The organism is Bradyrhizobium sp. U531, assembly GCF_051710265.1.
Classification (GTDB): domain Bacteria; phylum Pseudomonadota; class Alphaproteobacteria; order Rhizobiales; family Xanthobacteraceae; genus Bradyrhizobium.
This window is the reverse complement of sequence record NZ_JASVEN010000014.1, coordinates 1-57671: the sequence shown is the minus strand read 5'-3', so window position 1 is coordinate 57671 and position 57671 is coordinate 1. Positions and strand designations below refer to the sequence as shown.

The 57671-nt window shown below is 64.9% G+C and carries 47 protein-coding genes (1 of these 47 running past the window's edge); 25 read left to right on the top strand and 22 right to left on the bottom strand.

What is annotated here, in order from left to right; translation table 11 throughout:
- Nucleotides 1-1978, top strand: the 3' portion of a protein-coding gene (locus tag QRQ56_RS36770) for a methyl-accepting chemotaxis protein (RefSeq protein WP_438746570.1). 170 nt of this gene lie to the left of the window's left edge; 1978 of the gene's 2148 nt are visible here — the last part of the coding sequence; its start codon lies beyond the left edge, outside the window; the stop codon is at nt 1976-1978.
- 80 nt (nt 1979-2058) lie between these two features.
- Here QRQ56_RS36770 and QRQ56_RS36765 read toward each other — a convergent pair whose 3' ends face one another.
- Nucleotides 2059-2466, bottom strand: coding sequence for a DUF3606 domain-containing protein (locus tag QRQ56_RS36765; RefSeq protein WP_438746568.1), 408 nt, complete (start codon nt 2464-2466; stop codon nt 2059-2061).
- Nucleotides 2467-2666: 200 nt separating this feature from the next.
- Nucleotides 2667-3236: an alpha-ketoglutarate-dependent dioxygenase AlkB gene (locus QRQ56_RS36760; RefSeq protein ID WP_438746566.1), complete on the bottom strand. Its 570-nt coding sequence runs from the start codon at nt 3234-3236 to the stop codon at nt 2667-2669.
- Between the two features lie 79 nt (nt 3237-3315).
- Here QRQ56_RS36760 and QRQ56_RS36755 point away from each other — a divergent pair, with 79 nt between their 5' ends.
- The gene (locus QRQ56_RS36755; RefSeq protein ID WP_008133926.1) at nt 3316-3456 is read left to right on the top strand and encodes a hypothetical protein; all 141 of its coding nucleotides are present in this window, start codon (nt 3316-3318) and stop codon (nt 3454-3456) included.
- On the opposite strand, the gene QRQ56_RS36750 is transcribed toward QRQ56_RS36755, so the two are convergent.
- From QRQ56_RS36750 to QRQ56_RS36740, 3 genes are read right to left on the bottom strand one after another with little or no spacing between them, the layout of a single operon-like run.
- Entirely contained in the window at nt 3453-5039 is a 1587-nt protein-coding gene (locus QRQ56_RS36750; protein WP_438746564.1) for an ATP-binding protein, read from the bottom strand. The two genes, QRQ56_RS36755 and QRQ56_RS36750, sit on opposite strands and share 4 nt — an antisense overlap.
- The gene (locus QRQ56_RS36745; protein ID WP_438746563.1) at nt 5036-5740 is read right to left on the bottom strand and encodes a response regulator; all 705 of its coding nucleotides are present in this window, start codon (nt 5738-5740) and stop codon (nt 5036-5038) included. Before QRQ56_RS36745 ends, QRQ56_RS36750 begins: the two co-directional genes overlap by 4 nt.
- Before the next feature lie 12 nt (nt 5741-5752).
- A complete protein-coding gene (locus tag QRQ56_RS36740) occupies nt 5753-7282 on the bottom strand; it encodes a DUF4153 domain-containing protein (RefSeq protein ID WP_438746562.1) in 1530 nt (509 codons plus the stop codon).
- Nucleotides 7283-7471: 189 nt separating this feature from the next.
- On the opposite strand from QRQ56_RS36740, the gene QRQ56_RS36735 reads away from it, so the two are divergent.
- The gene (locus QRQ56_RS36735; protein WP_438746560.1) at nt 7472-8869 is read left to right on the top strand and encodes a glycoside hydrolase family 3 N-terminal domain-containing protein; all 1398 of its coding nucleotides are present in this window, start codon (nt 7472-7474) and stop codon (nt 8867-8869) included.
- Here QRQ56_RS36735 and QRQ56_RS36730 read toward each other — a convergent pair.
- A complete protein-coding gene (locus QRQ56_RS36730) occupies nt 8808-10430 on the bottom strand; it encodes an ABC transporter substrate-binding protein (protein WP_438746558.1) in 1623 nt (540 codons plus the stop codon). The genes QRQ56_RS36735 and QRQ56_RS36730 overlap by 62 nt on opposite strands.
- A gap of 88 nt (nt 10431-10518) precedes the next feature.
- Complete coding sequence (locus QRQ56_RS36725; RefSeq protein ID WP_438746556.1) at nt 10519-11400, bottom strand: LysR family transcriptional regulator; 882 nt, start codon at nt 11398-11400, stop codon at nt 10519-10521.
- A gap of 99 nt (nt 11401-11499) precedes the next feature.
- Between QRQ56_RS36725 and QRQ56_RS36720 the strand changes: the two genes are divergently transcribed.
- Nucleotides 11500-12177 carry a peroxiredoxin-like family protein gene (locus QRQ56_RS36720; protein WP_438746555.1) on the top strand — a complete coding sequence of 226 codons (678 nt, stop codon included), beginning with the start codon at nt 11500-11502 and terminating at the stop codon, nt 12175-12177.
- A gap of 60 nt (nt 12178-12237) precedes the next feature.
- Here QRQ56_RS36720 and QRQ56_RS36715 read toward each other — a convergent pair whose 3' ends face one another.
- Nucleotides 12238-12846, bottom strand: coding sequence for a TetR/AcrR family transcriptional regulator (locus tag QRQ56_RS36715; protein WP_438746553.1), 609 nt, complete (start codon nt 12844-12846; stop codon nt 12238-12240).
- Nucleotides 12847-12949: 103 nt separating this feature from the next.
- Between QRQ56_RS36715 and QRQ56_RS36710 the strand changes: the two genes are divergently transcribed.
- The 3 genes from QRQ56_RS36710 to QRQ56_RS36700 all read left to right on the top strand — a co-directional run bounded on the left by QRQ56_RS36710 (nt 12950) and on the right by QRQ56_RS36700 (nt 14368).
- The gene (locus tag QRQ56_RS36710) at nt 12950-13645 is read left to right on the top strand and encodes a PspA/IM30 family protein (RefSeq protein ID WP_438746552.1); all 696 of its coding nucleotides are present in this window, start codon (nt 12950-12952) and stop codon (nt 13643-13645) included.
- Between the two features lie 39 nt (nt 13646-13684).
- Nucleotides 13685-13960 carry a YiaA/YiaB family inner membrane protein gene (locus tag QRQ56_RS36705; protein WP_438746550.1) on the top strand — a complete coding sequence of 92 codons (276 nt, stop codon included), beginning with the start codon at nt 13685-13687 and terminating at the stop codon, nt 13958-13960.
- A gap of 201 nt (nt 13961-14161) precedes the next feature.
- Nucleotides 14162-14368, top strand: coding sequence for a hypothetical protein (locus tag QRQ56_RS36700; RefSeq protein WP_092029370.1), 207 nt, complete (start codon nt 14162-14164; stop codon nt 14366-14368).
- Between the two features lie 154 nt (nt 14369-14522).
- On the opposite strand, the gene QRQ56_RS36695 is transcribed toward QRQ56_RS36700, so the two are convergent.
- Nucleotides 14523-15368 carry an SDR family NAD(P)-dependent oxidoreductase gene (locus tag QRQ56_RS36695; protein ID WP_438746548.1) on the bottom strand — a complete coding sequence of 282 codons (846 nt, stop codon included), beginning with the start codon at nt 15366-15368 and terminating at the stop codon, nt 14523-14525.
- A gap of 181 nt (nt 15369-15549) precedes the next feature.
- On the opposite strand from QRQ56_RS36695, the gene QRQ56_RS36690 reads away from it, so the two are divergent.
- From QRQ56_RS36690 to QRQ56_RS36670, 5 genes are all read left to right on the top strand, one after another.
- Nucleotides 15550-17046: an aldehyde dehydrogenase family protein gene (locus tag QRQ56_RS36690; protein ID WP_438746546.1), complete on the top strand. Its 1497-nt coding sequence runs from the start codon at nt 15550-15552 to the stop codon at nt 17044-17046.
- 201 nt (nt 17047-17247) lie between these two features.
- Entirely contained in the window at nt 17248-18111 is an 864-nt protein-coding gene (locus tag QRQ56_RS36685; RefSeq protein ID WP_438746545.1) for an outer membrane protein, read from the top strand.
- 157 nt (nt 18112-18268) lie between these two features.
- Complete coding sequence (locus QRQ56_RS36680; protein WP_438746543.1) at nt 18269-19396, top strand: alkene reductase; 1128 nt, start codon at nt 18269-18271, stop codon at nt 19394-19396.
- A 157-nt stretch (nt 19397-19553) separates the two neighbouring features.
- On the top strand, nt 19554-20057 hold the full coding sequence (locus tag QRQ56_RS36675; RefSeq protein ID WP_438746541.1) for a GFA family protein: 504 nt from the start codon (nt 19554-19556) through the stop codon (nt 20055-20057).
- A 258-nt stretch (nt 20058-20315) separates the two neighbouring features.
- The gene (locus QRQ56_RS36670; protein ID WP_438746539.1) at nt 20316-21977 is read left to right on the top strand and encodes a thiamine pyrophosphate-binding protein; all 1662 of its coding nucleotides are present in this window, start codon (nt 20316-20318) and stop codon (nt 21975-21977) included.
- A gap of 161 nt (nt 21978-22138) precedes the next feature.
- Here QRQ56_RS36670 and QRQ56_RS36665 read toward each other — a convergent pair whose 3' ends face one another.
- On the bottom strand, nt 22139-23518 hold the full coding sequence (locus tag QRQ56_RS36665; protein WP_438746538.1) for an LLM class flavin-dependent oxidoreductase: 1380 nt from the start codon (nt 23516-23518) through the stop codon (nt 22139-22141).
- Nucleotides 23519-23771: 253 nt separating this feature from the next.
- Between QRQ56_RS36665 and QRQ56_RS36660 the strand changes: the two genes are divergently transcribed.
- The 6 genes from QRQ56_RS36660 to QRQ56_RS36635 all read left to right on the top strand — a co-directional run bounded on the left by QRQ56_RS36660 (nt 23772) and on the right by QRQ56_RS36635 (nt 29542).
- Nucleotides 23772-25157 (top strand): M20 family metallopeptidase, encoded by a 1386-nt coding sequence (locus QRQ56_RS36660; RefSeq protein WP_438746537.1) that lies wholly within the window; start codon nt 23772-23774, stop codon nt 25155-25157.
- A gap of 99 nt (nt 25158-25256) precedes the next feature.
- Nucleotides 25257-26168 carry an amino acid ABC transporter substrate-binding protein gene (locus QRQ56_RS36655; protein ID WP_438746536.1) on the top strand — a complete coding sequence of 304 codons (912 nt, stop codon included), beginning with the start codon at nt 25257-25259 and terminating at the stop codon, nt 26166-26168.
- A gap of 152 nt (nt 26169-26320) precedes the next feature.
- Nucleotides 26321-27052 (top strand): amino acid ABC transporter permease, encoded by a 732-nt coding sequence (locus tag QRQ56_RS36650; RefSeq protein ID WP_438746533.1) that lies wholly within the window; start codon nt 26321-26323, stop codon nt 27050-27052.
- Between the two features lie 3 nt (nt 27053-27055).
- Nucleotides 27056-27748 (top strand): amino acid ABC transporter permease, encoded by a 693-nt coding sequence (locus QRQ56_RS36645; RefSeq protein WP_438746532.1) that lies wholly within the window; start codon nt 27056-27058, stop codon nt 27746-27748.
- 12 nt (nt 27749-27760) lie between these two features.
- Complete coding sequence (locus QRQ56_RS36640) at nt 27761-28492, top strand: amino acid ABC transporter ATP-binding protein (protein ID WP_438746530.1); 732 nt, start codon at nt 27761-27763, stop codon at nt 28490-28492.
- 189 nt (nt 28493-28681) lie between these two features.
- On the top strand, nt 28682-29542 hold the full coding sequence (locus QRQ56_RS36635; RefSeq protein ID WP_438746528.1) for a D-amino-acid transaminase: 861 nt from the start codon (nt 28682-28684) through the stop codon (nt 29540-29542).
- 191 nt (nt 29543-29733) lie between these two features.
- Here the strand turns inward: QRQ56_RS36635 and QRQ56_RS36630 are convergent, their stop codons facing one another.
- From QRQ56_RS36630 to QRQ56_RS36620, 3 genes are all read right to left on the bottom strand, one after another.
- On the bottom strand, nt 29734-30195 hold the full coding sequence (locus QRQ56_RS36630; protein ID WP_438746526.1) for a carboxymuconolactone decarboxylase family protein: 462 nt from the start codon (nt 30193-30195) through the stop codon (nt 29734-29736).
- 30 nt (nt 30196-30225) lie between these two features.
- On the bottom strand, nt 30226-31833 hold the full coding sequence (locus QRQ56_RS36625; RefSeq protein ID WP_438746524.1) for an MDR family MFS transporter: 1608 nt from the start codon (nt 31831-31833) through the stop codon (nt 30226-30228).
- 81 nt (nt 31834-31914) lie between these two features.
- A complete protein-coding gene (locus QRQ56_RS36620) occupies nt 31915-33066 on the bottom strand; it encodes an HlyD family secretion protein (RefSeq protein WP_438746523.1) in 1152 nt (383 codons plus the stop codon).
- A gap of 136 nt (nt 33067-33202) precedes the next feature.
- Between QRQ56_RS36620 and QRQ56_RS36615 the strand changes: the two genes are divergently transcribed.
- Entirely contained in the window at nt 33203-34114 is a 912-nt protein-coding gene (locus QRQ56_RS36615; protein WP_438746522.1) for a LysR family transcriptional regulator, read from the top strand.
- Between the two features lie 10 nt (nt 34115-34124).
- On the opposite strand, the gene QRQ56_RS36610 is transcribed toward QRQ56_RS36615, so the two are convergent.
- Nucleotides 34125-37556, bottom strand: a complete 3432-nt coding sequence (locus QRQ56_RS36610; protein ID WP_438746521.1) for an indolepyruvate ferredoxin oxidoreductase family protein — start codon at nt 37554-37556, stop codon at nt 34125-34127.
- A gap of 153 nt (nt 37557-37709) precedes the next feature.
- Between QRQ56_RS36610 and QRQ56_RS36605 the strand changes: the two genes are divergently transcribed.
- Nucleotides 37710-38165 carry an Lrp/AsnC family transcriptional regulator gene (locus QRQ56_RS36605; RefSeq protein ID WP_438746520.1) on the top strand — a complete coding sequence of 152 codons (456 nt, stop codon included), beginning with the start codon at nt 37710-37712 and terminating at the stop codon, nt 38163-38165.
- A gap of 109 nt (nt 38166-38274) precedes the next feature.
- Here the strand turns inward: QRQ56_RS36605 and QRQ56_RS36600 are convergent, their stop codons facing one another.
- Genes QRQ56_RS36600 through QRQ56_RS36590 form a run of 3 tightly spaced genes read right to left on the bottom strand, consistent with a single transcriptional unit; the run spans nt 38275 to nt 41511 of the window.
- The gene (locus QRQ56_RS36600) at nt 38275-39054 is read right to left on the bottom strand and encodes a fumarylacetoacetate hydrolase family protein (protein WP_438746518.1); all 780 of its coding nucleotides are present in this window, start codon (nt 39052-39054) and stop codon (nt 38275-38277) included.
- Between the two features lie 15 nt (nt 39055-39069).
- Nucleotides 39070-40437, bottom strand: a complete 1368-nt coding sequence (locus QRQ56_RS36595) for an LLM class flavin-dependent oxidoreductase (RefSeq protein ID WP_438746517.1) — start codon at nt 40435-40437, stop codon at nt 39070-39072.
- A gap of 21 nt (nt 40438-40458) precedes the next feature.
- The gene (locus QRQ56_RS36590) at nt 40459-41511 is read right to left on the bottom strand and encodes an Ldh family oxidoreductase (RefSeq protein WP_438746516.1); all 1053 of its coding nucleotides are present in this window, start codon (nt 41509-41511) and stop codon (nt 40459-40461) included.
- 295 nt (nt 41512-41806) lie between these two features.
- Here QRQ56_RS36590 and QRQ56_RS36585 point away from each other — a divergent pair, with 295 nt between their 5' ends.
- Nucleotides 41807-45922 carry a bifunctional diguanylate cyclase/phosphodiesterase gene (locus tag QRQ56_RS36585; RefSeq protein ID WP_438746514.1) on the top strand — a complete coding sequence of 1372 codons (4116 nt, stop codon included), beginning with the start codon at nt 41807-41809 and terminating at the stop codon, nt 45920-45922.
- 41 nt (nt 45923-45963) lie between these two features.
- Here the strand turns inward: QRQ56_RS36585 and galE are convergent, their stop codons facing one another.
- The 4 genes from galE to QRQ56_RS36565 form a co-directional block, all read right to left on the bottom strand.
- Nucleotides 45964-46956 (bottom strand): UDP-glucose 4-epimerase GalE, encoded by a 993-nt coding sequence (gene galE / locus QRQ56_RS36580; RefSeq protein WP_438746512.1) that lies wholly within the window; start codon nt 46954-46956, stop codon nt 45964-45966.
- A 19-nt stretch (nt 46957-46975) separates the two neighbouring features.
- On the bottom strand, nt 46976-47779 hold the full coding sequence (locus QRQ56_RS36575) for a WecB/TagA/CpsF family glycosyltransferase (RefSeq protein ID WP_438746509.1): 804 nt from the start codon (nt 47777-47779) through the stop codon (nt 46976-46978).
- On the bottom strand, nt 47772-50141 hold the full coding sequence (locus tag QRQ56_RS36570) for an exopolysaccharide transport family protein (RefSeq protein WP_438746507.1): 2370 nt from the start codon (nt 50139-50141) through the stop codon (nt 47772-47774). The genes QRQ56_RS36575 and QRQ56_RS36570 overlap by 8 nt, the downstream gene beginning before the upstream one ends.
- Nucleotides 50142-50429: 288 nt before the next feature.
- Nucleotides 50430-51224 (bottom strand): class I SAM-dependent methyltransferase, encoded by a 795-nt coding sequence (locus QRQ56_RS36565; RefSeq protein WP_438746505.1) that lies wholly within the window; start codon nt 51222-51224, stop codon nt 50430-50432.
- A gap of 397 nt (nt 51225-51621) precedes the next feature.
- Here QRQ56_RS36565 and QRQ56_RS36560 point away from each other — a divergent pair, with 397 nt between their 5' ends.
- On the top strand, nt 51622-52650 hold the full coding sequence (locus tag QRQ56_RS36560) for a glycosyltransferase family 2 protein (protein WP_438746504.1): 1029 nt from the start codon (nt 51622-51624) through the stop codon (nt 52648-52650).
- Between the two features lie 3 nt (nt 52651-52653).
- Here QRQ56_RS36560 and QRQ56_RS36555 read toward each other — a convergent pair whose 3' ends face one another.
- The gene (locus QRQ56_RS36555) at nt 52654-53640 is read right to left on the bottom strand and encodes a glycosyltransferase (RefSeq protein ID WP_438746503.1); all 987 of its coding nucleotides are present in this window, start codon (nt 53638-53640) and stop codon (nt 52654-52656) included.
- A gap of 248 nt (nt 53641-53888) precedes the next feature.
- On the opposite strand from QRQ56_RS36555, the gene QRQ56_RS36550 reads away from it, so the two are divergent.
- From QRQ56_RS36550 to QRQ56_RS36540, 3 genes are all read left to right on the top strand, one after another.
- On the top strand, nt 53889-54986 hold the full coding sequence (locus QRQ56_RS36550; protein WP_438746501.1) for a glycosyltransferase: 1098 nt from the start codon (nt 53889-53891) through the stop codon (nt 54984-54986).
- A 15-nt stretch (nt 54987-55001) separates the two neighbouring features.
- Nucleotides 55002-56354 carry an O-antigen ligase family protein gene (locus tag QRQ56_RS36545; protein ID WP_438746498.1) on the top strand — a complete coding sequence of 451 codons (1353 nt, stop codon included), beginning with the start codon at nt 55002-55004 and terminating at the stop codon, nt 56352-56354.
- 101 nt (nt 56355-56455) lie between these two features.
- Entirely contained in the window at nt 56456-57601 is a 1146-nt protein-coding gene (locus QRQ56_RS36540; protein ID WP_438746496.1) for a GNAT family N-acetyltransferase, read from the top strand.
- Nucleotides 57602-57671: the final 70 nt, after the last annotated feature.

Genomic DNA, 57671 nt, shown 5'->3' with positions numbered 1-57671 from the left:
GCATCCGGACATGCCCCCCGAGGCCTTCGCCAATCTCTGGGAGACGCTGAAGAGCGGCCAGCCCTGGGCCGGTGCCGTCAAGAACCGGCGCAAGAACGGCGATTACTATTGGGTGCTCGCCAGCGCGACGCCGATCTGGGAAGGCGAGCGTGTCGTCGGCTACATGTCGATCCGCACCAAGCTGCCCCGGGACCAGCGCGAGCAAGCCGAACAGGTCTACGCGGCGATCCGCGACAAGAAGGCCGCAGCCTTCAAGATCGAAGCGGGCATGATCCGCAAGCGATCGATGTTCGACGTCCTCGCTCCTTTCACGCGGTCGTTCAGGGCGCGCCTGACCACGATGGTCGGCGTGCTGTCTGTCGCGATGCTGATCATCGGTGTCGTCGGATTGGCGGGGATGAGTGAGGTCGATCAGCGTGCCAAGTCGATCTACGAGGATCGGACGGTCCCCTTGGTCCAGCTCTTCGAGATCAACGACCGCATGAAGGACAATTCCCACATGCTGTTGCGCTCCGCCGTCGAACGCAACGGTCAGGATATCTCGAAAGTTCAGAGTTCCGTCACGGCCAACATCGAGCGGATCAACAAGCTCTGGTCGGACTACATGTCCACCTACCTGACTCCGGAGGAGAAGTCGGTCGCGGAGTCGTTCACCCCGAAGCGCGTTGCCTATGTCAACCATGGCCTCAAGCCGGCGCTGGCAATGCTGGCCAACGGAAAATACGACGAGTTGAACGTTCACATGACCGGCGGGGCAGCGGACCTGTTCCAGGCCGCGAAGGTCGACATGGATCGGCTGGTGTCAATTCAGGTCAAGGAAGCAAAGTTCGAGTACGACGCAGCCGCGGGCACGTTCTTCGTTGCGAAGGTCGCCGCGATTGCCGCGCTGTGCCTTGGCCTGCTCTTGGCAGCCGGGTTCTCCGTGGCGACTATCCGGGCCATTGTGAGACCGCTCGCTCATCTGAACGAAATCATGTCGAAGATCGCGCAAGGCGTCTTCAACAGTCGCCTCAACGTCGAACGGGACGACGAAGTCGGCGTGGCGCTGCGCAACCTTCAGGCGCTCCAGGCCAAGCTAGGCTTCGATCGGGAAGCGCAGCGGGACATGGAGACCCGGGCTGCCGCCCAGCGTCAAGCCGACATGCACCGGCTGGCGGGCGAATTCGAGGCCGCCGTAGGCAGCATCATCGATACCGTCGCCTACGCCGCGACCGAGCTCGAAGTCTCCGCGGGAACATTGACGAACAACGCTGAATCGACCCAACAGCTTTCGATTGCCGTCGCGGCGGCTTCGGAAGAGGCGTCCACCAACGTGCAATCTGTCGCATCGGCGACCGAACAGATGTCTTCTTCGGTCACCGAGATCAGCCATCGGGTGCAGGACTCCGCCAAAATGGCGGCGGAGGCGGTCCATCAGACCCAACAGACCAACGACCGTGTCAGTGAATTGTCGCGAGCCGCGGCCCGGATCGGCGACGTCGTCGAGCTGATCAACACCATCGCAGGCCAGACCAACCTGCTGGCATTGAACGCGACGATCGAGGCTGCGCGCGCCGGCGAAGCCGGCCGGGGTTTTGCCGTCGTGGCCTCCGAGGTGAAGGCCCTGGCCCAGCAGACCGCCAAGGCGACGGAAGAGATCAGCCAGCAGATCAACGGCATCCAGATGGCGACACGGGAATCCGTGACCGCGATCGGGACGATCGGGGAAACGATCGGGCGCCTGTCCGAGATATCGGCGGCGGTTGCCGCAGCCGTGGAGGAGCAGGGCGCGGCGACCCAGGAGATCTCCCGCAACGTGCAGCAGGCCGCGCACGGCACGCAGGACGTTTCGTCGAACATCATCAACGTGCAGCGCGGCGCATCGGACACGGGATCGGCCTCGTCCCAGGTGCTGTCCTCGGCGCAGTCGCTGTCGACCGAGAGCAACCGGCTCAAGACGGAAGTCGACAAGTTCCTGGCCGGCGTCCGCGCGGCCTAATTAAGAGTGGCCGCGGCGAAGATGTCGCCGCGGCTGCCGCCATCGCGGGAGTGCGGCCGAAAGCGCGAACCTCAGGCCGCCTACTTGCGTTTGGCGGCCTTCTTCGTGGTCTTCTTCACCGTCTTCTTTGCAGCCTTCTTCTTGGTGGCCTTCTGGGCGGCGAGATAGGCTTCGACCTTCTTGGAGGAATGGCCGGCCACCCCGACCACCAGCTTCAACCTTGCCGGGGTGATCTTGAACTTCTTCGACCAGTAGCGGACCTCGTAGGGCTCGCTCAGCGCGATCCGGCTCTTGTCGGCGGCGCGGTGCTTCTGGAGCTGGATATATTCCCCGACCTTCTTGGCGGAATGGCCGACCTTCTTGACGGCATATTTCAGCTTGGCCGGCGTCACCTTGAACTTCTTCGACCAGTAGGCGACTTCATATTTTTCGGTGAGCGCAATCAGCGCCCGGTCGGCTCCGCCCCGCTTTGCCTTGTTGTCGGCCATGCTTCCCTCCTGCCGTGGACGGGGGCAAGTCTAGCATGCAAGGGGATTCGGAAGGCAAGACGCGCACTACGCGCCGGTTGCGCAAAGCGGCCGTTTTGCACCGGTGAGTCAAGCCGTTGCGCCGCGCGGCCGCGCCTCGTCCGGCAAAGCGGCGTCTACTGTGCATGGGGTTGTTTTCGCACTTTTGTCCTGGGGGACCGTCACACCCGCTTCATCGTCCGGAACGTGATGGAGGAACGGCGCGCCTCGACCGGCGGGATGCTGTGCTCCCATTGCGAGCGCGCTTCGCCCTCCATCATGTAGAGTGAGCGAGGCTGTGCCTCGAGCGTGTGGCGCTGCCATGTGTCGCCGCTCCGGCGGCGGAAGCGGAATTTGCAAGCCGAGCCGAGCGACAGGCCGAGGATCTCCTGGAAGTGTGGCTTGTCGCGGTGCCAGCCGATGCCGACGCCGACGTCATATTCGGTGCAAAGCACCTGCCGGACGCTTCCCTCCCGAAGCCCCGCCCAAGCCTCGACCCGGCGTGCGATCGGCAGGAGCCAGTCCGGGATCGGGTCGGCTTCGGTCAGCCGTTGCAGCGTGTAGTCATAGCGGTAGCCGAAGGAGGCCACCCGGCGGTTGCCCTCGAACGCCCCGAACTGAAAGCGCTGCAGCGGCAATGCTGCGACGCGGCCGATCAAGGCCTTCTCGACGGCGGGATTGATAAAATTGTCCGTGTGGCGAAGGCCGGCCGGGCCTGCATCCGGCTCGGCAAACAAGCCAAGCTGCATCATTCCTCGCATTTCCGTGACGGAACCTTTTGTGGCCCCAAGCGACTTACATATGACGCGGGGAGTAACGTGCGAGGCTGTCATGGCACATAAGCATACCGCCGATCCCACGGAGATCATGCGGGCGACCGGTCACCCTGAGCTGGAATACGCCGCCGGCTGGACCATCGCAGGTCTGGTCACTATCGGCACCATCGTCGCCGCCTGGGTGTTCGCGATCTAGGCAATCGGAAACTGAAGCTCGAAGGCGGCGCCCTCGTCGGTGGGCTTCAGCCTGATCGAGCCGCCATGGCTCGCCATCACCGCGCGCGCGATCGCCAGCCCCATCCCGGTGCCGCCCTGGTCGCGGCGGGTGGTGAAGAACGCATCGAAAATCCTGTCGCGGTTAGGCGCCGAGATCGGCTCGCCGTCATTGCTCACCGTCAGACGCAGCGTCGTGCGTTCGAAGGCCGCCTCCAGCCTGATTGACCTCGCCTTGTGCCGTACCGCGTTGTCGGCGAGATGCGACAGCACGATCAGGGCCTTTTCGCCGGACATGCCGATGGGGCGGTCGAGGCTGCCGCTGGCGGAGATGTCGCTTGCCGGAAACCTGCTCCTGAGGTCGGCGATCACGGGCGCGAGTTCCGTGCGCTCGTTCTGCGGCAGGCTTTCGGCGCGAGCCAGCTCGCGCAGCCGCTGCGCCATCGCCTCCAGCCGCTTTGTGTCGGAGAGGATGTTTGCAATGAATGTCTTCTGCTCGGCCGGCGTCAGGCCCTCGGCCTTGCCCTGATAGGAATCCTGCAGCAGCTCGGCAGCGCCCTTGATCGACGTCAGCGGCGATTTCAGTTCGTGGGTCAGGTGGGCCGAGAACGTCGCGATGTAGTCCGAGCGCCGCGCCAACTGCTCGGCCATGCCGAGGAAGCTGTGCGAGAGCTGGGCAAACTCGCGCGTGCCGTAGTGCCGGAGCGGCTGGAACGCCTCGCGGTCGCCGCGGCCGATCCTGGCGGCACGGTCGATCAGCTCGCGCATCGGCAGGGTGATGGTGCGCGAGAACACGAGGCCGATGGCGACGGTGCCGAGGATCACGGCGAGCCCGGCCAGCACGAACTTGGCCCGCTCCTGGTAGAGGTGGTCGAAGATGTTGCTCGGCGTCCGCGTCGTGTAGATCACCCCCGCGACGCGGTTGTTGACGATGACGGGCATGGCCGAGAACACGTGCACGCCGAGGCCGCGGCTGAAGGAATAGATCGGCGGCGGCGGCTTGTCCGGCACGCGGTTGCGCAAGGTCGCGCGGTATTGCCCGTGCAGCGCGTCCGCGACCTCCTCGATATGGGCGAGCGATTGCCCGACCTCCTGCCGACCGGCGATGACGACGCCCTGCGGGTCGAGGATGCGAAAGCCCGCCAGCGTCACCTTCTGGGTCTCGCGGATGATCGGCGTCAGCCTTGCGCCGATCTCGACATAGGCTGCCTGCGGCGGCTGGGGCGCGGCTTGCGCATCGGGCCGCCGCCGCAACAGATCGTTGGCGGTGAGATCGAGGGCGGGGCGGATCGGCGTGACCTGGTCGCCGGGATCGGGCAGCACGTTCGGCGGCACCTCGGCCCCGAGCGTCAGCCCGCTGTCGAGCCGCGCCGAGACCTCCTGTGCATAGATCGTTGCCAGCACGCGGCTCTGCGCGATCAACTCGGCCTGGGTCTGGCGGATCAGCTGGTTGTCGTAGAGACGGAAGAAGAACAGGCCGACCAGTGGCAGCACGGCGACGGTCGCCAGCACCGTGAAGATCACCAGCCCTAGCGACGGCCGCCATTTGTCGGGTGCGGCGCTCATGCCTCTTTCTCGCAGCGGCCGAGCTTGAAGCCGACGCCGTGGATGGTCTCGATGACGTTCTCGCAATTCTGTGCCGCGAGCTTGGCGCGGATGTTGCGGATGTGGCTGTCGATGGTGCGGTCGGAGACCTGGATGTTGAGCTGATAGGCGGCCCGCATCAGCTGCTCGCGGTTGAACACCGAGGTCGGCCGGGTCAGGAACGCGCGCAGGATGCCGAACTCGATCGCGGTGAGCTTCAGCGGCGTGCCGGCGAAAGTCGCGACATGCTGCTCGGGGTCGATCAGCAGGCCGCCCTGGGCAAGCGCGGCGGGACCGGCCTTGATCTCGCCATTGCGCGGGCTGAGCCGGCGCAGGATGACGTTGACCCGCGCCACCAGCTCGCGCGGGCTGAACGGCTTGGTCACATAGTCGTCGCCGCCGATTTCGAGGCCGAGGATGCGGTCGATCTCCTCGTCGCGCGCCGACAGGAACAGGATTGGCACGTCGGAGACCTTGCGGACCTCGCGACAGACGTCGAGGCCGTCGAACTCGGGCATGCCGATGTCGAGCACGATCAGGTCGGGCTTGTCGGCGGCAATGCGGAGAAGCGCCTCCTTGCCGTCGCGCGCCTCGATCACGTCCATGCCGGCCTTCTTCAAGGCGACGCGGATGACCTCGCGGATGTGGCCCTCGTCGTCGACGATGAGAATGCGATGCGCCAAGCTTGTCTCCGCTTACCCTGCCGGCTGGCTGACTGACTGATTCCTTGCCTGCGCGTCCAGCCGGCGCTGCAGCCGCCAGCTCCGGAAGCCCCAGCTCCGCCAGGCCAGGTCCTGGCGCTGCTGTTCTACAAGGCGGTCGCGGCGCGACACAAGGCAGTAGCTGCGCGCCGAAAGATCGCTCTCCCTGGACTTGGCCAGGAGTTCGATGGCCTTGTCGATCGCGGGCAGAGCCTGCGGCCCGAGCGAGACGAGATAATTGGTGTCGAGCTGCACGCCTTGGCCCGAAGCTTCCTTGCTGTGAGCCACGTTGTAGTCGGCAATGAAGGCGTCGAAGTTCACCAGCGAGCAGGCGTAGAGTACGATCGCAAGCGCGATCAGATTGGCGCCCACGAGCCATTGGTTGGACCGGCTGAGAGCGATACGGGTGACGATCAGGATCAATCCGAGCGCCACCAGGCCCATCCAGATGAAGGCGGCGATCCGCCAGTACGTCAGCATGTAGATATCGACATAGAGATCGAGGCGCAGGATGGAGGAGGCGACGAGCAGCACGTTCTGCCCGACCCAGAGATAGACCAGCGGCCTTATCACCTTCGACTTCTCGGCCGGCCCGCCCGGTCGCATCGCAACGAGCACGAACGCCGCGGCGAGCAGGGCTGTCACGATCAGCGGATAGGCCCCGCGATGCGCGTAGCCCGCATAGGTCAGATTATCCGGCAGCGCCACGTGGCCCCAGAGATAGATGCCGTCGAGAACGGACTGCGCCGCGAACAGCAGGTTGAACAGGATCAGCGAGCGCAGGATGGTGGAGGGTCCAAGAAACTCCACCGAGACCAGCGGTGGCAGCGGCGGCGGGAGGGGGCCGTCCGCGACGGCGGTGGTGACGATCGTCTTGCGCCGCCAGCGCACATGGATGAACGGCCAGACCAGCGCCAGCATGAAGGCCCAGAACAGCACGCGCGGGACGCTGACATATTGCAGGATGAGCTTCGGATTGAGCAGCGAGATCCACTGCTCGATCACCGGATTGGCCGCGGCGAAGAGCGCGACGAAGACGGTGCTGAGCGCCGCTGGCAGCAGCCAGCGCGCGATGCCGCGGGTCAGCGCCGAGGCGTTAAAGGCCTGGGGCGCGTCGAGGAAGAACCTGAAGGGCCCGAGCAGGACGAAGTTGCGCAGCGCCCGCCCGCGGTCGGCAAGCCCGGTCGCTTCTGCATTGGTCACGAGCAGTAGCGCAATCGCCAGCGACGCAACGAGGATCAGGAGCGACAGCGTGTTGAGCTCCTCGGTGGCCGGCACCAGGCCTGCAGCGAGAACGGCAGGTCCAATCATGGCGCGGCGCAAGTCGATGGCCGCGCGATTGAAGAGCGCCGACACGGCGGCAAGCGCGATCGCAAAGAGCGTCAGCGACAGCCCGATCCGCTGCCCGTAGAACAGCCAGTCGGCGAGTGCGGCCAGCACCAGCGCGAGGCCGACCTTGGCCGGGATCGAGGAATGACCGATCGGCTTGATCTCCTCTGCGATCGTCGAAGCCAGGCTTGTCATGTCGGTAAGACCTTTCGTGATGGTTGGCATCACGAAGTCTGAACGCCGCTTGTGCAGAAGGCGGGACCATCGTCTGCACGGTTTCAGGAGTCTTTTGCAGATTTCGTGCAGGTGCGCATTTGCCTCTCGCGGAGCGCAAATCGCTTTGATAGGTGCGAAGCATTCGTCCCTCATCGCATGTGGCACATCGTGCAATTCCTCCGTCGCACCGGTCTCATCCTGCTCTGGCTTGCCGCGCCGTTTGCCGCGTTCGCGGCCGCAAACAAGAACGATCCCTATCTGCTCGTGCTGCGCGGCGCCGGAAACATCGCGCTTGTCGTCGCAAGCCTTCTGATCGTCGCCGCGCTGTTGCGCAAAGGGCGTTGGCCCACCATCGCCGGCAAGATGCTCGTCGTGCTCTGGTGCCTGCCGCCGCTCCTGATGTCGGCCGCGCATCTCAAGTTCGAGCTCCGCAAGCACGAGGTTCTGGCCTCCGGTGCCGCCGAGGCGCGCCAGCTCGGGCCTCACTTCATGGTCGGTTATTCCTCCTTTCCCGAGGTGGCGCGCCTTGCCGGGCAGGGCTTGATCGGCGGCGTCTACATCACCCGGCACAACATCCGCGGTCGGAGCGTCGAGGCGCTGCGGACCGAGATCGCTGCGCTCCAGGATGTCAGGCGCGCCGCCGCCCTGCCGCCGCTGGTCGTCGCGGCCGATCAGGAGGGCGGCATCGTTGGGCATCTCGCGCCGCCGCTGACGAAAGTGCCCGCGCTGGCGACGCTGGCGGGGCTCGCTCCCGACGATCAGCAGGCCAGGGCGGAAGAATTCGGCCGCATCCACGGCCGCGAGCTTGCCGGGCTCGGCGTCAATCTCAATCTCGCCCCGGTGCTCGACCTCAAGCCACCACAGCGGCGCAACCGGCTCGACTTCCACACGTTGATCGGCCGGCGCGCGATCGCGACCGATCCTGTCGTCGTCTCGACGATCGCGAGCGCCTATGTCCGGGGGCTGGAAGAGTCCGGCGTCGGCGCCACGCTCAAGCATTTTCCTGGCATCGGCCGCGTGCGCACCGACACGCATCATTTCAGCGCCAATCTCGACACGCCGGTTGGGGAGCTGGAAGCGACCGATTGGCTCCCGTTCCGCGAGGTGCTGTCGCATTCGCGCAGCGCGCTGATGGTGGGCCATGTCACCCTCACCGCCGTTGACCCCGATCGCGCCGCCTCCCATTCGAAGCGCGTCGTCGACGGCATCATCCGCGATAAATGGGGTTACCAGGGTACGGTGATGACCGACGACCTCGTGATGGGCGCGATCTACCAGAACGACGTTTGCAAGGCCGTGGTCGAGGCGATCAATGCCGGCGTCGACATGCTGCTGGTCGCCTATGACGGCGCGCAGTTCTACCGCGTCTTTGCATGCGCGCTGGACGGATCGCGGCAGGGCAAGCTCGACGCGGCGATGTTGCATGCGAGCGCGGCACGGCTGGAACGTGGTTTTCCGACCGAGCAGGCGCGAGCCGCCTCGGGCCCGATCCAGCTCGTCGAAACTAGCCCTTCGCGAATTGGCGGTAGTCCGGCTCGCGGTGAAACCAGAACTCGTAGCCGGTGATGGCATTCTGCATCGCGACGTCGTGGATCGGCTGGTTGAGCGGAATGACGGGGACGTCGCGCATGCAGAGCGCGATGAAGTCCTTCACGCTCCGGTCGTACTCCGCGCTATCGGCGGTGAACCGCGCCTTGTCGATCAGCGCGTCCATCTCCTTGTTCTGGTAGGACGAGATGTTGAAGATCGAGTTGTTGCCGTGGAAATTCCAGTAGAAGTAATATTCGGGATAATCCAGCCAGCCAGAGAAGCGGTTGAGCGCGAGCGGCAGCTCCTTCTTGTTCAGCGTCGTGCGCCAGTTCGCGCCGGGGATCTTCCCGATGGCCGCCCTGATGCCGATCTTGGCGAGGCTCTCCTGGATCAGGATCGCCGTCGGCTCGCCGACGGTCGCGGTGCCGGTGTCGAGCGATAAGCTCGTCTCCAGGCCCTGCTCGAAGCCGGCTTCCTTCATCAGCGCCTTGGCCTTGTCGAGGTCGGTGACATAGGGAAACGGTTGCGGCCAGGCCGGCTTTGAGACCTCCGCCGCCCCGCCGTACATTGGAACGGCGCGGCCGAAGAACGCGCTGCTCTGGATCTGCTCGTAGGGCATGGCCCAGGCAATGGCCTGGCGCAGTTTGGCATTGTCGAACGGCGGCTTCGCCGTGTTGAGCGCGACATACCAGAGCGCGTTCGGGATCGGCACGCCCGAGACCTTGACCTTGCCCTCCCTGATGATCTGCTCGAAATCGCGCGGCGCAAAGCCGCTGGAAATGTCCGCATCGCCCCGCTCCAGCATGGCGCGGCGCGTGCCGGCGGAGGGAACGTCGCGCGCGATCACGCGCTTGACCTTCGGCAACGGGCCGCTCTTCCAGTCGTCAAACCGCGTCAGCACGGTCTCGCTGCCCGGTTTCCAGCTCTCGATCTTGTAGGCGCCGCCGCCGGCCTCGTTGGTCCTCAGCCACGCTAGCGCCCAGGGGTCTTCAGCGGTCGCGTTCTTCTTTGCCAGTTGCGAGTTGATGATGAAGGGAACGACGACCGCGACGTTGAACAGCAGCATCTTGTCCTTGCGGACATAGTCGATGCGGAAGGTGTGGTCGTCGACCACGACGAACTGCTCGGGCTTCTCCAGCGATCCCGCCGACATCTGGAAGGTCGGAAAGCCGCCGACCTTCACGGCGCGGTCGAACGACCATTTGACGTCCCTGGCGGTCACAGTCGTGCCGTCGTGGAATTTGGCGTCCTTGCGCAGCTTGAAGGTGCAGGACATGCCGTCGGCGGCGATCTCCCAGCTCTCGGCGAGTTCGGGTGCGAGCTTTTCGCGGTCATATGAGAGCGTCCCGTCGGGCAGCGTCTTCGAGGCGTAGCTCAGCAGGCGATCGTAGCAATTCCAGGACAGGCCGTTCACGGTCTGGTTGGACCCGACGCCCTGCATGTCCAGAGAGTTCGGCCCGAGCTCCTGCACCACCAGCAATGTCTCGGCGCGCCCCTGCGCCTTGGCGATGGGGGATGCAATGGTCGCCATTGCCGTGGCGCCCAGGCCGCCGAGCACGACGTGACGGCGGCTGACATGGAGGGGGAAATCGCTCATCGCTGCCTCTGTGAGAGAGTTGTCTCGGGATCGAGAGGCAAGGCATGTGCCACCAGAGCGCTCCGGGGCGTCGTAAATGGCTCTGCGCCTATTTCAACTCCTCCGCCAGGAAGTCGACCAGCGCCCGTATCTTGGTCGAGGGGCGCGGACCGCCTGGGAAGACGACGTGCACGGCGAGGGGCGAGGCCCTGTAGCCTTTCAACAGCGGGACCAGCGCGCCCGAGCTGATTTCGGGGGCGGCCATTACGGATGTTGCCATCGAGATGCCGAGGCCTGCCAGCGCGCAGGCGAACACGCCCGGACCCGAATCGGTATGGATGCGCCCGCGCACGTCGACCGAGGTTTCGGCGCCGTTGCGCGTGAACACCCAGCTCGCCCGGCCGGAATGACCGGGTCCGAAGATGCAGTCGTGTGAAGCGAGGTCGGCCGGCGTTTTCGGCGTGCCGCGCGCGGCAAGATAGGACGGAGACGCCACCAGGAGGCGCTGCAGCGTTTCGAGCTTGCGGGCGCCGAACGCGGAATCGTCGAGTTCGCCGAGGCGGATGGCGAGATCGGCGCCTTCGGCAACGAGATTCTGCCGTTCGTCGACCACCGACAGCTCGACGTGCAGCAATGGATGCAGCGCCAGGAATTTTCGCAGACGCGGGATGATTTGACGCATGCCGTACATGATGGGCATTGCGATGCGGATGGTTCCGCGCAGCGAGTCGATACCGCGCGCGGCATCTTCCGCGTCCTCGATGTCGGCGAGGACCTCGCGTGCGCGCGCGAGGAAGAGCGCCCCGGCGTCGGTCACGGCGATGCGGCGCGTGGTCCGCAGCAGCAGCTTGACGTCGAGACGGGCCTCCAGCTCGCCGATGATGCGGGACACTGAGGGCTGGGACAGGCCGAGTTCTCGGGCAGCCCTGGAAAAGCTGCCGCATTCGGCGGCCCGGATGAACACCGCCATTTCCTGAAGCCGGTCACTCATTTGTATTCCAAATAAATCTTCTCCGTCCGAGCGGTATACCCCTGCGCTTCCGAATGATCCAGATAGGCCGGGCCAACAGCAATCGATGGGAGTTTCGCCATGGCCCTGCAAGACAAGCTCGATGCCTTCAAAGCCGATTTCGAAGGCGGCCGCCTGCCGCTCAAGCCCAGCCGGGAGGTGCTCGACATCATGCACCGCGCCACCGCCGAATTGATCGCGACCGGTCAGGCGCAGCGCGCGAAAAAGGCCGGTGATGCCGCGCCGGATTTCACCCTGAAAGATCCTGATGGCAAGCAGGTCGCCTTGCGTGAGCTGCTCGCCAAGGGACCGCTGGTCGTGTCGTTCTATCGCGGCGCCTGGTGCCCCTACTGCAATCTCGAGCTCCAGGCGCTTCAGGAAGCGTTGCCCGAGTTCGTCGCCCGCGGCGCCAGCCTCGTTGCGATCTCGCCGCAGACTGCGCCGAACAGCCGGAAATCGGAGCGTGACAACAAGCTGTCGTTCCCGATCCTGAGCGACGTCAGGAGCGCGGTCGCCGAAGCCTTCGGCATCCGCTTCGCGCTGCCGAACGAGCTCGTCGCGCTCTACAAATCGTTCAAGAACGATCTGCCTGTTTTCAACGACGATCCGGCCTGGGTGCTGCCGATGCCGGCGCGTTACGTCATCGGTCGCGACGGAATCATCGCCTATGCGGAGGTGAATCCCGACTACACGCGCCGTCCTGATCCGTCGGAACTGCTGCCGGTGCTGGATCGCCTGCGCGCCGGCAAGGCGGCTTGAAGCCAACGGCGTGACCGCTCCGCGCGCCGATACGCGCGGGGCGGCCAGCTCCTTGCAATGCTATCCCTGGCGCGCGGCCAATCCGTCGATCATCGCGCGCACCAGGTCCGCGATCTCCTTGCGCAGCGCCGGTAGCGGCACGGCAACCAGCTTCTGCTCCAGCCCCAGCGCCACCATGCCATGCACCGCCGAGAACAGGCTGCGCGCGGTGATGCCGAGTTCCTCCGCACTTCGTCTTGGAAGCAGCTTGGCCAGCGGCCTGTGGATGTGGCGGAACAACTGCATCTGATCCGCGGCGGACCAGTCGGGCAGGGCCTTGTCGGCCGCCATGCGGTGCTCGAACAGCGCGCGCCAGAGCTGAAGATTTTCGGCGGCGAAATCGCAATAGGCGATGGCGATGCGGACCAGCGTCTCCTGCGGGGAGGGCCCGCCGGCGCGTTCGGCGGTGCTGAGCGCCGTGTCGAGCCGAAGCAGTGTGCGCGAGCCCACGCGCAGGATCAGCTCGTCCATATCCTCCACGAGATTATAGACCGCGCCATTGGCGCAGCCGATCTCGCGGGCGAGATCGCGGGTCTTCAGCCCTGACAAGCCGCGCTCGGCGATCATCCGCTCTGCTGCAAGGATCAAGTCTGAGCGAAGTTTCTCTCGACGTTCCAGTGCCTTAGACATCGAGAGCTATTTTTCTTGAGCGACGCTCAAATTTATCTTGAACAATGTTCATGGCTGATGCTACAAAGTCTCTGTGAGCAACGCTCATAACAGGGAGCTGCAGATGTTCAAGACCGTCGTGACACTTTTCCGGGGCAGCGTGGCCGCCGCCGGTGAGGAGCTGGAGGACCGCACGGCCCTCCTCATCCTCGACCAGCAGATGCGCGATGCGGCCGCTGCCGTCGAGCGCAGCAAACGAACGCTGGCGCTGGCGATCGCGCAGGACCAGCAGGAGGGCCGCAAGCTCGAAGCCACCGTTGCCCGCATCGCCGATCTCGAAGCCCGCGCGGTTGCGGCGCTTGATGGCGGCCGTGAGGATCTCGCCAAGGAGGCCGCCGAAGCCATCGCGGGCCTTGAGGCCGATCGCGATGCCGCGATGACGGCCCGCACCTTGTTCGCAACCGAGATCATCAGGCTGAAGCGGCACGTGGCGAGTGCCCAGGCCCGCATCAACGAACTCGATCGTGGTCGCCGTCTGGCCCGCGCTTCTGAAGCGGTGCGCTCGCTCCGTCGCAGCGGCATCGAGGCCGCACGTCCTTACGAAACCACCCTGCCGGAGGCGGAGAGCACGCTGAGGCGCCTGCGCGACCGGCAGCTGGAAGCCCAGGCGGCCGACGATGCGCTGGTCGAGCTCGATGTGGCCACCGGCCCCATCGCCACCGCCGAGAAGCTGGCCGAGCAGGGCTTTGGCCCGCGGCTGAAGACGACCGCAGACGACGTGCTCGCGCGGCTGAAGTCAAAGCGCGCGTCCACGACCTGATCCTAAGCCCCATCATCATTCGAACCACAGGAGACCATCATGAACCAGAACGGCCAGCCCCACAGCAGCGCCTGGGTGACCTTCACTTACACGTCCTTCGCAGCTTCCGCCTTCCTCCTTGCCATCGGCATCTTCTTCCTGCCGATCGACTTCTGGATGAAGGGCTATCTCACCATGGGTATCGTCATGCTGGTCCAGACCTGCATCACCCTGACCAAGACCGTGCGCGACAATCACGAGAGCAGCCGGCTGGTCAATCGCATCGAGGACGCCAAGGCCGAGCGGTTGCTGATGGAGGTGTCCAAGGCTGCATAGGAAAGGCTGCATAGGAAAGGCCGCATGAAAAAAGCGCCGGATCCGGACCACGAGCAAGAGAGCCGCGGGAACGCTCCGCGGCTCTCGCGTCCGCGAACGGTGGAATGACGCCTTGATCGGCTGCAACGATCAGCATGGCGCATTGTGCTTCGACCCCAGGTGCGATATGGCTCTCGCGCTTTTCAGAGGCGGAGACGAGCTTTGTCGAAACAATCGCTGCGTGAAGAGGCCGAGCGCCTGATCCGCGAATCGATGGAAAAGAAGACCATCGTCGTGAAGCAGGGTGCGACCCGCATCGAAGCCGTCTGCGGCAAGTGCGGCGCTCCGAACCGGGTGCAGGCGGAAAAAGGCCAGAGCCGGGTCAAGTTCGCCTGCAAGAATTGCGGCCACCAGCAGGAGACGCTGTAGGTTTCTCACCCTCTCCCCTTGTGGGAGAGGGTGGCTTCGCGAGAGCGAAGCCGGGTGAGGGGTTCTCTCCTCACGGACAATTGCGCGAGTTGAGAGAACCCCTCATCCGGCGCTGCGCGCCACCTTCTCCCACAAGGGGAGAAGGAAGAAAGCGCTACTTCCCCTCCACGAACCTCTTGAACGCGTCTGCATGGTCCGGGTGCCAGCGCGACAGCGGCGGGCGGTTCTCGACGATGTCGCCGGCGGCCCACAGCATGCGCTTCTCGTCGAGGGCGCGCGGCACGTCGTTGTCCGGACACAGGATGTAGAAGTCGCCGGCCTCCAGCCGCGCTAGCATGAAGTCCACCGTTTGCTCCGGCGTCCAGGCGCCGGCCGGTTTCTCGGTGCGCCCCTTTGCGGTGAGGCCGGTAAAGACGAAGCCGGGGATCAGCAGGTGCGCCGTGATGCGACAATCCCTCGTGTTGCGCAGCTCATGCTGGAGCGCCTCGGTGAAGGCCTTCACGCCGGCCTTGGAGACATTGTAGGCCGGGTCGCCCGGCGGCGTGGTGATGCCCTGCTTGGAGCCGGTGTTGATGATGAGGCCGGGCCTGCCGCGCGCGATCATGCTGGGTGCAAAGATCCGCGAGCCGTTGATGATGCCCCACATGTTGACGCCGATGATGCGTTGCCAATGATCGGGCTCGCCGAACAGCGTGCTGCCCGGCTGAATGCCGGCATTGTTCATCAGGATGTCGGTGCCGCCGAACCGCTCGCGCACGGCACGCTCCAGTTCCGTCACGCTCTCGACCTTGCTGACATCGACGGCCAGGGCCATCACGTTTGCGGCAGACGTGACGGATGACAGTTCTGTTGCGGCCACGGCAAGGCGAGCCTGATCCACGTCGGCGATGCACACCTTCAAGCCGGCGCGCGCGAAGGCCGCGGCGGCCGCCAGTCCAATGCCGGACGCACCGCCGGTGATCACGGCAACATTGTCTTTGATGACAGCGGAATGTGGCATGGCAAGGTCTCCGGCGAGGGCGCAGTCGAGCTATAATGGCATGCGCGCGACCCTGCACAAGTCGGCATGGGAGGTCTTCGTTCCACGCCGCCTTTACGCCCCTCAGGCAGCGCTGTATTCTCCGCGACCTAACGATCCCGCCCAGATCGAACCAAACAATCATTTGACAGGGAGTGCAGCCATGGCTGTGTCGCAGGCTATTCCGATCACGCGCCATCCGTTCGCCAACGGGTCCTACAAGCAGATGCTGATCGACGGGAAGTGGGTCGATGCTGCTTCCGGCAAGCGCTTCGAGACTCACAATCCTGCCACCGGCGAATTGCTCGCCACCGTCGCCGAGGGCGACAAGGAAGACATCGATCGTGCGGTGGCTGCCGCCCGCCGCGCCTTCGAAGGACCCTGGAGCAAGGTCAAGCCCTTCGAGCGGCAGAACCTGCTTCTGAAGCTCGCCGACCTCGTCGAGAAGAATTTCGACGAATTGTCGCAGCTCGATACGATGGACATGGGTGCGCCGCTCAGCCGCACCCGCGCCTATCGCCTGCGCGCGGTCGGCATGCTGCGCTATTATGCCGGCCAGACCACCGCGATCCACGGCGAGACCATCGAGAACTCGCTGCCCGGCGAGATCTTCTCCTACACGCTGAAGGAGCCGATCGGCGTCGTCGGCGCCATCATTCCCTGGAACGGCCCGCTCACCGCGACGATCTGGAAGATCGGTCCCGCGATCGCGACCGGCTGCACCGTGGTGCTCAAGCCCGCCGAAGAGGCGCCGCTGACCTCGCTGCGCATCGCCGAGCTTGCGATGGAAGCCGGCATTCCGCCCGGCGTCATCAACGTGGTGCCCGGTTTTGGCGAGACCGCAGGCGCGGCGCTGGCCTCGCATCACGACGTCGACAAGGTCGCCTTCACCGGCTCGCATGTGACGGGGCAGTCGATCATCCGCGCTTCGGCCGGCAACCTCAAGCGCGTCTCGCTCGAGCTCGGCGGCAAGTCGCCGGACATCGTGTTCGCGGATGCCGATCTCGATGCCGCCGTGCCCGGTGCGGCGATGGCGGTGTTCGCCAATTCGGGGCAGATCTGCAGCGCCGGCACGCGCCTGTTCGTCGAGCAGGCGATCTACGAAGAGTTCGTCGGCCGTGTCGCCGAGTTCGGCAAGAAGCTGCAGGTCGGCAACGGCCTCGATCCCAACGTGCAGATCGGTCCGCTGGTGTCCGAGGAGCAGCTCAAGCGCGTCACCGGCTATCTCGACATCGGCCAGAAGGAAGGCGCCAAGGCACTCGCCGGCGGTGGTCGGGTCACCGAAGGCGCGCTGTCGAAGGGGTTCTTCGTCTCGCCGACGGTGTTCGCCGGCGTCCAGGACAACATGCGCATCGCGCAGGAGGAGATTTTCGGCCCCGTCATCTCCGCGATCGCGTTCAAGGACATGGACGAGCTGGTCAAGCGCGCCAACAACACCACCTTCGGCCTCGGTTCGGGTCTGTGGACGCGCGACGTTAGCAAGGCCCATGCGGTCGCAAAGTCGCTGCGCGCCGGTTCGGTGTGGGTGAACTGCTATCAGGCGATGGACCCGGCCGTGCCCTTCGGCGGTTACAAGATGAGCGGCTACGGCCGCGAGTCGGGCAAGCAGCACGTCGAGGAATATCTCAACGTGAAGGCCGTCTGGATCAAGACGGCCTGACACGCCATCGCGTCCGGACTTCAGCGACCCGTTTGCTTGCGACGACGAGAGGTTGCTTGCGACGACCAGAAGTTGTTGCCCGGACGCTACAAGCGATTTCGAAACGGCTGTCGTCCGCGATCTCGCGAGAATTGTTATCCCATTTCGAACGTTGGCCGGTTAGTGCTGGTCAACGTCATGGCTCGGGTTGGGATATCAAGAATGCTCCGTTTCGCTTCGATCATGCTCGTGGCTTTCGGCGTCGCCGCGGCGCAGCCCGCGTTCGCGGCCGATATGGCCGCACGCGCGCCGCTCTACAAGGCGCCGCAATTGCCGGTCGCCTACAACTGGTCGGGCTTCTACGCCGGCGTGAATGTCGGGTATGGCTGGAGCGATGATGCGATCAAGCTCGCACCGCATGATCCGGTTTTCACCGCGGGCGTGCTCGACATAGCCCTCGCCGGCGGCCTTCTCCCGCCGTCCCTGGCGACGAACCCGCGTGGTGTGCTCGGCGGCGTGCAGGCCGGCTACAATGTGCAGACAGGCTCCCTGGTGTGGGGCGTCGAAGCCGACATCGCGGCGGCCGGCATCAAGGGCAGCACGACGGTCTCCCGCACCCTGCCGGTTTTCCCGGATATCATGACGAGGCAAGAGCAGAAGGTCGACTGGTTGGGGACGGTGCGGGGCCGGATCGGTGCCACCGTTACACCCGACTTGATGCTCTATGCGACCGGCGGTCTTGCCTATGGACACGTCAAGGCGTCGACCTCGATCACGGATCCCACGCTTGCGCCCGGCACGCCCTGCCTCAACATCATCTGTAGCGCGGGGACGTCGGAAAGCTGGCGCGTGGGCTGGGCCGTCGGCGGTGGCGGCGAGTACCGCTTTGCGTCGAACTGGAGCGTCAAGCTCGAATATCTCTACTATGATCTCGGCAGCGAGAAATACACCATCTTCAATCCGCTGTTCCCGTTCACTCCGGGCCCGGCGCGCGGCCTCGACGCAAGCGCGGATTTCACCGGCCACATCGCGCGGGTCGGCCTGAACTACAAGTTCGGCTCGGGTCCGGTCGTGGCGAAATACTGATCCCGACGTTCTGGGTGGACAGCAAGCCCCGGGCACGGCCCGGGGCTTTTTGCTTCTGGCGCGTCTTTCGGCTGACCTGCCATCCACCCAAGCGGCTTCCGGGCCGCTACGCTTTCTCATAGGATCCCCGTCCTCTCATCGATTATCCGGGGATCCCATGAAATTCGAGGCGTTGTTCAAACCGTTGCAGGTCGGTCCGTACAAGCTCGCGCATCGCGTCGCGTTGGCGCCGCTGACGCGCATGCGCGCCGAGCGCGAGAGCTTTGCGCCGCGGCCGCTCAACGCCGAGTATTACGCTCAGCGCGCGACGAAGGGCGGTCTGCTCATCGCCGAAGCCTCACCCGTGGTCTCGCATGGCCGCGGCAATCCGGCGACGCCGGGCATCTATTCGGAAGCGCAGATCGTCGGATGGCGCAAGGTGACGGACGCCGTGCACGCCAAGGGCGGCATCATCTTCCTCCAGCTCTGGCATGTCGGCCGCGTCTCGCACTCGTCTTATCACGGCGGCCAGCTTCCGGTTTCGGCCTCGGCGATCCCCATCAGGGCCGAAGGCATGAAGGCGATGACCGCCGACGGCAAGATCGCCGATTACGAGACGCCGCGTGCGCTGGAGACCGACGAGGTCAAGGGCGTGGTCGAGGCGTTCAGGCAAGGCGCCAAGAATGCGCTCGCCGCCGGTTTTGACGGTGTCGAGATCCACGGCGCCAACGGCTATCTGCTCGAGCAATTCCTGCAGTCGCGCAGCAACCAGCGCACCGATCAATATGGCGGCTCCATCGAGAACCGCGCGCGGCTGCTGCTCGAAGTCACGCAGGCCGCGATCGACGTCTGGGGTGCGAACCGCGTCGGCGTGCGGCTCTCGCCGCATGGCATCGCCAACGATTCCGGCGAACCGGATCCGATGCCGCTCTACACCCATGTGGTGAAGGCGCTCGACAGGCTCGGCCTTGCCTATCTGCATTTCATCGAGCCGCGTTCGAGCGGCGCCGGCCGTGCCGATGTCCACTGGGAGAACGTGCCGTCGGCGATGGTGCTGTTCCGCCCGCTCTACAGCGGCGTGCTGATGACCGCCGGCGGTTTCACCGGCGAGAGCGCGAACGCGGCGATTGCCGACGGCCATGCCGACATCATCGCCTTCGGCCGCATCTTCATCTCCAACCCCGATCTGCCGCGGCGGCTCGAGCACGACTATCCGATTACGCCGTACAACCGCGCGACATTCTACGGCGGCGAGGAGAAGGGGTATACGGATTATCCGGTCTATGACGAGCTGACGCCGGCGTAGGCTCTCTCCGCGTCATTCCGGGGCGACGCAACGTGTCGAGCCCGGAATCCATCTCACGTCCTGGTATGTCGCCCAATGGATTCCGGGCTCGCGACTTCGTCGCGCCCCGGAATGACGACGGTGTATTGTCGCGCGCAATGACGACGGAGAGAGATTCATGGCCAAAGCCGCAGTTGCCGCAGGGATCGCCACTGGTCGGTGTCTCTGCGGCAAAATCACCTTCGAAATCGACGTTCCCGCCCGTTGGGCCTGGCACGATCATTCGGCGGCCAGCCGCCGCGCCCATGGCGCGGCTTACGCGACTTATGTCGGGAGCTGGAAGAAGCGCTTCCGCATCACCTCAGGCAAGACCGCGCTGACCCGTTACGAGGACAAGGCGACCAAAACTGCGCGCAGCTTCTGCTCCCATTGCGGTACGCCGATCGCCTATGAGCGCCCGCGCGGCCCGCACATGGTCAACATCCCGCGTGCCTTGTTTCGGGAGCGCACCGGCCGTCAGCCGCTTTATCACATCGCGATCGAGGAGCTGCAGGAATGGGCCTATGTCGGCGAGCCCCTGGTGCCGCTGAAGGGCTTTCCCGGCGTGGTCTGGCAGCGCTCGAAAAAGAAGAAGCGTGCGGGCGGCGAGGACCCGTTCGAATTGGGGCGTGAGGAGATGTAGCGCGCTACGCTACTCTCGTGCCCCGGACGCAGCGCAGCGCCTCTTGGCGGTGCGCTGCTGAGCCGGGGCCCATACATCAGCGAACTCGGCACGAATCTGGGTCCCGGCTCTGCGCCGCAACGTTGCACGTTGCGCCGCGTCCGGGACACGAGACCGCCGCTACGCAACGCAGCCATGACTCCGCTTCCTTGCGCGCACACCAAAACTTCGGCCATCATGTTTCCGTCCTTGCGGCAACGTCCGCTCCTTGGAGGAAACATGAAGAACAAGATCACCGGCCGCTCCGCCTTTCTCGCGCTGCTCAAGGACGAGGGCATCACGCATCTGTTCGGCAATCCCGGCACCACCGAGCTGCCGATCATGCATGCGCTGAAGGACCATCCCGACCTCACCTATGTGATGGCGATGCAAGAGAGCCTGGTGGTCGCGATCGCCGATGGCTACAGCCGCGCCTCCGGAAAACTCGTCGCCTGCAACGTCCACGTCGCGCCCGGCCTCGGCAATGCCATGGGCTCGCTCTACAACGCCCAGTTCACGGGCACGCCGATGATCCTGACCGCGGGCCAGCAGGAGCAGGGCCACGGCCTAATGGAGCCGGTGCTGTACGGCCCCCTGGTGCGGATGGCCGAGCCGCTGGTGAAATGGGCGGTCGAGGTGACGCGGCTGGAGGATCTGCCGCGTATCGTGCGCCGCGCCGCCAAGGTCGCGATGACGCCGCCCACGGGGCCGGTGTTCATCTCGCTGCCCGGCGACATCCTCAACAGCGAGGCCGGCATCGACCTCGGCCGCTCCACCCGCATCGACGCTCGCGTCAAGCCGTCGGACGAGGCGTTGAAAGCCTTTGCCGCGCGGCTGCTCAAGGCGGAGCGGCCCGTCATCGTCACCATGGACGAGGTGGTCAAGAGCGATGCGCTGAAGGAAGCCGCCGAGCTCGCCGAGCTGCTCGGCGCCGCCGCCTACCAATCCTCGACGCCGTATGGATCGCACTTCCTCTCGGAGAGCCCGAGCTTTGTCGGCACGCTCGCGCGCGTGCAGAAGGTCGCCCGCGATACGCTTGCGCCTCATGATCTGCTGATCGCGCTCGGCGGCGATCCCTTGCGCATGTCCGTCTATAGCGAGGTCGACGCGCTGCCTGACGGGCTCGGCATCGTGCAGATCGGCCTGGTCGATTGGGAGATCGCCAAGAACTACGGCGCCGAGATCGCGCTGAAGGCTGACTTGAAGGAAACGCTGCGGGCGCTGATCCCGGTGCTGAAGGAGATGGGCGGGGCCTCGCTGGCGAGCCGCGCGAAACAGCGCCTCGCTGAGCTTGCGCCGCAGAACTGGACGGCGCGGCGCGCCGCGCTGGTCGAACAGATCGGCAAGAGCGCGAGCCGCAGCCCGATCGATCCCGACTATCTGGTGTTGCAGATGGTCGAGGCGATGCCCGACCACGCCATCCTCGTCGACGAGGGCCTCACCTCCAGCCGGCAGGTCACGGCGCTGCGGCCGCATCGTGACCGCTACGGCTATCATGGCCTCGCCTCCGGCGGCATCGGCTGGGGCCTGCCGGCCTCCGTCGGCGCCAGCATCGCCAATCCGGATCGCCCTGTCGTGTGCTTCTCCGGCGACGGCAGCGCGATGTATTCGATCCAGTCCTTGTGGACCGCGGCCCATCACAAGCTGCCGCTCAACGTCGTCATCGCCAACAATGGCGGTTACCGCATCATCAAGCAGCGCCTGCTCGCCTTCCATGGCGATGACAATTACGTCGGCATGGACTTCGTCGATCCCCCCGTCGATTTCGCCGGCGTTGCGAAAGCGCTGGGATGTGAAGCGATCAGGATCAGCGACCCCCGCGAGCTGAAGGCGACGCTGGCGTCGGCGTTCAACAGGCCGGGAACGAAGCTGATCGAGGTGATGGTGGACGGGAAGGTGTAGCGGCGGATAGAGCCAATGCAGCGCTGCCGCCACGTTCTCAACTGTCATCGCCCGACTTGATCGGGCGATCCAGTATTCCAGAAGCGGATGTGAGTCCTCGATAGGTCGCGGCGTACTGGATGCCCCGGTCAAGCCGGGGCATGACAGTGAATGTGTGGCTACTACCCCTTCCTCCCCACCCGATACCCCGCAGCCGGATGCGGCGTATCCAGCCGAGCGCGACCATCGCCGAACAGTTTTTCGCGCAGCGTACCCTTGGCGTATTCGCTCTTGTACCGTCCGCGCTTGGTCAGCTCCGGCACCAGCATGTCGGAAATGTCCTCGAAATCGCCGGGTGAGATCGCGAACGCAACGTTGAGGCCGTCGACATCTGTCTTCTCGAACCAGTCCTCGATCTTGTCGGCGACGCTTTCGGGCGTGCCGACCACGACCGGACCGGCGCCGCCGATGCCGACATGCTCGATGACGTCGCGGACGGTCCAGACGCGATCGGGATCGCCGCGGGTGACGTTGTCGAGCGCGCTGCGGCCGGCATCGTTCTGGACGTGTCGCACCTGCTGGTCAAGCTCGTAGCCGGAGAAGTCGATGCCGGTCCAGCCCGACATCAGCGCCAGCGCGCCTTCCGGATTGATGTGCGAGCGGTAGTCGGCATATTTCGCCGCCGCTTCCGCTTCGGTATTGCCGAGGATGATCGTCATCATGTTGAACATCAGGATCTCGGCCGGGTCGCGCCCGAACTTGGCGGCTTCTTCGCGGATCGCGGAGACGCGCGGGGCGATGATCTTGGCCGACGGTCCCGACATGAACACGCATTCGGCGTGCTTGGCCGCAAACTGCCGGCCGCGCGGCGAGGTGCCGGCCTGGTACAGCACCGGCGTGCGCTGCGGCGACGGCTCGCTGAGATGGATGGTGTTGTTGATGCGCCAGTTCGCACCCTCGTGATTCACGCGATGAACCTTGCTGGGATCGGTGAAGATGCCGCGCTCGCGGTCGCGCACCACCGCGTCGTCTTCCCAACTGCCTTCCCAGAGCTTGTAGACGACTTCCATATATTCGTCGGCGATGTCGTAGCGGTCGTCGTGCCCGGTCTGCTTGTCCTTGCCGGCGCCGCGCGCGGCGCTGTCGAGATAGCCGGTGACGACGTTCCAGCCGATCCGCCCCTCGGTGAGGTGATCGAGCGTCGACATCCGCCGCGCGAACGGGTAGGGCGGCTCGAAGGAGAGGTTGCTGGTGACGCCGAAGCCGAGATTTTGGGTCACGGCGGCCATCGCCGAGAGCAGCAGCAGCGGCTCGTTCGACGGGGTCTGTGCCGCGTTGCGCAACGCCGCGTCAGGGCTGTTGCCATAGACGTCGTAGACGCCGAGCACGTCGGCCAGGAACAGCCCGTCGAAACGGCCGCGCTCCAGTGTCTTGGCGAGATCGATCCAGTAGGGCAGGCGGTTATATTCGGCGGTGCGGTCGCGCGGATGGGTCCACAGGCCCGGTGACTGGTGCGCGACGCAATTCATCGCGAAGGCGTTGAGCCTGATCTGCTTGGCCATGCTTGTTCCCCGGCGCCCTGTACTGAGCGCTCTTCGAATGATAGATGTGCGCCCCAATCTGGCGAAGTTCTTGCATATCGCTTGCGCTTGGCAAGGCCAAAATCAGCGGCGTTCCCGCTCTTGGCAAGCCAATCTCAAGAGAGCAAGAACGAAATCGCAAGAGCTAACGAAGAACTGTCCAAGTCCCCGCCACTTTCGACGGCCAGTGTAGCCCGCTAGGTTCGCCCGCCTCGAGACCTTGAAAACGAAAGCAATGACCAGAGCCGACGCCATCGCCCGCGCCCGCGACGATTTCAGATCCGGCGCATTCCTCGCCGAGCTCGACCGCCGCGTCGCCTTCAAGACCGAAAGCCAGAATCCGTCACGCGGCCCCGAGCTGCGGGCCTATCTGGAGCAGGAGATGCAGCCGGCCTTTGCCGCGCTCGACTTTACCAGCCGCATCGTCGAATCCCCCAGCGGCAAGGCGCCGTTCCTGTTCGCCGAGCATCACGAGAGCGCATCCGCCCCCACCGTGCTGGTCTATGGCCACGGCGACGTCGTCGACGGCATGGAAGGCGAGTGGCGTGACGGCCGCGATCCCTGGCGCACCACGGTTGCAGGCACGCGGCTTTATGGCCGCGGCACCGCGGACAACAAGGGCCAGCACAGCATCAACATGGCTGCGCTCCGCGCGGTGCGCGAGGCCCGCGGCGGCAAGCTCGGCTTCAACGCGAAATTCATCGTCGAGATGGGCGAGGAGATCGGCTCGCCCGATCTCGGCAAGGTTTGCGACCTCAATCGCGACACGCTCAAGGCCGATCTGTTCATGGCGTCCGACGGGCCGCGCCTGTCCGCCGACCGTCCGACGCTATTCCTCGGCTGCCGCGGCGGCATCCGCATCCATCTGGATGTGAACCTGCGCGACGGCGGCCACCATTCCGGCAATTGGGGCGGCGTGCTGGCCAATCCGGCGACCATCCTGGTCAACGCGATCTCCACACTGGTGGACGGTCATGGCCGCCTCCAGCTCGAGGCCCTGAAGCCGCCGAGGCTCACCAACCAGATCCGCTCCTATCTCGCCGACGTGCAGGTGGTGCCGGGCGCCGACGAGCCCGCGCTGGCCGAGAATTGGGGCGAGGAAGGATTGTCGGCCGCCGAACGGCTCTACGCCTGGAACACGCTGGAAGTGCTGGCGATGTCGTCGGGCAACATCGAGAAGCCCGCCAACGCCATTCCCGGCCACGCCAATGCCGTGCTGCAGCTGCGTTTCGTGGTCGGCACCAAAATCGACGGGATGATCGAGGCGATCCGCGCCCATCTGACCGAAAAGGGCTTCCCGATGGTCGAGGTGCGGGCGGCGCAGAGTTTTGCTGCATCGCGCACCGATTTCGACAGCCCTTGGATCAAATGGGCGGCGGATTCGGTGAAAGAAACCACCGGCAAGGCGCCGGCGGTGCTGCCGAATTTCGGCGGTTCGCTGCCCAACGACGTCTTTTCCGAGATTTTGGGCCTGCCGACGATATGGGTCCCGCACTCCTATCCTGGCTGTTCCCAGCATGCGCCCAACGAGCACATCCTGCTGCCGCTGACCGAGGAGGCCTTGACTGTGATGGCCGGGCTGTTCTGGGATCTCGGCCAGTTGCCGAAACCCCTGGCTTGAGCCGTTAACCTGAGGCGCGATCCAGCCAAAAGTCACATTCTAATCCGGGCCGATATGTGCTTGCATCCGGCCGCATCATCCTGAAAGGGGAAAGACGAAGTGAAACATTTCCGTAGCATTGGGCTCGCGCTCGCCGCGACCTTCGCCGTCAGCCAGGCCGGGGCCCAGGAGCTGACCGGCACGCTGAAGAACATCAAGGACACCGGCGCCATCACGCTCGGCTTCCGCGACTCCTCGATCCCGTTCTCCTATCTCGACGACAACCAGAAGCCGGTCGGCTTCGCCATGGACATCTGCTACAAGATCGTCGATGCCGTGAAGAAGGAGCTCAAGCTCGACAAGCTCGAGGTCAAGCTCAACCCGGTGACCTCGGCGACGCGCATCCCCCTGATGGCCAACGGCACCATCGACCTCGAATGCGGCTCGACCACCAACAACGCCGAGCGCCAGAAGCAGGTCGCCTTCACCAACACCCACTTCCTGACCGCCAGCCGCTACGTCTTCAAGAAGTCGAGCGGGTTGAAGTCGATCGACGACCTCAAGGGCAAGACCGTGGTTTCGACCGCGGGAACGACCAACATCAAGCAGCTCACCGAAGCCAACGTCGCCAAGAGCCTCGGCGCCAACATCATCCCCGCCAAGGATCACGCCGAAGCCTTCCTGATGGTCGAGACCGACCGCGCGGTCGCGTTCGTCATGGACGACATCCTGCTCGCCAGCCTCGTCGCCGGCTCGAAGACGCCGGATGACTACGTCATCTCCAAGGACGCGTTCTCGAAGCCCGAGCCCTACGGCATCATGCTGCGCAAGGACGACGCGGCCTTCAAGAAGGTCGTCGATGCGGCGACCGCTGCGGTCTACACCTCCGGCGAAGGCCAGAAGATCTACGAAAAGTGGTTCACCGCCAAGATCCCGCCGAAGGGGCTGAACCTCAACACGCCGATCTCGGCCGAGCTGAAGAACGAGTTCGCCAAGCCTTCCGACTCGCCGAACCCGGACGATTACAAGTAAGATACAACCTCGATCTTTCGATCGGGATCATGTCCGGCCACTCTTGACACCAGGGTGGCCGGACATTTGCATAGGCGCCCAGGACGGATACAGACTTACTGAACGAGACTATCTCAAGTCGGCTCTGACGGGCGCGTTCGCGCGGGGGACACGTGAACTACAACTGGAACTGGGGAATCTTTTTCCAGCCGAACCCGATGGGGACCGGCACCTATCTCGACATGCTCTTGTCGGGCCTCGTGCTGACCCTCAAGACCGCGGCGCTGGCCTGGGTCATCGCGCTGATCACCGGCTCGCTGGTCGGCGTGATGCGCACGCTGCCGTCGAAGGGGGCGAACTGGTTCGGCTTCGCTTACGTCGAATTCTTTCGCAACATGCCGCTGCTCGTGCAGCTGTTCCTGTGGTTCTTCGTGCTGCCGGAGCTGCTGCCGAAGGCTGCCGGTACATGGCTGAAGCAATTGCCGAACGCGCCGTTCTGGACGGCCGCGATCGGTGTCGGCTTCTTCATGTCGGCTCGTGTAGCGGTGCAGCTGCAGGCCGGTATCGGCTCGCTGCCGCGCGGGCAGAAGATGGCCGCAACGGCGCTAGGCCTGACCACCGCGCAGGGCTATCGCTATGTGCTGCTGCCGATGGCGTTCCGCATCATCCTGCCGCCGCTGACGTCCGAGTTCCTCAACACCATCAAGAACACCGCGGTGGCCATCACCATCGGCCTGCTGGAGCTGACCGGCCAGGCGCGCTCGATGCAGGAATTCTCGTTCCAGGTGTTCGAGGCCTTCACCGCCGCGACCATCCTCTATCTCCTCGTCAACGCCGTCGTCGTGACCGCGATGCGCTTCCTCGAGCGCTGGGTCGCGATCCCCGGCTACATCACGGGGAAATAGGCGATGCTCAGCAATTTCGATTTCGATGTCATCCGCCGCGCGCTGCCCTATCTGTTCTTCGAGGGCATGACCTTCACGCTGACGCTGACCGGCCTTGCAGCGCTCGGCGGCCTCATCTTCGGCACGGCTCTCGCCTTGATGCGGCTCTCCGGCTTCAAGGTCCTCGGCCGCATCGCCGGGATCTATGTCGATTTCATGCGCTCGCTGCCGCTGGTGCTGGTGATCTTCTGGTTCTACTTCCTGGTGCCCTATATCGGGCAGTGGGTGACCGGCGCCTCGCGCCCGATCAGCGTCGGCGCGTTCGCGTCTTCGCTCATCACCTTCATCATGTTCGAGGCCGCTTACTTCTCCGAGATCATGCGTGCCGGCATCCAGTCGATCTCGCGCGGGCAGCCGGCCGCGGCCAGCGCGCTTGGCCTGACCTACGCCCAGACCATGCGCTACGTCGTGCTGCCGCAGGCCTTCCGCAACATGCTGCCGGTGCTGATCACGCAGACCATCGTGCTGTTCCAGGACACCTCGCTGGTCTACGTCCTGTCGATCACGGACTTCCTGGGCGCGGCGAGCAAGGTTGCGCAGCGCGACGGGCGTCTCGTCGAAATGTACCTGTTCGCGGCCGTCGTCTACTTCACCATTTCCTGTATCGCGTCTTTCGGCGTTCGCCGCCTGCAGTCGCGCATCGCCATCATTCGCTAGGGCTCTCCGCTCATGATCGAAATCAGCCACGTCAACAAATGGTACACGCCGAGCTTCCAGGTGCTGACCGATTGCACCACTGGCGTCGCCAAGGGCGAGGTCGTCGTGGTCTGCGGTCCCTCGGGCTCGGGCAAGTCGACGCTGATCAAATGCGTCAACGCGCTGGAGCCGTTCCAGAGCGGCGAGATCACGGTCGACGGCACCAAGGTGCATGATCCCAAGACCAACCTGCCGAAACTGCGCTCGCGCGTCGGCATGGTGTTCCAGCACTTCGAGCTGTTTCCGCACCTCAAGATCATCGACAATCTCTGCCTCGCGCAGCAGAAGGTGCTGGGGCGCCCGCACGACAAATCGGTCGCCAAGGGCATGCAGCTGCTGGAGCGCGTCGGCCTGAAGGAGCAGGCGCAGAAGTTTCCGGCGCAGCTCTCCGGCGGCCAGCAGCAGCGCGTCGCCATTGCGCGCGCGCTCGCGATGGATCCGATCGTGATGCTGTTCGACGAGCCGACCTCGGCGCTCGATCCCGAAATGGTCAGCGAAGTCCTCGACGTCATGGTCGATCTCGCCCGCGAAGGTATGACCATGATGGTCGTGACCCACGAGATGGGCTTTGCCCGCAAGGTCGCCAACCGCGTGATCTTTATGGACCGCGGCGAGATCGTCGAGGACGCCCCGAAGGACGATTTCTTCGGCAAGCCGCGCAGCGACCGCGCGCAGAAGTTCTTGTCGAAGATTCTATCGCACTAAGCACCGCTGTCATTCCGGGCTGCGCCGAAGGCGCAGGCCCGGAATTCATCGGGCGGCAATACCCGGAGTGGAATGGATTCCGGGCTCATTCGCCTTGCGAATGCCCCGGAATGACGGATCGAGGGTTTATCGCGCTCGCCAAATCTCCTATACCGATCGGTAAATTACCCATCCCCCAGGAGACCTGCCTTGGACTCGATCGCCTACGTCAACGGCTCATTCGTCCCGCTCTCGGAAGCCAAGATCTCGGTCCTCGATCGCGGCTTCCTGTTCGCCGACGGTATTTACGAGGTCTCGGCCGTGCTGGACGGCAAGCTGGTCGACAATGCCTCGCATCTGGCGCGCCTGGAGCGGTCGGTCGGCGAGATCAAGTTGAAGCTGCCGGAGACGGTCGAGCGCATCACCGAGTTGCAGAAGGAGCTGATCGCGCGCAACAAGCTGGAGAACGGCCTCGTCTATCTCCAGGTGACGCGCGGCGCCGACAAGGGCCGCGACTTCCCGTTCCCCAAGGCCGACGTCAAGTCGAGCCTCGTGATGTTCACCTCGGAAAAGGACATCATTAACGCCGCCTCAGCCAAGACCGGCATCAACGTCATCACGGTGCCCGATATCCGCTGGGAGCGCCGCGACATCAAGAGCGTCGCCCTGCTGGCGCAGGTGCTGGCGAAGCAGGCCGCGGCGGAAGCCGGCGCCGGCGAGGCCTGGATGCTGCAGGACGGCCATGTGACCGAAGGCGGCTCGTCCACGGCGTTCATCCTGACCAAGGACGACGTCATCGTCACGCGCCAGAACTCGAACGCGATCCTGCCGGGCTGCACCCGCAAGGCCGTGATCGCGCTCGCCGAGGAGCGTCAGCTCCGTGTCGAGGAACGTTCCTTCACGGTCGCCGAGGCGCTCACCGCCAAGGAAGCCTTCATTACCTCGGCCTCGGCGTTCGTTCAGCCGGTGGTGGCGATCGACGGCAAGAGCGTCGGTAACGGCAAGCCCGGCCCAATGGCCACACGGCTGCGCGAGATCTACGTGGAGTTCGCCAAGGCGACGGCGGTCTGAGCCGGGCGCCCGGCTGTCATCGGCGGGCTTGAGCCGCTCACACAGGTGTCATCGCCCGGCTTGACCGGGCGATCCAGTATTCCAGAGACGCTTGTTGTTGAATCGGGAGGCCGCGGCGTACTGGATGCCCCGGTCAAGCCGGGGCATGACAGTCGAGAGCTTGGAGAAATTCGTGACTCCTCAAGCCCTCCTCACGCCGCCGACGCCTTCACCTTCACCGGATGGATCGCACGGAACGCGATGGCGATCCTGTTCCAGGCGTTGATGGCGCCGATCAGCATCGTCAGGTTTACCGTCTCCTCGTCGGAGAACTGCGCGCGGATCCCCTCATAGACGTCGTCGGGCGCGTGGGTCTCGGCAATCAGCGTGACCGATTCCGTCCAGGCCAGCGCCGCGCGCTCGCGCTCGGAATAGAGCGGTGATTCACGCCAGGCATTGAGCAGGTAGATGCGCTGCTCGGTCTCGCCGCGCTTGCGGGCGTCCTCGGTGTGCATGTTGATGCAGAAGGCGCAGCCGTTGATCTGCGAGGCCCTGATCTTGACGAGTTCGATCAGCGACTTCTCGATCCCGGTCGACTGGATCTGCGTTTCCAGCGCCATCAGCGCCTTCATCGTGTCGGGGGCGGCCTGGTAGAAATTCATGCGGGGCTTCATGGTCGTTCTCCTTGCTTCCTAGGGTTGGGGTCAGTGGGCGCCGCCGGCAGAGGTCTGGCCGGGCCTCTTCAGGAAGAGGGTGGCGATAAGGGCCACGATCAGCGCCATGCCGAGCAGATAGAAAGTGTCGCTGAAGGCGAGGATATAGGCCTGCTTCTGCACGATATGGCCGATCGCGACATAGGCGCGATGCACGGCGTCTGCGCGATCGAGCACGCCGTGATTGACGAAATACTGCGTGAGCTGCTCCAGCCGGGTGCGGGTGGCCTGCTCGAACACCGAGACCGACTGCATCAGCACGTTGGAATGATACTGCTCCCGCTTGGTCAGCAACGTTTGCAGCACGGCGATGCCGACGGCGCCGCCGAGATTGCGCATCATGTTGAACAGGCCGGACGCCGAGCCTGCGTTCTCCGGCTCGATGCCTGCGGTCGCGACCGCGGACAGCGGCGCCATTACCAGCGCCTGGCCGATCGCGCGCACGACATTGGGCCATAGCAGCTGGTCGGCCGCATAGTTGCCGGTCATGGTGACGTTCATGAAGTTGGAGGCCGCGAACAGCACGAAGCCGACGCCGATGATGATGCGCGCATCGAACTTCTGCATCAGGCGCGGCACCAGCGGGATCAGCAGCAGTTGCGGCAGTCCGGTCCATGCCAGCACCATGCCGATCTGCTCGGCATTGTATCCCTGTATGCGCGCGAGATATTGCGGCAGGATGAACACCGAGCCGTATAGCGCGATGCCGAGCAGGAAGTTCGCGAGCACGCCGAAGCCGAAATTGCGGCGGACGAGCAGGCGCAGATTGAGCAGCGGCTTCTGCACCGTCAACTCGATGATCAGGAAAGCAATGAGCGCCACGGCCGCGATCACCGACAGCTTGACGATGAAGGGTGAGCCGAACCAGTCGTCCTTGTTGCCTTCCTCCAGCACCGTCTGCAGCGCCGACAGACCGATCGCCATGGTGATGATGCCGGCCCAGTCACCCTCGCGCAGCAGCGCCAGCCTCATCGGCTTTGCCTCGAGTGCGTACCAGAGCATGCCGACCATGATCGCGCCGGGCGCGAGGTTGACGTAGAAGATGTACTCCCAGCCGAAATTCTCGGTGAGATAGCCGCCGATGGTCGGGCCGATCGCGGGGGCAAATGTCGCGGACAGCGCGAACAGCGCCAGGCCGACCGGCTGCTTTCCGCGCGGCAGCAACGTGATGATCAACGTAAAGGCCATGGGGATCAGGACGCCGCCGGTGAAGCCCTGCACCGCGCGCAGCACGATCATCTGCGACAGATCCTGGGCGAGCGCACAGGCCGCGGAGAGAACCAGGAACAGGATCGCGTTGGTCAGGAGGTAGATGCGGATCGAGAACACTTGTGCGAGCCAGCCTGAGAGCGGGATCACGACGATCTCGGCGACCAGATAGGAGGTCGAGATCCAGCCGCCGTCGTCGATGCCGGCGCCGATCGCGCCCTGGATGTCGGCGAGCGAGGCGTTGACGATCTGGATGTTCAGCACGGCCATGAAGGCGCCGAGCGTCGCGCCGATTACGGCAATCCACGTCCTTGCGGGCACGGCAGGCGTGGACGCTGCGGCAGGACGGGGGAGGCTGGAGGCGTTTATCGTCGGTTGAAGTGTGCTCATGGCAAGTCTCGTCTCTGATGGAGAGAGGAGGAAGCGGGAGGGACCATCCGGCGCGCTGATCGCCGCGCCGGCTTTCGATCCCTAGCCGCCGTTCGGGCGAGCGGTGTTGTCGGCGAGACGCTTCGCCGTCTCGTGTTCGGCCAGCACCGTGCTCTTTGTGTCGACCGTCGGCACCGCCGACATGCCGGGGCGCAACAGACCGGTCAGGCCGTGATCATCGAGCACGATCTTCACGGGGACGCGCTGCACGATCTTGGTGAAGTTGCCGGTGGCATTGTCAGGCGGCAGCAGCGCGAACTCGAGTCCGCTGGCCGGCGAAAGACTGTCGACATGGCCACGCAGCGTGCGATTGCGAAAACTGTCGACGTGCAGCTGGACCGGTTGCCCGGGGCGCATATGCGTGAGCTGGGTCTCCTTGAAGTTCGCGACGACATAGACCGCGTCGAGCGGCACCACGGCCATCAGTTGCGTGCCGGCCTGCACATATTGGCCGACGCGCAAGCTGCGCGCGCCGACCGTGCCGTCGACCGGCGCCGTAATCTCGGTGTAGGACAGGTTCAGCTCTGCCTGCTGGGCAACGGCGCGTGCACGTTCGAGCTGCGCGGTGGCTTGGGCGCGCTGGGTCGTGAGCACGTCGACCTTGCGCTGCGCAGCCATCAGCCCCGATCTGGCGTGCTGCAGCTGTGCGTTGCTGGCCCGCAGCGCTGCATCGGTCTGCTGCGCACGCTGGATCGTGCCCGAGCCGGTCTTCATGAGATCGTCGTAGCGCGCACGCTCCTCCTGCGCGAATTTCAGATTGGCCTCGGCGGCGGCAACATCGGCCGTGCTCTGCGCGATGACCGGCTGTTGCAGATCGAGCTGGGCATCGATGTTGCGCACTGAAGCTTCAGCTGCGGCGACATCGGCGCGCGCCTGGTCGAGAGCCGTCTTGAAGTCGCGGTCGTCGATCCTGGCCAGCACCTGGCCTGCCTTGACCGCCTCGTTGTCGCCGACCAGCACCTTTGCGATGTAGCCGGACACTTTCGGGGCGATGATCGTGGAGTCCGCCTTCACATAGGCGTCGTCAGTCGATTCGAGGTAGCGGCCGGTCTTCAGATAGTCGTAGCCGTAGTACCCGGCGGCCGAGACTCCGAGCGCCAGGACAAGGCCGAGAGCCGCTCGCTGAATCGCCTGGCGGGATAGGCGAGGGGCAATTTTTTTATTGGTTTCAACGGCATAAGAAGCGTTCGACATGGCATCCTCGGATCTGCAACGTCCGTTTCGGCGGTACGTGTTGCGCTGCCTGTAAATGCGCTGTCCCGAGGCTTGTGATAATCATTTAAAAAATGGAATGATTATCCAGTATTAGTGGATAATCGGGTTCAGGGTCATGGATCGCTTCACGGGTCTTACCGCCTTCGTCCGGGTCGTCGAGAATGGCGGCTTCTCCGCCGCCGCCCGGCGGCTCGACATGTCGACGACCATGGTCAGCAATCACGTTCAGGCGCTGGAGGATCGGCTCGGCGTCCGCCTGCTCAACCGCACCACGCGAAAGGTGAGCCTGACGGAGGTCGGCAAGGCCTATTACGATCGCGCCACGCAGATCCTTGCCGATCTCGAGCAAGCCGACGACATCGCGAGCGAATTGCAGTCCGTCCCCCGCGGCACGCTGCGCGTCCACGTCGCCACGCACATGGTGCCCTTCGTCGCGCCGGTGGTGGCGCAGGTGCTGTCGACCTATGCGGAGCTCAAGGTCGATCTGCGCATGGGGGAGGCTGACGTCGACCTCATCGAGGAAGGCTATGACGTGGTTCTGCGGATGACGCCGCCGCGGGATTCCAGCCTGATCGTGCGCAGTCTCGCCACCTGGCGCCACGTGCTGTGCTGCTCGCACGATTATCTCGAGAGGCACGGCCGCGTGCAGACGCTCGCGGAGCTCTCCGCGCATAATTGCGCCCGGCATTTGAATTATCCATTCGGCGACGAATGGCGCTTTCTCGATCGCAAGGGTACGCCGGCATCGGTGCGCATCTCGGGCAGCTTCATCACGAACAGCGGGGAAGCGCTGCGGGAGGTCGCACTCGAGGGGGCTGCCGTGTGCCTGATGGCTGGGTTTCTCGTTCAGGACGATCTCGAATCAGGTCGGCTGGTCCGGTTGCTGCCGGACTATCGGACCGTCGAACTGTCCATGAATGCTGTCTATCCGCATCGTCACAATCTGTCGGCAAAGGTCAGAACCTTCATCGACATGCTCGTCGATCACAGCGCCGAGCAGCAGAAGCTGATCAATCCCTATTCGTGAGGTGCTGCGGTCAGGCGGCCTTGGCTGTAACGGGCCTTGTCAGACGGGATTCGACCTCCGTCTTTACCGATCCGATTGCGGCCTCTTTCACCGGTCCATAGCCGCGGATGTCCATGGGAGCCTTGGCGGCGGCAACGAGATCCGCAAGACGTGCGGCGTCGAGCTCGCCGAGCATCCGGTCGATGACGCCTTCATACCACGCGATCAGCTCGCGCTCGGTGCGTCGTTCCGCCGTGTAGCCGAACGGATCGAACGGCGTGCCGCGCAGTCCCTTCAATCGCGCGAGCAAGGCAAGCGGCGTCTGGATCCACTGGCCAAAGGCCCGCTTGCGCGGACGTCCGCGTGCGTCGCGCCCCGAGGGAAGAAGTGGCGGGGCGAGATGATATAGGACGCTGAATCCATCCTCGAATTCACGCTTCAACTCGTCGAGGAAGCCACTCTGCATGTGCAGGCGCGCCACCTCGTATTCGTCCTTGTAGGCCATCAGCTTGAACAGGGCGCGTGCGACGGCCTCGGTCAGCGCCTCGCTGTCCAGCGCCGCTTCGGCATGGCGGACCCTTGCGACGGTCGCGCGATAGCGTGCCGCATAGCTGGCGTCCTGATAGGCGGTGAGAAAGTCGGCGCGCCGGTCGATGATCTGGTCGAGTGTTTCGATTGTGGCCGGCTCGTTCTGCTTCGGCAGGAAGTCCGGATCGGACGCCGCGATCCGGCCCCAGGCGAAGGCCTGCTTGTTGCGTTCGACCGCAACGCCGTTGAGCTCGATCGCGCGCAGCAGCGCGGCGAGCGAAATCGGGACCAGCCCGCGCTGCCAGGCAAAGCCGAGCATGATGATGTTGGCATAGACGGCATCGCCAAGCAGCCGCTCGGCCAGCGCGTTGGCATTGATGGTGCCGAGATTATGCTCGCCGATGACCTGCCCGATCGCGCGCAGGCGGGCAGGGGAGGCGAGGTTGGCATCGCGGAAACGGACCACGTCGCCGGTCGGCATCTCCGCGGTGTTGACCGCGGCGCGTGTGCCCCTGCCATAGGTGCCCGAGGCCTTCGGCGAGGAGCTGACCACGAGATCGCAGCCGATCAGTGCATCGGCCGCGCCCTGGTCGATGCGGACCTGGTGCAGTGCTTCCGGCGAAGCAGCCAGTCGGATATAGCTCAGCACAGGCCCGAACTTCTGCGCAAAGCCAGTGAAGTCCAGCACCGAAACGCCGCGGCGTTCGAGATGCGCGGCCATGCCGATCAGCGCGCCGACAGTGATCACACCGGTGCCGCCGACGCCGGTCACGAGCAGGTCGTAGGGGCGATCGAGCGTAACGGAGGCGGGCAAGGGAAGCGTGGCCGCACGGGTAACCGCGTCGATCTGGCTCGCGCTCTTCTTCCGGCGTGTGGCGCCCTCGACGGTGACGAAGCTCGGGCAGAAGCCGTTGAGACAGGAGAAATCCTTGTTGCAGGACGAGAGATTGATCTGGCGCTTGCGGCCGAACGGCGTCTCTTTCGGCTCGACGCTGAGGCAGTTCGATTCCACCGAGCAGTCGCCGCAGCCTTCGCAAACGAGATCGTTGATATAGGCGAAGCGCCTGGGATCAGCCATCTGCCCGCGCTTGCGCCGGCGCCGCTTCTCCGTGGCGCAGGTCTGCTGATAGATCAGCACCGAAACGCCGGAAACCTCGCGCAGCTCGCGCTGCACGGCGTCCATCTCCTCGCGGGGGTGGATGGTGACGCCGGCGGGCAGGTCCGTGGGGTTGAACTGCGCGGGATCGTCGGAGACCAGCGCGATGCGCGTCACACCTTCGGCGCGGACGCTGTGCGCGATCGCATGGACGCTGACCGGGCCGTCGACGGGCTGGCCGCCCGTCATAGCCACCGCGTCGTTGAACAGGATCTTGTAGGTGATGTTGGCCTTGGCGGCGATCGCCTGTCGGATCGCCATCGAGCCCGAGTGATAATAGGTGCCTTCGCCGAGGTTCTGGAAGATGTGCTTCTTGCCGGTGAACCGCGACGATGCCGCCCAGTTCACGCCCTCGCCGCCCATCTGGATCAGCGACGAGGTCTCGCGGTCCATCCAACTCGCCATGAAATGGCAGCCGATGCCGGCCAGCGCCTTCGATCCCTCGGGCACTTTCGTCGATGTGTTGTGCGGGCATCCCGAGCAGAAATAGGGCGTGCGCGTAGCGCCCGCGACGTTGATGCTGCGCGCGGCCTCCGGCATCAGGGCAGCCGCGCGTGCCGCGAGATTAAGGCCCGGAAACATCGGGTCGAGCCGGCGCGCCAGCACGCCTGCGAGCGCGCGAGGCGACAATTCGCCGATCCAGGAGATCAGCCTTGCCCCGGTTTCGTCGTGCTTGCCGACCATGCGCTCGGGTTTCGCGCCGGGGTAGTCGTAAAAATACTCCTTGAACTGGCTCTCGATGATGCCGCGTTTCTCCTCGACCACGAGGATCTCGCGCTTGCCTTTCACGAAGGCCATGGCGTCATGCAGCGCCAGCGGCCAGACCATGCCGACCTTGTAGACGTCGATGCCGATGCTGCGGCAGGCGGCTTCATCCAGGCCCATCAGCCGCAGCGCCTCCATCAGGTCGAGATGCGCCTTGCCCGTGGTGACGATGCCGTAGGTCGCATCCTTGATGTCGTAGATGTGGCGGTCGATCGGATTGGCCTTGGCGAAGGCGTAGACCGCGTGCTTCTTGGCCTCCAGCCGTTCCTCGATCTGCGGGCCGGGCAGATCCGGCCAGCGATAGTGCAGTCCACCCGGCGGCGGCGCGAAGTCCGGCGTGAGGAAGGTGCGCGGGGGACGCAGCGCGACCGAGGCGCCCGACTCGACGATCTCCGAGATCGCCTTGAAGCCGACCCACATGCCGGAGAAGCGGCTGAGCGCATAGCCATACTCGCCGAACTCCAGATACTCGCTGACGCTGGCCGGATGCAGCGTCGGCATGAACCAGCTCATGAAGGCGACGTCGGACTGGTGCGGCATCGAGGAGGAGACACAGCCGTGGTCGTCGCCGGCGACGACGAGCACGCCGCCATGCGGCGAGGAGCCGTAGGCGTTGCCGTGCTTGAGCGCATCGCCTGAACGGTCGACGCCGGGCCCCTTGCCGTACCAGAGGCCGAACACGCCATCGACCTCGCGATCTCCTTGCGTCTCCACCTGCTGCGAGCCGAGCACGGCGGTCGCAGCTAAGTCCTCGTTGACGGCGGGCAGAAACTCGATGCGGTCCCGCTTCAGCCGTTCCTGGATGCGCCAGAGCTCGAGATCGACGCCGCCGAGCGGCGAGCCGCGATAGCCGGAGATGAAGCCCGCGGTGTCGAGCCCCGCAGCGCGGTCGCGCCTGACCTGATCGAGCGCGATGCGGACGATAGCCTGCGTGCCCGTCAGGAAGACGCGGCCCTCCTCGCGGTCGTAGCGATCCGAGAGCTCGTAGGCATCGAGTGATGGAATGGCGTCCATGGCGGACCTCGCGCAGCACGTGGCCTGATCGCGGAAGGTTATGCCTGGGACGCTGGTAGGTCTTACCTATTCATCCCATCGGACGCCGAAATTCGGTAGAATTTTGCAAATGATGGTCAAATTTGGTAGATTTTCCTGAATTGCGAGGCCGCCATGATCGAAGACCAGGACAGCCGGATTCTCGCCTGCCTCCAGAAGGATGGGCGGGCCACCAACCAGCAACTCGCGGGCGAGGTCGGCATGTCCACCTCGGCCTGCTGGCGCCGTGTGCGTGCGCTGGAGGAAGCCGGCGTCATCCAGGGCTACGCGGCGCTGGTCGCGCGCGAGCAGGCGGGCTTTGCGATGTCCGCGATTCTCCACGTCTCGCTGGAACGGCACGACGCGAAGTTCGTCGACGAGTTCGTCGCGCGGGTGACCAAGCGCCGCGAGGTGCTGGAGTGCTTTGCGACCACGGGCGACGCCGACTATCACTTGCGCGTCGTCGTGCAGGACATGGCGGCCTATAACCGCTTCCTCGACGAGTTCATGTTCCGCATCCCCGGCATCCGCTACGTCCGCAGCAACGTGGTGCTGAAGGAGATCAAGACGAGCGTGGCACTGCCGTTTTGAAGGAGCCTTCGTAGGATGGGTAGAGCGGAGCGAAACCCATCGAGATCTATCCGGGCCGACTGCAGATGATAGGTTTCGCTCCGCTCTACCCATCCTACGAGAGCTACCGCTACTCCCGCACGAACCTGTTCCGCAAAGTCCCCACACCGCTGATGTCGATCTCCACGACGTCGCCGTGCTTGATGTCGGGCGAGGCGCCATCGGTGCCCATCCAGATCACGTCGCCGGGCCACAGCGTAAAATATCTGGTCAGCTCGACTAGGAACGGCACCACGCCGAAGATCATGTCGTTCGTGTGGAAGCGGTTGGTCTCCTTGCCGTTGACCCGGACCACTGTTTCCATTGTATCGAGATTGGCCTCGGTCTCGATCCAGGGGCCCATCGGCTTGAACGTGTCGGCGTTCTTCGCGCGCCACAGGCCGCGGTCGGCCTTCTGCCAGCTGCGCTCGCTGACGTCGTTACCGACAGTGTAGCCGAACACGCAATCCATCGCGTTCGCCTCGGTGAGATGCTTCACCTTCTTGCCGATGACGACGGCGAGTTCTCCCTCGTAGTGGATCTTCTCCGTGGCGAAGGACGGGATCACGACGTCCTCGTCATGCGCGATCAGCGCATTCTGAGCGCGATAACCGATCTCGGGCCGATCAGGCACGGCCGGCACGGTGCCGGCCTTGTCGGCGGCCTCCTTCAGGTGCTTGAGGTAATTCAGCCCGACGCAATAAAACGTGCGCGGGATCAGCGGCAGCTCGATCTTGACGTCACTGAGCGGATGCATGCGCGAGCTGCGCTGCCATTCACTGAACGGATCGCCATCGACCGCGACGACCTGATCGCCCTCGATGATCCCCCAGGAAGTCTTGCCTGAAGCCGTGAATTTCAGCCAGCGCATGTCGTGCCCTCGTCTCTATTCCGCGGCATCGCGCGGTTGTGCTTTCCAGGCGCCGGCCGCCGGCCGTTTCAGCCCGAGATTTTCCCGCAGGGTCTTGCCGCGATAATCCTTCTGGAATAGGCCGCGGCGCTGCAGCTCGGGCACGACGTGCTGGACGAAATCGGCGTAGGAGCCGGGCACATAGGTCGCGGCGATGACAAAACCGTCGCAGCCGCGCTCGACGAACATTTCCTCTAGTTTGTCGGCGATCTCCTTGGGGCCGCCGACCATGGCGTCATGCACCTGACCGCGGCCGGAGAAGGTGACGAAGTCGCGCGCGCTGGGGTTGCTCTTGCCTGAATTCTTCAGCACGCCGTCGCGGATGCCGAGGATGCCCTGCATGCTCTTCAGCTCGTCCGTCGTCAGCGGCTCGTCCAGGTCCTTGGAGGCGAAGTCGTAGTTGAGCGCCTCGGCGAGCAGCGACAGCGCATCGATCTCGAGCGGCAGCTTGTTGATCAGCGCCATCCTGTCCTCGGCTTCGGTCTTGGTGGCCGCGCAGACCGGCGTCGTCAGATTGCAGAGGAACATCTGGTCGGGATCGCGGCCTGCCTTGGCGGCTTCGTTGCGCACGGCCGCATAACCCTCCTTGGCGGCAGCGAGATTGCGCGCGGCCGTGAAGATCACCTCGCCCCAGCGGCCGGCAAAGCGCTGGCCGCGGCCGGAGGCGCCGGCCTGGATGATCACCGGGTGACCCTGCTGCGAGCGCGGCACGGTGAACGGGCCGCGCGACTTGAAGGCCGCGCCCTTGTGATCGAGCCGTTTCACCTTGGCTGGATCGGCAAAGCGGCCGCTTTGCTTGTCCATGATCAGCGCACCATCCTCCCAGGTGTCCCAATGGCCGAGCACGACCTCCATGAACTCGTCGGCCTTGTCGTAGCGGGAGTCATGCTCAGGATGGGAGTCGCGCCCCATGTTGAGCGCCTCGCCGTCGTTCAGCGAGGTGACGACGTTCCACCCGGCGCGTCCGCCGGACATGAGATCAAGCGTCGCAAAGCGGCGTGCAACGTCGAACGGTTCGTAATAGGTGGTCGAGCAGGTTGCTCCGAGTCCGAGCTTGTCGGTGACCATGCCCATCGTGGTCAGCACGATCAGCGGGTCCATCTTCACGCAGCGGATGCCGTATTCGACGGTATGGGCATGATCGTTGCCGTAGCGGTCGGGCATCGCGAGGCGATCGTCGAAGAAAGCCATGTGGAATTTGCCGGCTTCGAGGATCTTCGCGATCTCCTGATAGTAATCCGCGGACATCGAATCATCGCGGGAGTCCGGATGCCGCCAGGAGCTCGGCAAATTGGTGCAGTTCTGCGCCTGGAGGAAGCCGACCAGGACCATCTGTCGCGTCATGCTACTGTTCTCCTGATGCCGTCAGCCCAGATCGAGCACGGTGTCGAGCCTGTATCCGCGCGCCAGCGCGCGCAGTTTTTCCCAGGTGGCATCCTCGATCTCGATGCCGTCGCGCAGGCGTTGTTGCTCACGCAGGCCCTCGATCTCGCCGGGATAGTAGACGCCCTTGCTGCCCTCGGAGGGCGGCGTCGATTTCAGATAGTGCGCGAACTCCGCGACCTCGCGCCTGAACTCCTTCAGCGGGCGGAACGCGGCGACGTTGAACACGGCCATGAAGCAGCCGTCATTGTGCCGCCCCGTCGGCTCGACGCCGAAGCCGAGGCCGGTGAGCAGGCCGCACAGCACCTCGACCATGGCGGCGAGGCCACTGCCCTTGTAGCCCTCGGTGCCGCCGAGCGGTAGCAGCGCGCCGCCCTTGCGATATTGCGTGGGATCGGTGGTGTGCCTTCCATCGGCGTCGATGATCCATCCCGTTGGAATCTCTTCGCCACGTGCGACGGCAAGCTGGATCTTGCCGGCGGCGACCGCCGAGGTCGCCATGTCCAGATAGAACGGCGCGTCGAGATCCGACGGCACTGCGATCGAGATCGGGTTGGTGCCGAGCCGCGCCTCCTTGCCGCCGAACGGCGCGACGTGCTTCGGCGAGCGTCCGGAGTCCGCCGTCGCGATCCCGATCATGCCCTCGCGCATCGCCATCAAGGGATAGGCGGCGAGGCGGCCGACATGGCTCTGCCGGAACACGGTGCAGGCGGCGACGTTCGCCGTCTTCGCCTTGTCGATCGTCAGCGCCATGGCCCTGGCGTTGACGTGGAAGCCGAAACCCCAGTGGCCGTCGATCACGGTCGTGGTCGGCGTCTCCTGGACGATGGACCATTTCGCGCCGGGCACGATGTGGCCAGCCTTGATGCGGTCGATATAGGTGGGAACGGCGATCACGCCGTGCGAATCGTGGCCCGCGAGATTGGCGTTGACGCAACCACTCGCGACCGCATCGGCTTCTTCCTCGGAGGCACCGGCGGCGCGGAGCAGGGCGGCGCTGATGCGCGTGAGACGATCGGCCTTGACGATCGGCATGGCGTTCCCTCGAGGTCATTGCCCTTGGCGGGCGTTGGTTGTTGAAACCATCGTCTCAAAGCGCCGCTGCGATATCAATCTCTCGTAAACCAATACAGGGCTGCAAATTCGTAAAGAGCGCGCCTTGGGTCGGGGATTCGTCCCGCGTGGCGGTATTTTCGTTGGTTTGGCGCGGGGCGTTCGCAGCTCGTTCACTTTGATTGTGGGTTTGCAGCGCGCAATAACGACCACTTAGGCGATGGCCGTTCATAAAGTTACCGGGAGAAATAGGCAGAAATGCCCGGGAGCTGAGATCGTGCCGACGACACTCGCGCGCACATTTGCGGCGTTGAGCGCCATCAACGAAGCGATTCTCTACGCGAAATCGCCGGACGAGCTGTACCAGAAGGTCTGCGACGCCGGGTTTTCGAGCGGGGATTTTTTGGCGGTGGCCGTGTTCCTGGTCGAACCGGGCGGCAGCCGATTGCGGTTCGCGGCCGGCTGCGGCGAGGACCTTCCGCGACTGCGCTCGATCATGATCACGACGGAAGCCGGAACACCCGAGGGATCGGGCGTCGGCGGCGAGGCGTTTCGCGAGCAGAAGCTCTGCATCAGCAACGATTACCTGAATGATCCGCGTTCCCTGGCGTGGCGCGCGGGCGCGGCCACGGCCCATATCGGCGCGGCTGCGGCGCTGCCGCTGCTCTGCAATGGACGCTGCGTCGGCGTGCTGTACGTCACCCGCAGCGAGGCCAATTCGCTGAACGACCAGATGGTCTCCCTGTTCGAGCGCATGTCGGCCAATATTTCCTATGCGCTGGACAATCTTTCACGCGAGACCGCGCGGCAAACCAGCGAGCGCGCGGCGCGGCGGCTCAACCGCATGTTCGGCGCCCTCAGCGCCACCAACGAAGCCATTCTGCGCGCCAAGACCGAGCAGGAGCTGTACCAGCTCGTGTGCGACGCCTCCGTCCATGGCGGCAAGTCGCTCGCGACGGTTGTCCTGCTGAAGGAGCGGGATTCCCACTGGCTGAAGCCGGTCGCCGGCTCCGGCCAAAATCTGGAGCTGGTCGACCAGACCAAATATTCCGTCGATGCCGCCAATCCCTATGGCAGCGGCATTTCCGGCAACGTCTTCCGCAGCCAGAAGCCCTTCGTCGAGGAGGACCTCGTCGGCCGCACCAAGGGGACGCCGTGGGAGCAGGCCAATGTCAATGCGGGCGTCGCGGCCTGCGTCGCGGCTCCGCTGGTCAAGTTTGGCGAGAGCGTCGGCATCGTCCTGTTCTTCATCAGCAAGTCATGGGCCAGGGACGACGAAGTCGTCGCGCTGCTGCTGCGGATGGCGGAGAACGTCTCGTTCGCGATCGAGAACTTCGACCGGGAATCCGAGAAAGCCGAGATCGCCGCGGAAGAGGAGCGGCTGGCGCGCATGTATGCGGCGCTCAGCGCCACCAACGAGGCGATCCTGCGGGCGCGGTCGCGCGCCGAGCTGTTCGATCTCGTCTGCGAGGCGACGGCGAAGGGCGCCAAATTCACCTCGGCCAACATCGCGCTGGTCGACCATCACGCCGAGCTGCTGCGTGTCGTCGCCAGCTACGGGCCGAACGCGGAGCAGGTTCGTAACTTCAAGTTCTCCATCTCCGCGGACGTGCCGGAAGGCCGCGGCCTGACCGGCACCGCCTTCCGCACGCGCCAGCCCGCCGTCAGCAACGACGTGCTCGCGGACGACCGCATCGCACCGTGGCAGGCCAGCGCCCGCAGCACCGGCATCGCGTCCTCTGCGGCCTTGCCGCTGCTCAACGGCGATCGGGTCGAAGGCGTATTCCTGTTCAACTCTCCGGAGTGCGGCACCTTCACGGACGAGTTCGTGGAATTGCTGCGCAAGCTCCAGGCCAACGTCGCCTTCGCGCTGGAGAATTTCGACCGCGCCGACGAGAAGGCCAAGGCCGAAATGCAGAGCAAACGCCTCCGCGGCATGCTCGAGGCGCTGAGCGCGACCAACGAGGCGATCATGCGGGTAAAGGCCCGCGCCGAGCTGTTCGAGGTGGTCTGCGAGGCGGCGGTGCTGGGTGGCACGTTCTCGTCCGCGACGATCGCGCTGGTCGACGACAGCGGGCACTATCTCAACATCGCCATGACCAAGGGCGAAAGCTGCGGTCTCATCAAGGACTGGCGCTTCTCGACGTCGGCGGACGACGCGGAAGGCCGCGGGCTGACCGGCACCGCGTTCCGTACCCGGGCGCCTTGCATCACCAACGAGCTTCTCACCGACATCCGCACCGTACACTGGCACCATATAGCACAGACGCAGGGCACGAAATCGGGCGCATGCTTCCCGCTGTTCAGCAACGGCAGCACTGCGGTCGGCGTGCTGCTGTTTCTCTCGCCCGACGAAGGCTCGTTCACGCCGGATCTGATCCAGTTGCTGGGACGGCTTGCCGAGAACGTATCGTTCGCCCTCGACAATTTCGATCGTGCCGAGGAAAAGGCCCGGACCGAGGTGCAGAAGGAGCGCTTGACGCGGATGTTCGCGGCCCTGAGCGCGACCAACGAAGCGATCATGCGGGCGAAGTCGCGCGCCGAGCTGTTCGAGCTCGTGTGTCTCGCGGCCTCGAACGGCGCCAAGTTCACCTCGACGACCATCGCGCTGGCGCGGTCCGACAGCGATCAGCTGGAGATCGTGGCGAGCGCCGGCCCGTCCGCGGACACCACGCGCAACGTCCGCCTCTCCATCGATCCGGAGCGGCCCGAAGGGCGCGGCATGAGCGGCACGGCGTTCCGCACGCGCCAGCCCTGCATCAGCAACGACTATCTCAACGACCAGCGCGTCAGCGCCTTCCATGCCGTCGTGCGCGGCGACGGTGCGCGTTCGGGCGCGGCGTTTCCGCTCATCGTTCACGACCAGGCCGTCGGCGTCATGATCTACATGTCGACCGAGCCCGCCACCTTCACTACCGAGTTCGTCGAGCTGCTGCAGCGCCTCGCCGACAACGTGTCCTTCGCCATGGAGAATTTCGATCGCGCCGACGCCAAGAATCAGGCGGACGAGCGGATCGAATATCTCGCCTCGCATGACAGCCTGACCGACCTTCCGAACCGCGAGACCTTCAACGCGCTGCTACGCGAGGCGATCGGTGCGGCAGAGCGTCACGATCATCGTTTCGCGGTGCTGTTCATCGATCTCGACCGCTTCAAGGTCATCAACGATTCGCTGGGCCACGAGGCCGGCGACCTGCTGCTGCTCGAAGTCGCCAATCGCTTGCGCGGCGCGCTGCGGGCAAGCGACGTGGTGGCGCGGCTCGGCGGCGACGAGTTCGTGGTGATCCTCGACCAGTGCGGCGAGATCGACGACGTTCAACGCATCGCGACCGACCTCTTGACCGCGCTTGCCCAGCCCATGGAGCTGGCCGGCCACGAGTGCCACACCACGGCCTCGATCGGCATCGCGATGTATCCGGCGAACGGCTCGGACGCGCAGACCCTGACCAAGAACGCCGACATGGCGATGTATCTCGCCAAGGAAGACGGCAAGAACGGCTATCGCTTCTTCTCCAAGGAAGTGAAGACGCAGTCGATCGAGCGGCTGTCGCTCGAGAGCGCGTTGCGCCGGGCGCTCGAGCGCGGCCAGTTCTCGCTGAATTACCAGCCCAAGGTAGAGATGGAGACCGGCCAGATCACCGGCGTCGAGGCGCTGCTGCGCTGGACCCATCCCGATCTCGGCAACATCTCGCCGGCGCAGTTCATTCCGCTCGCGGAGGAAACCGGGCTGATCGTGCCGATCGGCCGCTGGGTCCTCAATGAAGCCTGCGCGCAGGCCATGGCCTGGCAGCGTCGCGGCCTGTTGCCGGTGTCGATGGCCGTCAATTTGTCGCCGCGGCAGTTCGCCGACGAGCATCTGCTGCAAGACGTCGACGAGGCGCTGGCGGCCAGCGGCTTGTCGCCGGTGCTGCTCCAGCTCGAAGTCACCGAGAGCATGATGATGCGCAACGTCGGTCGCGCGCTCAAGGTGCTCGATGCCATCCAGAGCCGCGGCATCCGTCTTGCCATCGACGATTTCGGCACAGGCTATTCGTCGATGTCGCTGATGAAGCACTTCCCGATCGACACCATCAAGATCGACCGCTCCTTCGTGCGCGACCTTCCGCAGGATTCCGAAGACCAGGCGATCGCCCAGGCGATCATCAGCATGGGCAAGGCGCTCGGCATGACCGTCGTTGCCGAGGGCGTCGAGAATGCCGAGCAGGAGGCCTTCCTGCGCGCCAATGGCTGCGACGAGATGCAGGGCTTCCTCATCGCCAAGCCATTGCCGGCGCGGCAGATGGCCGATCTGCTGCGGCCGATGGTGCTGCCAATCGCCCCGCCGCTCCAGCCGGAGCCGGATGCCGCCGCCACGGAAGCCGCGTCGTCACGATTGAAGCGCGCCGTCGTCTAACGGCCGCGCCTCGGCACAATCCAAATGGTGGCGTCGATGGTCTAGCGCGACTTGAGCGGATGCGCCTTCTGGTGCCAGGCCCAGGCGGTGCGGATCACGCTCGCCAGGTCGGAATGGCGCGGCACGAAGTTCAAGACCTTTTTCGCAGCAGACGGATCCGCAACCAGATAGGTGGGGTCGCCGGCGCGGCGCGGCTTGACGGTGTGCGGCACCTCGCGCCCGGTCTCCTGCTTGATCGCGTCGAGGATATCGCGCACGGAGAAGCCGGCGCCGGTGCCGAGATTGAAGCTGCCGCCGGCATGACCGCCTTCCAGAAGCTTCAGGGCGGCGAGATGCGCGGCCGCAAGGTCGGTGACGTGGATATAGTCGCGGATCGCGGTTCCGTCGGGCGTGTCGTAGTCGTCGCCGAACACGGCGAAGTCGACATGACCCTGCAGCGCCATCATGGCGCGGGGAATGAGGTGAGTTTCATTGTCGCGCAGTTCGCCGATGCCGCCTGAGGGATCGGCGCCGCTGGCGTTGAAATAGCGCAGGCAGAACGCGCCGAAGCCGTAGGCCGAGCGGTAATCGGCGAGCATCCGCTCGATCATCCATTTCGACGCGCCATAGGGATTGATCGGCGCGCAGGGAAAGTCTTCCGGCAGCTCCTTGGAATCGGCATTGCCGTAGACGGCGCCGGTCGAGGAGAACACGATGCGATGGCAGCCCGCGTTGCGCATCGCCTGCAGCAGCGACAGCGTTCCCTGCACATTGTTGATGTAATATTTCTGCGGATCGGTCATGGACTCGCCGACCAGGCTCGCCGCCGCGAAGTGCATCACTGCTGTGACCTTGTGGTCGGCGAAGGCGCGCGCCAGCGCCGCGCCGTCGAGCAGGTCGCCCGTGACCAGGGGACCTGCGACGAAGCTGCGATGGCCTGTCGAGAGATTGTCATAAACGACGGGCTGATAGCCGGCGGCGGTCAATGCGCGGCAGGCATGCGAGCCAATGTAGCCCGCGCCTCCTGTGACGAGGACAGTCGGTCGATCGGTCATGTCGTCTTGTGCTCTTCTCTTAGCGGAGGGGTCGGTTGCGGCTGAAGAGAAGATAGAGCGCGCGGGGGTTGGTGGTCAAATAGCGCCAGAACAGGCGGCGCGGCTCGAGCAGCGTGCGCCAGACCCATTCGAGCCCGATCTTCTGCATCCATTGCGGCGCGCGGGAACGGCTGCCTGACAAGAAGTTGAACAGCCCTCCTGATGTCTTGATAACGCCAACATTGGTGAGGTGCGGCGTGAATTCCTTCACGAATGCCTGCTCGTTGGGCACGCCGAGCGCGACCCACAGATAGTCAGGCGCAAGCGCGTTGATCTCCTCGACCTTCGCGCGCAATGCATCGCCCTTGAGATAGCCGTGGCTGTACCCGACGATCTTGAGGTCGGGATACAGCTTCTGGACGTTCTCGACGGCCGCGACGTTCTCGTCCTCGCTGGCGCCCAACATGTAGAAGGTGCGGCCGACCGCTTCCGCCTTGCGCGCGACGACGTGGAACAAATCGGTGGTGGCGACGCGCTCGGGCAGCGGGAACCAGGATTGCAGTTTCGAGGCCGCCACCAGCGGCTGGCCGTCGGCATTGATCAAGTCGGCGGCGCGGAACAGGCGCTCGGTCTGCGGCTCGGTCGAGCAGCGCGCCAGCACCTCGCCATTGGCCGAGGTTAGGTACAGCGGACGGCCGATACGATGACTGGGGTCGGTCGCCTCGATCATGAAATCGGCGGTGGCCTCCAGGTCGATCGCGGCCATGCGAAGCCCGCCCACGGTGATCCGCGGCACGTCGGCAGTCGCGGCCCGTCCATCGATGTTGACGCGGCGCTCAAGCATATTGTCTGCCTCGCTGACGCGTTTCGATTGCGGGGGTGAGCTCGTCGAGCACGACGCCGACGAGCTTGCGCTCGGCACGGCCAAGGCCGGCCAGGATTTCTTCCAGACTGTCATTGATGTCGAGGCTGGTCGGCAGCACTGCCACCAGCGCGTCGGTGTCGTCGAGCAGCTTGCGGCTGCCGGCAACAAGCGGCATCGCGGGGCCGTCGAGGATCACGAGGTCATAGCCACCCGCGGCGCGCGCCTGGGCGATCGCCTTGCGGATCGCCTCGGCGGCCTTGCCGGCGTCGCTTTCGCCGGCGGGCAGTACCGAAATGCCGTTGACCGTCTTGATCTCGCGCGCGGCCTTGCTGCCGATCGAGAGCCAGCCGAGCTTGCTCGGCTCGCTCTTGCCGACGCGGCCGACCTTGTTCGACAGCGCGTGGGCCTGATGATCGGCATCGATCATCAGCACGCGGGCGCCATCACGGGCGGCCGCGAGTGCGAAATTCAATGCGCTCACGCTGCGTCCGGTGGTCTCGCCGGCGCCGACGAGCGCAATGACGGGCATCGCCTTGCCGCCAGCACGCCGGGCCACGGCAGCGCGCATGTCGCGCCAGGCGTTGAGCAGCTTGGTCAGGGGAAAGCCGGGCCGCAATGTCGGCCAGCCCAGCCGTGTCAGGTCGACGCCGCCGCCGGTCGAAAGAATGGCGCCGAGCGTGTGGATGACGTCGGCCTCCTGGAGCCGTGCGATCAGCGGTCTTTCGATCAGGGGCTGTTCGACCATCGCGGGCTGCAGCGATGGCGCGGCGAGTTCGGGCAGGGCCTGCGCCGTTTCCGGAGCCAACGAAACCTGCTGCGGCCGCGCCGCTTCCGCAGCCGGCAAAATTTCGGGCGCGCGCGCTTTCTCCGTCACCGGCTTGCGCTCACGGCGGGCGGGTGCGGGCGCGGCTGCGCCGGCGAACAGGAGGTCAGCCGCGACGAACCAGGCTGCCGCCGCCAGAGCGCCGAAGATGAAGCCGATCATGGCGAACAGGCTCATCGCCGGCGGGAACGAGCGCCGCTGCGGGACGGTCGCCTCGCCGATCACGCGGGCCGCTGAGGTGTTCAGGCTCTCCTGCTCCTCGGTCTCGCGGGAGCGCTTGAGGAAGGATTGATAGACGTCGCGGCTGGCGTCGGCCTCGCGCTCGAGCTCGCGCAGGCGAACGGCGGCCTGGCTGAGCTGGACGCTTTGCCGCTTCTGCGCTTCCAGCGCCCGGTTGAGCGAGGCTTCGAAGTCGCGGGCGCGCGTCAGATCGTTCTTGGCGGACTGGGCGAAGCGGTCGATCTCTTCGCTGATGGTGCGCTTGAGATCCTCGACCTGCTTCTCGGTCTGGCGCAGCGCCGGGTGGCGGGGCCCGAGCTCGCCGGCCTGCTCAGCATATTTCTTGCGCGCATCGGCATATTGCGCGCGCAGATTCGCGATCGTCGGCGATTGCAGCGCTTCCGGGATCGCGCCGGCATCGGCCGCCGTCCGGCGGCTTCCCTCGATCTGGTCGAGCCGCGCCTGTGCATCCATGGTCGCCGCGCGGGCCGCGGAAAGCCGCTGGTTGCTGGCGGAGAGCTGCTGGTCGCTGATCAGCGCATCCTGGGTGCCGACGAAATTGTTCTGGGCCTTGTAGGTGGCAAGCGCGGTCTCGGCGTTGCGCAGCCGCTCGCGCAGCTCCTTCAGGCGGCTGGACAGATCGTTGGTGGCGCGCCGCACGGCCGAAGCCTGCGAGTTGCGGGACTCGCTAAGATAGGCACTGGTCAGCGTGTTGGCGAGCATCGCCGCTTTCGCCGGATCGGTCGACCAAACCTCGATGTCGACGATGAAGCTCTTCTCGGTCTTGCGGACGGTGATGTGCCGGTTCAGCGCGTCGAGCGCCGCAAGTTGAACTTCCTTCTTCTCCGCGGCGGAGGGCGCGGGAGGTTGAAGGCCGATCAGGCCGAGCAGCGACGACATCAGGCTCCGGCCGTCAGAACCGCCGCCGAATTCCGGATCCTTGTCGAGGCCGGCCTGCTCGATCACCTTGAGCAGCACGCTGTTGGAGGTGATCAGGCGCGCCTGGCTCTCCACCACCATGGACATGCCGGAGACGTCCTGCGCGCGCGGCGTGAGCTCGCGGTCGACAAGCTGAAGCTCGCGCGGATCGACATAGAGCTGGGCGGTGGCGGTGTAGCGGGGCGTCAGGCTCTTGCCGATGGTGACGGCGAGCGTCGCGCCGAGGAGAGCGGCAGCGGCAATCGCGATCTTGCGCCGCCAGAGCAGGTTGGCGAGCTCCAGCACGTTGAAGCCGGCCTGCGATCGCTGTTGCGGGGACTCGGGCTTCGCCCGATCTATCGGCTGGTTATAGTCAAGCATGGTCCCCAGCTTTCATTCCAAATGCCGCAGGCTGAGGGGTTACTCTTCGCTCTACGCCTTGCACCCGGGATATAGGTGCCCAATCAACGCAACAGGGAAAATTAACCATACTCACTGGGGGACTATTCACCGAAATGGCAAACAAAGCGTTTAAGCGCTTCTCCGCAAGCGGTGCATCCGCATGACCTCGATGCCACGGCTTCCCGAACATTAACGGTTCGTTACCGCGCGCGGCGCGGCTGCGAGGCTCCATTCGTTCCGTGATGGGCCGCGCGTGCGCCATGATGGTCAGATCTTCCGCAGGATGACGTGATAGTCGCCGCGGCGGACGTCGGTCCCGCGCGAAAGCATGGTGTTCAGCAAGGTGGCGCCGGCATCCACGAGGGCTGCGAACAGCGGCTTGCGCCGGCGCATCTCGGGATAGCGCGGACTCTCGACCTCGCGGCGGTAGATCATCTCGAGGCCGTTGGCAGCGGCGAATGCCTCGAGCCGGGGCAGCGTCACCAGCGGATGAAAGAAGGTAGGGAAGGGCGGCTCGCCGGGAAGGCCGGCGTCCTTGATGCCGCGGATGTGCCGGTAGAACCAGACGTGAAACCAGTGCGGCGAATATTTGGTGACGACGCCGGACAGCGAACGGGGATTGGGAGCGCCGATCAGGATCATGCCGCCGCGCTTGAGCGCATCGCGGAAATTCAGCAGCGCGGCGTCGACATGGGGCAGATGCTCGATCACGTTGTAGCAGATCACGAGGTCGAAGGTCTCGCGGGCGAAACGATAGGCTTGCACGTCGCCGAGGATGGCCTCGTCCGCGTAGGTGTTGTTGCGCACCTGGTCCTCGTCGATATCGACGACGGTGACCTTGCTGCGGCTAAGCAATTCCGGCGGCAGCACGCTGCACGAGCCCCCACCGGCTTCGTAGATGGCGAGCTGGTCGTTCGGCAGTTCGCTGCGCAGGACGTCGTGAACGGCGAGCAGGCTGTCGCGCGCTTCGCCGGGCACGAGATCGTGCAGCGCCTGGACGGGGCCTGCGGGAATCCGGATCGCCGTGGCTGTTACGAAATCGATCGTTGCTGGCTTGTTCATATTTTCTGACCGCGCTTGTTCTAATCAAATTTACAGGAAAATACTCGCCTGCCCGAAGAGCAAATCCAATGCCGCACGGCATCACCGGTGGCAGTGCTTACGGCCCGGTTAATGCGCATGTGCATTAACTACGGCATTGTTCATGTTGGATTGTCGTCGCCGCGTGGACCGCGAATTGCAGTACCACGTGCGCATGGTTTCGCGGCAGAAACACATCAAAGCGGTTAAACGCACGATGCTTGTGTCGGGATGGCCGACGGATCGGCGAGAGGCGCAGGCAACCGCGCTTCGGCGGGGCGTGCATTTTTGGGACGCATCTGTCCCGCGGCGATGTACTGTTGCGGGACGTTTGATCGAAGCAGGGCTTTTTCAACATATGTCGGACATCTAGAACGTCATGACACTGATCCCGACAGAGCTGTCCGCCACGCGCATCTCGGATGGACTGCGCGATCCCAACCGGGAGATCGCGGCCAGCTCCCGCGTCATCGACCTGTCGGTCGGCATCGTCGTCTGCATTCCCTGCTTCCGTCGTCCGCAGCACCTGCGGCTGACGCTGGACTCGCTGGCGAACCAGCGCACCCCACGCTCCTTTGCCGTCGTCATGGTCGAGAACGATGCCGTGCAGCGCGAGAGCGCGCCGGTCGCCGCGGAATTCCTGGCCGAGGGCAGGCTGCAGGGCGTCTGCCTGGTCGAGAAGCGGCAGGGCAATTGCCAGGCAATCAACGCTGCGTTCGAGACGGCGCAGGCGCTGTTCCCCGCGGCCACCCGCTTCCTGATGATCGACGACGACGAGATCGCCTCACCCGACTGGCTCGAGCTGATGGTCCGCACCGCCGAGGCGACCGGTGCCGACGTGGTCGGGGGGCCGGTGCTGCCCGTGTTCGAGGACGACAGCAAGCCGTGGCTGTCGCGTCATCCCGCCTTTTGTCCCGCCTACGATTATTCCGGCGCGGTGCCGCTGATCTACGGATGCGGCAACTGCCTGATCACGCGCGCGGCCTTCGAGCGGTTCGATCGTCCCGCGTTCGACCTCCGCTTCAATTTTCTCGGCGGCGGCGATTGCGACTTCTTCGTGCGGTGCCGTGACGCCGGCATGACATTCCATTGGACGGCGGAAGCGGTTATCACCGAGACCGTGCCGCAGAGCCGCACCAGTCCCGGCTGGATCGCAAAGCGCGGCCTGCGCATCGGCGCGATCAATTATCGTGTGCAAGTCAAGGCCGCCCAAGGCTTGGGCGGGCGCGCGTGGGTGTTCGCGCAGATGCTGGGGCGGCTGCCGTTGTCGTTGGTCCGCTCCGCGCGCCTGCTGACGACGTCGAAACCCGTCGTCGCCATGCACCCGGCGCTGGTGGCGCTCGGCTCCATGCTCGCAGCGTTCGGCTTCGCGCCGAAGCCCTACGAGGCCTCGAAGATCGTGTCGTGACGGCTAGATGCCGAACCGGGCGAGCGCGACCCTGAGCGTGGCGCGGGGCAGCGATCTGAGCGATCGCTGGCCGATCATCGCGAGGTAGGCGAAGGCGTCGCGATACCTGCCGAAGCGCACGGCCTGCATCGCCGAGTAGGTGACGAGATGGATCTCGGCGGCAAGGCGCAGCCCGGCCGTCATGCGCTCTGGCAATCTCGCCAGGATCAGTCCGTCGTCGAACACCCGCGCGATGGCCGGGAAAAAGTCCTTCGGCGTGCGGACGGCAGCGTTCATGGTGTTGGCGGTGTGCAGACGATAATCGAGCAGCAGCTTCGGCGCGAACTCGAATTCGCCGATCGCCGCCAGGCGGCACCAGCAATGCCAGTCCTCGCAATACCGCAAGGACGTGTCGAAGCCGCCGATGGCCCGGAAAGCTTCCGCGCGCGCCAGCGCGATGCCGCCATTGACGATGAAATTGCCGGCGGCAAGCCGTGTCAGCACGTCGCCGGATGGCTTGCGGCGTCCCTTCAACAGGCCGCGGCGGCCGATCTGGCGCCCTTCGCTGTCGATCGTGTTGTAATCGCCATAGACGAGAACCGCGCGCGGCGCGCCGCGTGCGGCCGTCAGCAGCGCGGCCACGGCGCCGAAACGCAGGCGGTCGTCGGCGTCGAGGAACAGCAGCCACTCGCCGCTGGCATATCGCGCGCCGAGATTGCGCGCCGCCGACACGCCGGCGGCATCATTTGTCATCAGGCGCAGGCGGGGATCGCGAATGGCGCGGACGATCGCGGTGGTGTCGTCGGTGGAACCGTCGTCCACCACGATCACTTCGCCGACCTCGCTCTGCGCGAGCGCGCTCGCGAGGGTCTCGCCGATATAGGCAGCGACGTTTTTGGCGGGAATGACGACGGACACGAGCGGAACCGAGGTCGCCGGCAGCGGCAGACGTGCCGCCGGCCCCACGCGGGAGGCGGCCGGCAATTCGAGAACGTCTTCTGCGGTGATCACGCTACGCTCGTCTTTAATGAACTGTTAACCAGGCTGCATCCGCCGCGCTGAAAACGCGGGTGATCGCAACCTCGATTGCGCGCGGGATGATACTCGCATCGCACGCGAATGCTTGCCGGGAAGGCGATTGCGGCGGCGGTTTCGTAGAATAGCGTTAAGCCACTGGCATTAAGCCTGTGGCAAATTTCGAAGAGAGCGACAGCCCGTCCCGTGCGAGAATGCGCATCCGGTTGCCGCGGATGGATCCAGTGCCCGCAAAGACGTTCGAACACGACCCCGATGCGATGATCCTCAACCTCTTCTACGAGGACAAGGACGATCGCTGGTTTCCAGGCGATCGCCATCTGCGGCGCATGGCGCGCCGTCTGCTGCTCGGCGAGCCACGCATGAGCGGACAGCTTCGCGTATTCCTCAATCTCTGCGCCGGGCTCGACCGGCTCGGCATTCGCTACCGCGTCAACGATTACGGCTACATCGCGCAGCATCCCGACGAGCTCGCCTGCATCATCGGCCGCACTTTCCTGCTCGACAAATTCGCGTGGAAGAACCCGATCCTGCTCGGCGTCGCCGCTCACAATCATCCGCTCGACGACCCCGATCTCTTCAAGCGCCTGCCGGTGAAGAAGGTCGTGGTGCCCGGCCCTTGGTATGTCGACATGTACCGGCCGCACTGGCCCGACACCGAGGCCTGGCCGATCGGTATCGACACCGATCTCTGGGCGCCGACGCGCGCCGATCGGAAGAGCGTCGACGTGCTGATCTACGACAAGGTCCATTGGGACCGCGAACGCTTCGCGCCGGACTTGATCGAGCCCGTCCGCGCCCGGCTGATCAGGGAGGGCCGTTCGTTCACTGAGCTGCGCTATGGCAGCTACAAGGAAGAGGATTTCCAGGCCGCGCTGGCGGCCTCGCGCGCGATGATCTTCCTGTGCCAGAACGAGAGTCAGGGCATCGCCTATCAGCAGGCCCTGTCGTGTGGCGTGCCCGTTTTCGCCTGGGATCCTGGCGGGCCGTGGCGGGACCCTGACTACTATCCGCACCGCGTGCAGTTCGCGCCGGTGTCCTCGGTGCCGTATTGGGATGATCGCTGCGGCGCCAAGTTCGCCGACATCGCGGAATTCGAGGCGGGCTGGGACGATTTCTGGGCCGGGTGCGCCGCGAGCGCGTTCGATCCGCGCGGCTATATCCTGGACAACCTCACGCTCGAGCAACGAGCGCTGCAATATTATGAGATCGCGCGAAGCATCATGCGGCCGGCAGCGCAGGCGGCCGTCAAGTCCGATGACGAGCGCTCTACGGCGGTGAGCCAGGATCTGGAGCTTCACCGGCCTCAGCAAGTGTCTTGAGCGGTGGATCGCAGCATGAGCCGAAGCGTCGCCGACATGACTGACCTCGAGGCCCGATCGTTGGGCCATGCCTTACGCGACAGCCTGGCGAAGCTCGACGCCGTGCAGGCTGCGCGTTGTCTGGTCGCGGTCGTTTCGCTGCTGCTGGTGATGGTGACGCTCGATCCGTTTCCCGACCTGCGCAATACCGATGTCACTACCGTTGTCGGCGGACGAATGGCGCTGGACTATGTGTCCTGGGGCCTCCTGGCCGTGGTTGCGGTGCTGTTCGTCGCGGCCACGGATGCACCTGCGCTGAAGACCCTGGTAACGCCGCTCCACCTCTGTCTGGTGGCGTGGCTGGTGATCAACGTCGTCCTCTCCGAGAACCGCGGCGTTTCGATTCAGCGCTTCGCGCTCGCCGCCAGCGTGACCTCGCTCGCCGTGCTGCTGCCATTGCTGCCGCCGTCGCAGCGCAGCTTCAACCAGTGCCTCGGCGCCGCCGCGCTGGTGCTGCTCACGCTATGCTTTCTTGGCGTCTTCCTCGCGCCGCACTATTCGATCCACACCGCGCTCGATGTCACCGAGCCGCAGCTCGCCGGCGACTGGCGCGGCAGTTTCGGCCACAAGAACATCGCCTCGCCCGTGATGACCATCCTGGTCTATGTCGGCATCTATCTCTGCGCCGCCGGCTCTTTCGTGATGGGGCCCGCGATCGCAGCGCTGGCCGGCGTCTTCCTGATCTTCACGGGCGGCAAGACGTCGACGGTGCTGTGCCTTGCGATCTACGCGCTGGCCTCGCTGGTCTATGTCACACCGAGCTTGTGGCTGAAGCGGGTCATCTGCTTCGTGCCGCTGATCATCATGAACCTGCTGACAGTCGGCAGTGTGTTGAGCCCGGCGTTCGGAGCCATGACGCGGCTGCTCCCGCTCGATCCTACCTTCACGGGCCGTTCCGACATCTGGGAGTTCGCGCTTGCGGCCGTCGCCGAGAAGCCGATTATCGGTCACGGCTATGCGGCCTTCTGGGATGACGTCACGGCGCGGCAGACCGCGCAGGGCGCCGAATGGGCGACGTCGGCGGCACACAGCCACAACAGCTATCTCGATCTCGCGGTCACCATCGGCCTGCCCGGCCTCCTGCTCGTGATCCTCGTCTTCGTGCTCGCCCCGCTCGGCAATTTCCAGTCGGCCCGGACCCATAACCGCAGTGGCGCGCTGGCAAAGCTGTTCCTGACCGTATGGTTGTTCGGCCTCTATTATGGAGCGACCGAGACCTTCATGCTCGAACGACAGAATCCGATTTGGTTCATGTTCGCTCTGGCCGTCGCCGGCCTGCACTTCCTGGCAAGGTTCCAATGCGTCGCGCAGACGGAACCGAAGCCATGAGCGCGTTCGGGGCTGTCCGCCGTCGCAATGGCTTAACGATAAGCCGGTCTGCGACAAAACATGATCTATCCCGAAACATTCAGTAATCGTATGCCCCGCCGATGACGTTTCTCAGCGTCGAGCAATTGGAAGGTGTTGTGTCCGATACCTCGGACATCGCGATCGATTTCGTGCGCGACTGGCGCGAGGCCACCTCGCGCCTGAACGCGGGGCATCGCACCGCCTTCCAGCATGGTTACTGGCTCGACGCCTGGTATCAGGCGTTCGATGACGTCGCGCCGTTGATTGCGCTGATCTCCGATGCCGCCACCGGCAGGGACATCGCGATGGTGCCGATGATCAGCCATGTCAGGCGCGGCATCCGCATCGTCGAGTTTGCCGATCTCGGCGTCTCCGACAACAATGCGCCGATCCTGGCGCAGGATGCCGCGGTAGACGCCGAAGCGGCGGATGCGATCAGCGCAGCGCTGGTCGCGGCGCTGCGCGCCTTGCCGGACCGCTTCGATCTGCTCCGATGGCGGAAGATGCCGGCCCAGGTCGGCGGCAAACCGAATCCGCTGGTCTCGCTCGGCCGGATCGGATCCTCCTCGCTCAACGGCAATCTCGTGCTGATGGGCGACGACTATGCGGACTATCAGGCCTCGATCAAGCGCATGCAGATGCCGCGCTGCTGGCGTGTCTTCAGCCGGCATGAAGGCGCGCGCTTCGAGGTCGCAACGGACGTCGTGCGGGCGCGCGATCTGCTGGACGTGATGGACGTGCAGCAACAAGCGCGCATGCATCAGCTCGGCTCGCGGTTCGTCCTCAACGACGACGCGCATGCCCGGTTCTACCGCGAGGTGGCGCGCCAGGGCGTCGCCGAGGGCTATGCCGTCGTGTCAGCGCTCGTCTGCGACGAGGGCGTCATCGCCACGACGCTCGGCGTCAGATACGGCGCGACTTACTATCTCTTGCGCATCAGCCACGCCGGAAATGGGTGGTCGAGCTGCTCGCCGGGACTGCTCGTTACCGAGCGGACGATGGCGGCACTGCATGCCGAGGGCGTGCGCCGTTTCGACCTCAGCATCGGCAATCAGGATTACAAGCGGCGCTTCGGCGCCGAGCGGGTGCCGCTGACCGATGTCAGCGTCGCGCTGACCTGGCGTGGTGTGCCCTACGCCTGGCGCGATCACGCCGCGCAGGGCCTGCGCCGCTATCCCGCGGCCGCCGCTCTCGCGGCGCGCGCCTTGGGCAAGGGAATCCGTTGAAGCGGCCATACCGAAACGGTCTACCCCCACCTAAAAGTACAAAACGACAAACAAAAAAAACACCCAACAA

What these genes read in the sequence shown, in the direction of transcription:
- QRQ56_RS36670 (WP_438746539.1), top strand. Translation starts at nt 20,316, where the DNA reads ATGAAGAACAAGATCACCGGCCGCTCCGCCTTTCTCGCGCTGCTCAAG.
- galE (WP_438746512.1), bottom strand. Translation starts at nt 46,956, where the DNA reads ATGACCGATCGACCGACTGTCCTCGTCACAGGAGGCGCGGGCTACATT.
- QRQ56_RS36545 (WP_438746498.1), top strand. Translation starts at nt 55,002, where the DNA reads ATGAGCCGAAGCGTCGCCGACATGACTGACCTCGAGGCCCGATCGTTG.
- QRQ56_RS36615 (WP_438746522.1), top strand. Translation starts at nt 33,203, where the DNA reads ATGGATCGCTTCACGGGTCTTACCGCCTTCGTCCGGGTCGTCGAGAAT.
- QRQ56_RS36765 (WP_438746568.1), bottom strand. Translation starts at nt 2,466, where the DNA reads ATGGCCGACAACAAGGCAAAGCGGGGCGGAGCCGACCGGGCGCTGATT.
- QRQ56_RS36590 (WP_438746516.1), bottom strand. Translation starts at nt 41,511, where the DNA reads ATGCCGATCGTCAAGGCCGATCGTCTCACGCGCATCAGCGCCGCCCTG.
- QRQ56_RS36675 (WP_438746541.1), top strand. Translation starts at nt 19,554, where the DNA reads ATGGCCAAAGCCGCAGTTGCCGCAGGGATCGCCACTGGTCGGTGTCTC.
- QRQ56_RS36660 (WP_438746537.1), top strand. Translation starts at nt 23,772, where the DNA reads ATGACCAGAGCCGACGCCATCGCCCGCGCCCGCGACGATTTCAGATCC.
- QRQ56_RS36570 (WP_438746507.1), bottom strand. Translation starts at nt 50,141, where the DNA reads ATGCTTGACTATAACCAGCCGATAGATCGGGCGAAGCCCGAGTCCCCG.
- QRQ56_RS36575 (WP_438746509.1), bottom strand. Translation starts at nt 47,779, where the DNA reads ATGCTTGAGCGCCGCGTCAACATCGATGGACGGGCCGCGACTGCCGAC.
- QRQ56_RS36760 (WP_438746566.1), bottom strand. Translation starts at nt 3,236, where the DNA reads ATGATGCAGCTTGGCTTGTTTGCCGAGCCGGATGCAGGCCCGGCCGGC.
- QRQ56_RS36685 (WP_438746545.1), top strand. Translation starts at nt 17,248, where the DNA reads ATGCTCCGTTTCGCTTCGATCATGCTCGTGGCTTTCGGCGTCGCCGCG.
- QRQ56_RS36705 (WP_438746550.1), top strand. Translation starts at nt 13,685, where the DNA reads ATGAACCAGAACGGCCAGCCCCACAGCAGCGCCTGGGTGACCTTCACT.
- QRQ56_RS36755 (WP_008133926.1), top strand. Translation starts at nt 3,316, where the DNA reads ATGGCACATAAGCATACCGCCGATCCCACGGAGATCATGCGGGCGACC.
- QRQ56_RS36725 (WP_438746556.1), bottom strand. Translation starts at nt 11,400, where the DNA reads ATGAGTGACCGGCTTCAGGAAATGGCGGTGTTCATCCGGGCCGCCGAA.
- QRQ56_RS36750 (WP_438746564.1), bottom strand. Translation starts at nt 5,039, where the DNA reads ATGAGCGCCGCACCCGACAAATGGCGGCCGTCGCTAGGGCTGGTGATC.
- QRQ56_RS36620 (WP_438746523.1), bottom strand. Translation starts at nt 33,066, where the DNA reads ATGTCGAACGCTTCTTATGCCGTTGAAACCAATAAAAAAATTGCCCCT.
- QRQ56_RS36540 (WP_438746496.1), top strand. Translation starts at nt 56,456, where the DNA reads ATGACGTTTCTCAGCGTCGAGCAATTGGAAGGTGTTGTGTCCGATACC.
- QRQ56_RS36600 (WP_438746518.1), bottom strand. Translation starts at nt 39,054, where the DNA reads ATGCGCTGGCTGAAATTCACGGCTTCAGGCAAGACTTCCTGGGGGATC.
- QRQ56_RS36710 (WP_438746552.1), top strand. Translation starts at nt 12,950, where the DNA reads ATGTTCAAGACCGTCGTGACACTTTTCCGGGGCAGCGTGGCCGCCGCC.
- QRQ56_RS36625 (WP_438746524.1), bottom strand. Translation starts at nt 31,833, where the DNA reads ATGAGCACACTTCAACCGACGATAAACGCCTCCAGCCTCCCCCGTCCT.
- QRQ56_RS36640 (WP_438746530.1), top strand. Translation starts at nt 27,761, where the DNA reads ATGATCGAAATCAGCCACGTCAACAAATGGTACACGCCGAGCTTCCAG.
- QRQ56_RS36680 (WP_438746543.1), top strand. Translation starts at nt 18,269, where the DNA reads ATGAAATTCGAGGCGTTGTTCAAACCGTTGCAGGTCGGTCCGTACAAG.
- QRQ56_RS36595 (WP_438746517.1), bottom strand. Translation starts at nt 40,437, where the DNA reads ATGACGCGACAGATGGTCCTGGTCGGCTTCCTCCAGGCGCAGAACTGC.
- QRQ56_RS36610 (WP_438746521.1), bottom strand. Translation starts at nt 37,556, where the DNA reads ATGGACGCCATTCCATCACTCGATGCCTACGAGCTCTCGGATCGCTAC.
- QRQ56_RS36560 (WP_438746504.1), top strand. Translation starts at nt 51,622, where the DNA reads ATGACACTGATCCCGACAGAGCTGTCCGCCACGCGCATCTCGGATGGA.
- QRQ56_RS36695 (WP_438746548.1), bottom strand. Translation starts at nt 15,368, where the DNA reads ATGCCACATTCCGCTGTCATCAAAGACAATGTTGCCGTGATCACCGGC.
- QRQ56_RS36715 (WP_438746553.1), bottom strand. Translation starts at nt 12,846, where the DNA reads ATGTCTAAGGCACTGGAACGTCGAGAGAAACTTCGCTCAGACTTGATC.
- QRQ56_RS36605 (WP_438746520.1), top strand. Translation starts at nt 37,710, where the DNA reads ATGATCGAAGACCAGGACAGCCGGATTCTCGCCTGCCTCCAGAAGGAT.
- QRQ56_RS36630 (WP_438746526.1), bottom strand. Translation starts at nt 30,195, where the DNA reads ATGAAGCCCCGCATGAATTTCTACCAGGCCGCCCCCGACACGATGAAG.
- QRQ56_RS36730 (WP_438746558.1), bottom strand. Translation starts at nt 10,430, where the DNA reads ATGAGCGATTTCCCCCTCCATGTCAGCCGCCGTCACGTCGTGCTCGGC.
- QRQ56_RS36720 (WP_438746555.1), top strand. Translation starts at nt 11,500, where the DNA reads ATGGCCCTGCAAGACAAGCTCGATGCCTTCAAAGCCGATTTCGAAGGC.
- QRQ56_RS36565 (WP_438746505.1), bottom strand. Translation starts at nt 51,224, where the DNA reads ATGAACAAGCCAGCAACGATCGATTTCGTAACAGCCACGGCGATCCGG.
- QRQ56_RS36665 (WP_438746538.1), bottom strand. Translation starts at nt 23,518, where the DNA reads ATGGCCAAGCAGATCAGGCTCAACGCCTTCGCGATGAATTGCGTCGCG.
- QRQ56_RS36740 (WP_438746562.1), bottom strand. Translation starts at nt 7,282, where the DNA reads ATGACAAGCCTGGCTTCGACGATCGCAGAGGAGATCAAGCCGATCGGT.
- QRQ56_RS36645 (WP_438746532.1), top strand. Translation starts at nt 27,056, where the DNA reads ATGCTCAGCAATTTCGATTTCGATGTCATCCGCCGCGCGCTGCCCTAT.
- QRQ56_RS36690 (WP_438746546.1), top strand. Translation starts at nt 15,550, where the DNA reads ATGGCTGTGTCGCAGGCTATTCCGATCACGCGCCATCCGTTCGCCAAC.